The organism is Nocardioides aurantiacus, assembly GCF_003752505.1.
Classification (GTDB): Bacteria; Actinomycetota; Actinomycetes; order Propionibacteriales; family Nocardioidaceae; genus Marmoricola; species Marmoricola aurantiacus.
Genome location: NZ_RKHO01000001.1, coordinates 623,552 through 678,581 on the forward strand (window position 1 = coordinate 623,552; position 55,030 = coordinate 678,581).

General features: G+C 73.4%; 61 protein-coding genes and 1 tRNA gene (2 of these 62 cut by a window edge). 32 read left to right on the forward strand and 30 right to left on the reverse strand.

Annotated elements, in window-relative coordinates; all coding sequences use genetic code 11:
- Positions 1-308 carry the 5' portion of a hypothetical protein gene (locus tag EDD33_RS03060; RefSeq protein WP_123389057.1) on the reverse strand. Its footprint begins 109 nt before the window's first position, so 308 of the gene's 417 nt are visible here — the first part of the coding sequence; its start codon is at positions 306-308; its stop codon lies beyond the left edge, outside the window.
- Positions 305-772 (reverse strand): potassium channel family protein, encoded by a 468-nt coding sequence (locus EDD33_RS03065; protein WP_123389058.1) that lies wholly within the window; start codon positions 770-772, stop codon positions 305-307. The genes EDD33_RS03060 and EDD33_RS03065 overlap by 4 nt, the downstream gene beginning before the upstream one ends.
- A gap of 212 nt (positions 773-984) precedes the next feature.
- On the opposite strand from EDD33_RS03065, the gene EDD33_RS03070 reads away from it, so the two are divergent.
- The 4 genes from EDD33_RS03070 to EDD33_RS03085 all read left to right on the forward strand — a co-directional run bounded on the left by EDD33_RS03070 (position 985) and on the right by EDD33_RS03085 (position 4,115).
- A complete protein-coding gene (locus EDD33_RS03070) occupies positions 985-1,452 on the forward strand; it encodes a hypothetical protein (RefSeq protein WP_123389059.1) in 468 nt (155 codons plus the stop codon).
- A 334-nt stretch (positions 1,453-1,786) separates the two neighbouring features.
- A complete protein-coding gene (locus EDD33_RS03075) occupies positions 1,787-2,329 on the forward strand; it encodes an RNA polymerase sigma factor (RefSeq protein WP_170169682.1) in 543 nt (180 codons plus the stop codon).
- A complete protein-coding gene (locus EDD33_RS03080; protein WP_123389061.1) occupies positions 2,329-3,438 on the forward strand; it encodes a hypothetical protein in 1,110 nt (369 codons plus the stop codon). The genes EDD33_RS03075 and EDD33_RS03080 overlap by 1 nt, the downstream gene beginning before the upstream one ends.
- Before the next feature lie 50 nt (positions 3,439-3,488).
- Positions 3,489-4,115 (forward strand): protein-tyrosine phosphatase family protein, encoded by a 627-nt coding sequence (locus EDD33_RS03085; RefSeq protein WP_123389062.1) that lies wholly within the window; start codon positions 3,489-3,491, stop codon positions 4,113-4,115.
- Between the two features lie 41 nt (positions 4,116-4,156).
- On the opposite strand, the gene EDD33_RS03090 is transcribed toward EDD33_RS03085, so the two are convergent.
- From EDD33_RS03090 to EDD33_RS03110, 5 genes are all read right to left on the reverse strand, one after another.
- Entirely contained in the window at positions 4,157-4,534 is a 378-nt protein-coding gene (locus tag EDD33_RS03090; protein WP_056536714.1) for a PIN domain-containing protein, read from the reverse strand.
- Positions 4,534-4,962 carry an ankyrin repeat domain-containing protein gene (locus EDD33_RS03095; protein ID WP_123389063.1) on the reverse strand — a complete coding sequence of 143 codons (429 nt, stop codon included), beginning with the start codon at positions 4,960-4,962 and terminating at the stop codon, positions 4,534-4,536. Before EDD33_RS03095 ends, EDD33_RS03090 begins: the two co-directional genes overlap by 1 nt.
- Entirely contained in the window at positions 4,959-5,795 is an 837-nt protein-coding gene (locus tag EDD33_RS03100) for an adenylate/guanylate cyclase domain-containing protein (RefSeq protein WP_123389064.1), read from the reverse strand. Before EDD33_RS03100 ends, EDD33_RS03095 begins: the two co-directional genes overlap by 4 nt.
- 82 nt (positions 5,796-5,877) lie before the next feature.
- Entirely contained in the window at positions 5,878-6,399 is a 522-nt protein-coding gene (locus EDD33_RS03105; RefSeq protein ID WP_170169683.1) for a GNAT family N-acetyltransferase, read from the reverse strand.
- A complete protein-coding gene (locus EDD33_RS03110; protein WP_123389065.1) occupies positions 6,396-6,764 on the reverse strand; it encodes a YchJ family protein in 369 nt (122 codons plus the stop codon). Before EDD33_RS03110 ends, EDD33_RS03105 begins: the two co-directional genes overlap by 4 nt.
- Before the next feature lie 58 nt (positions 6,765-6,822).
- Here EDD33_RS03110 and EDD33_RS03115 point away from each other — a divergent pair, with 58 nt between their 5' ends.
- Positions 6,823-8,211 carry a magnesium chelatase ATPase subunit I gene (locus EDD33_RS03115; RefSeq protein WP_123389066.1) on the forward strand — a complete coding sequence of 463 codons (1,389 nt, stop codon included), beginning with the start codon at positions 6,823-6,825 and terminating at the stop codon, positions 8,209-8,211.
- Positions 8,204-10,336, forward strand: a complete 2,133-nt coding sequence (locus EDD33_RS03120; RefSeq protein WP_246003338.1) for a vWA domain-containing protein — start codon at positions 8,204-8,206, stop codon at positions 10,334-10,336. The genes EDD33_RS03115 and EDD33_RS03120 overlap by 8 nt, the downstream gene beginning before the upstream one ends.
- Positions 10,337-10,504: 168 nt before the next feature.
- Here EDD33_RS03120 and EDD33_RS03125 read toward each other — a convergent pair whose 3' ends face one another.
- The 3 genes from EDD33_RS03125 to EDD33_RS03135 all read right to left on the reverse strand — a co-directional run bounded on the left by EDD33_RS03125 (position 10,505) and on the right by EDD33_RS03135 (position 13,386).
- On the reverse strand, positions 10,505-11,632 hold the full coding sequence (locus tag EDD33_RS03125) for an acyl-CoA dehydrogenase family protein (RefSeq protein ID WP_123389067.1): 1,128 nt from the start codon (positions 11,630-11,632) through the stop codon (positions 10,505-10,507).
- Positions 11,633-11,657: 25 nt separating this feature from the next.
- Entirely contained in the window at positions 11,658-12,815 is a 1,158-nt protein-coding gene (locus tag EDD33_RS03130; RefSeq protein ID WP_123389068.1) for an acyl-CoA dehydrogenase family protein, read from the reverse strand.
- A gap of 88 nt (positions 12,816-12,903) precedes the next feature.
- Complete coding sequence (locus EDD33_RS03135) at positions 12,904-13,386, reverse strand: glutathione peroxidase (RefSeq protein WP_123389069.1); 483 nt, start codon at positions 13,384-13,386, stop codon at positions 12,904-12,906.
- 138 nt (positions 13,387-13,524) lie between these two features.
- Between EDD33_RS03135 and EDD33_RS03140 the strand changes: the two genes are divergently transcribed.
- Both EDD33_RS03140 and EDD33_RS03145 read left to right on the forward strand, forming a co-directional pair.
- Positions 13,525-14,841, forward strand: coding sequence for a DUF445 domain-containing protein (locus EDD33_RS03140; protein ID WP_123389070.1), 1,317 nt, complete (start codon positions 13,525-13,527; stop codon positions 14,839-14,841).
- A 74-nt stretch (positions 14,842-14,915) separates the two neighbouring features.
- Complete coding sequence (locus tag EDD33_RS03145) at positions 14,916-15,137, forward strand: RNA-binding S4 domain-containing protein (protein ID WP_211332642.1); 222 nt, start codon at positions 14,916-14,918, stop codon at positions 15,135-15,137.
- Between the two features lie 95 nt (positions 15,138-15,232).
- Here EDD33_RS03145 and EDD33_RS03150 read toward each other — a convergent pair whose 3' ends face one another.
- The 3 genes from EDD33_RS03150 to hisN form a co-directional block, all read right to left on the reverse strand.
- Positions 15,233-15,607: an FKBP-type peptidyl-prolyl cis-trans isomerase gene (locus EDD33_RS03150; RefSeq protein WP_123389071.1), complete on the reverse strand. Its 375-nt coding sequence runs from the start codon at positions 15,605-15,607 to the stop codon at positions 15,233-15,235.
- Positions 15,608-15,677: 70 nt separating this feature from the next.
- Positions 15,678-16,109, reverse strand: a complete 432-nt coding sequence (locus EDD33_RS03155) for a CBS domain-containing protein (RefSeq protein ID WP_123389072.1) — start codon at positions 16,107-16,109, stop codon at positions 15,678-15,680.
- A 96-nt stretch (positions 16,110-16,205) separates the two neighbouring features.
- Positions 16,206-17,066 carry a histidinol-phosphatase gene (gene hisN / locus EDD33_RS03160; protein WP_123389073.1) on the reverse strand — a complete coding sequence of 287 codons (861 nt, stop codon included), beginning with the start codon at positions 17,064-17,066 and terminating at the stop codon, positions 16,206-16,208.
- A gap of 97 nt (positions 17,067-17,163) precedes the next feature.
- Here hisN and EDD33_RS03165 point away from each other — a divergent pair, with 97 nt between their 5' ends.
- Complete coding sequence (locus EDD33_RS03165) at positions 17,164-17,628, forward strand: DUF2231 domain-containing protein (protein WP_123389074.1); 465 nt, start codon at positions 17,164-17,166, stop codon at positions 17,626-17,628.
- A gap of 15 nt (positions 17,629-17,643) precedes the next feature.
- On the opposite strand, the gene rsgA is transcribed toward EDD33_RS03165, so the two are convergent.
- Genes rsgA through EDD33_RS03180 form a run of 3 tightly spaced genes read right to left on the reverse strand, consistent with a single transcriptional unit; the run spans position 17,644 to position 20,482 of the window.
- Positions 17,644-18,636 (reverse strand): ribosome small subunit-dependent GTPase A, encoded by a 993-nt coding sequence (gene rsgA / locus EDD33_RS03170; protein WP_123389075.1) that lies wholly within the window; start codon positions 18,634-18,636, stop codon positions 17,644-17,646.
- A 4-nt stretch (positions 18,637-18,640) separates the two neighbouring features.
- A complete protein-coding gene (aroA, locus tag EDD33_RS03175; protein ID WP_123389076.1) occupies positions 18,641-19,939 on the reverse strand; it encodes a 3-phosphoshikimate 1-carboxyvinyltransferase in 1,299 nt (432 codons plus the stop codon).
- 9 nt (positions 19,940-19,948) lie between these two features.
- Positions 19,949-20,482: a DoxX family membrane protein gene (locus tag EDD33_RS03180; protein WP_123389077.1), complete on the reverse strand. Its 534-nt coding sequence runs from the start codon at positions 20,480-20,482 to the stop codon at positions 19,949-19,951.
- A gap of 178 nt (positions 20,483-20,660) precedes the next feature.
- Here EDD33_RS03180 and EDD33_RS03185 point away from each other — a divergent pair, with 178 nt between their 5' ends.
- A complete protein-coding gene (locus tag EDD33_RS03185; RefSeq protein WP_123389078.1) occupies positions 20,661-21,662 on the forward strand; it encodes an IS481 family transposase in 1,002 nt (333 codons plus the stop codon).
- Here EDD33_RS03185 and EDD33_RS03190 read toward each other — a convergent pair.
- The gene (locus tag EDD33_RS03190) at positions 21,659-23,254 is read right to left on the reverse strand and encodes a sigma-70 family RNA polymerase sigma factor (protein ID WP_123389079.1); all 1,596 of its coding nucleotides are present in this window, start codon (positions 23,252-23,254) and stop codon (positions 21,659-21,661) included. The two genes, EDD33_RS03185 and EDD33_RS03190, sit on opposite strands and share 4 nt — an antisense overlap.
- A gap of 266 nt (positions 23,255-23,520) precedes the next feature.
- On the opposite strand from EDD33_RS03190, the gene EDD33_RS03195 reads away from it, so the two are divergent.
- From EDD33_RS03195 to EDD33_RS03220, 7 genes are all read left to right on the forward strand, one after another.
- Positions 23,521-24,318, forward strand: a complete 798-nt coding sequence (locus EDD33_RS03195; RefSeq protein ID WP_123389080.1) for an SOS response-associated peptidase — start codon at positions 23,521-23,523, stop codon at positions 24,316-24,318.
- Positions 24,318-24,962, forward strand: a complete 645-nt coding sequence (locus EDD33_RS03200) for an alpha/beta hydrolase family protein (RefSeq protein ID WP_123389081.1) — start codon at positions 24,318-24,320, stop codon at positions 24,960-24,962. The genes EDD33_RS03195 and EDD33_RS03200 overlap by 1 nt, the downstream gene beginning before the upstream one ends.
- A 140-nt stretch (positions 24,963-25,102) precedes the next feature.
- Complete coding sequence (locus tag EDD33_RS03205) at positions 25,103-25,780, forward strand: sigma-70 family RNA polymerase sigma factor (protein WP_123392952.1); 678 nt, start codon at positions 25,103-25,105, stop codon at positions 25,778-25,780.
- On the forward strand, positions 25,777-26,094 hold the full coding sequence (gene rsrA, locus EDD33_RS03210; RefSeq protein WP_123389082.1) for a mycothiol system anti-sigma-R factor: 318 nt from the start codon (positions 25,777-25,779) through the stop codon (positions 26,092-26,094). Before EDD33_RS03205 ends, rsrA begins: the two co-directional genes overlap by 4 nt.
- Positions 26,095-26,199: 105 nt before the next feature.
- Entirely contained in the window at positions 26,200-26,274 is a 75-nt protein-coding gene (locus EDD33_RS20775) for a 50S ribosomal protein bL37 (RefSeq protein WP_369759046.1), read from the forward strand.
- 94 nt (positions 26,275-26,368) lie between these two features.
- Positions 26,369-26,893, forward strand: a complete 525-nt coding sequence (locus EDD33_RS03215; RefSeq protein ID WP_123389083.1) for a DUF6882 domain-containing protein — start codon at positions 26,369-26,371, stop codon at positions 26,891-26,893.
- Positions 26,890-27,279 (forward strand): thioesterase family protein, encoded by a 390-nt coding sequence (locus tag EDD33_RS03220; protein WP_246003339.1) that lies wholly within the window; start codon positions 26,890-26,892, stop codon positions 27,277-27,279. Before EDD33_RS03215 ends, EDD33_RS03220 begins: the two co-directional genes overlap by 4 nt.
- Here the strand turns inward: EDD33_RS03220 and EDD33_RS03225 are convergent.
- Together EDD33_RS03225 and EDD33_RS03230 are read right to left on the reverse strand one after the other, a co-directional pair.
- Positions 27,260-27,754 (reverse strand): GNAT family N-acetyltransferase, encoded by a 495-nt coding sequence (locus EDD33_RS03225; protein ID WP_123389084.1) that lies wholly within the window; start codon positions 27,752-27,754, stop codon positions 27,260-27,262. The two genes, EDD33_RS03220 and EDD33_RS03225, sit on opposite strands and share 20 nt — an antisense overlap.
- 2 nt (positions 27,755-27,756) lie before the next feature.
- Positions 27,757-29,475: an acetolactate synthase gene (locus tag EDD33_RS03230; protein ID WP_123389085.1), complete on the reverse strand. Its 1,719-nt coding sequence runs from the start codon at positions 29,473-29,475 to the stop codon at positions 27,757-27,759.
- A gap of 36 nt (positions 29,476-29,511) precedes the next feature.
- On the opposite strand from EDD33_RS03230, the gene EDD33_RS03235 reads away from it, so the two are divergent.
- The gene (locus EDD33_RS03235) at positions 29,512-31,005 is read left to right on the forward strand and encodes a sensor histidine kinase (protein WP_123392956.1); all 1,494 of its coding nucleotides are present in this window, start codon (positions 29,512-29,514) and stop codon (positions 31,003-31,005) included.
- 22 nt (positions 31,006-31,027) lie between these two features.
- On the opposite strand, the gene EDD33_RS03240 is transcribed toward EDD33_RS03235, so the two are convergent.
- Entirely contained in the window at positions 31,028-31,279 is a 252-nt protein-coding gene (locus EDD33_RS03240) for a WhiB family transcriptional regulator (protein WP_056536770.1), read from the reverse strand.
- Between the two features lie 199 nt (positions 31,280-31,478).
- Here EDD33_RS03240 and EDD33_RS03245 point away from each other — a divergent pair, with 199 nt between their 5' ends.
- On the forward strand, positions 31,479-31,913 hold the full coding sequence (locus tag EDD33_RS03245; RefSeq protein ID WP_123389086.1) for a hypothetical protein: 435 nt from the start codon (positions 31,479-31,481) through the stop codon (positions 31,911-31,913).
- Positions 31,914-31,944: 31 nt separating this feature from the next.
- Here EDD33_RS03245 and EDD33_RS03250 read toward each other — a convergent pair whose 3' ends face one another.
- The 3 genes from EDD33_RS03250 to sodN form a co-directional block, all read right to left on the reverse strand.
- A complete protein-coding gene (locus EDD33_RS03250) occupies positions 31,945-32,766 on the reverse strand; it encodes an RNA polymerase sigma factor SigF (RefSeq protein ID WP_123389087.1) in 822 nt (273 codons plus the stop codon).
- A gap of 3 nt (positions 32,767-32,769) precedes the next feature.
- Complete coding sequence (locus tag EDD33_RS03255; protein WP_246003340.1) at positions 32,770-33,150, reverse strand: ATP-binding protein; 381 nt, start codon at positions 33,148-33,150, stop codon at positions 32,770-32,772.
- A 133-nt stretch (positions 33,151-33,283) separates the two neighbouring features.
- Positions 33,284-33,685: a superoxide dismutase, Ni gene (gene sodN, locus EDD33_RS03260; RefSeq protein ID WP_056536778.1), complete on the reverse strand. Its 402-nt coding sequence runs from the start codon at positions 33,683-33,685 to the stop codon at positions 33,284-33,286.
- Positions 33,686-33,803: 118 nt separating this feature from the next.
- Here sodN and EDD33_RS03265 point away from each other — a divergent pair, with 118 nt between their 5' ends.
- The 5 genes from EDD33_RS03265 (at position 33,804) to EDD33_RS03285 (ending at position 38,773) form a co-directional block, all read left to right on the forward strand.
- Entirely contained in the window at positions 33,804-34,136 is a 333-nt protein-coding gene (locus EDD33_RS03265) for a S24 family peptidase (RefSeq protein ID WP_425463831.1), read from the forward strand.
- 179 nt (positions 34,137-34,315) lie between these two features.
- Positions 34,316-35,506, forward strand: coding sequence for an NAD(P)-dependent malic enzyme (locus EDD33_RS03270; protein ID WP_246003341.1), 1,191 nt, complete (start codon positions 34,316-34,318; stop codon positions 35,504-35,506).
- Between the two features lie 20 nt (positions 35,507-35,526).
- Positions 35,527-36,495, forward strand: a complete 969-nt coding sequence (locus EDD33_RS03275) for a zinc-binding dehydrogenase (RefSeq protein WP_123389090.1) — start codon at positions 35,527-35,529, stop codon at positions 36,493-36,495.
- On the forward strand, positions 36,492-37,196 hold the full coding sequence (locus EDD33_RS03280; RefSeq protein WP_211332393.1) for an SDR family oxidoreductase: 705 nt from the start codon (positions 36,492-36,494) through the stop codon (positions 37,194-37,196). Before EDD33_RS03275 ends, EDD33_RS03280 begins: the two co-directional genes overlap by 4 nt.
- Before the next feature lie 107 nt (positions 37,197-37,303).
- Positions 37,304-38,773 (forward strand): DHA2 family efflux MFS transporter permease subunit, encoded by a 1,470-nt coding sequence (locus EDD33_RS03285; RefSeq protein WP_123389091.1) that lies wholly within the window; start codon positions 37,304-37,306, stop codon positions 38,771-38,773.
- On the opposite strand, the gene EDD33_RS03290 is transcribed toward EDD33_RS03285, so the two are convergent.
- Entirely contained in the window at positions 38,770-39,498 is a 729-nt protein-coding gene (locus EDD33_RS03290) for a TetR family transcriptional regulator (RefSeq protein ID WP_123389092.1), read from the reverse strand. The two genes, EDD33_RS03285 and EDD33_RS03290, sit on opposite strands and share 4 nt — an antisense overlap.
- A 62-nt stretch (positions 39,499-39,560) precedes the next feature.
- Entirely contained in the window at positions 39,561-40,781 is a 1,221-nt protein-coding gene (locus EDD33_RS03295) for a metal-dependent hydrolase family protein (RefSeq protein ID WP_123389093.1), read from the reverse strand.
- 188 nt (positions 40,782-40,969) lie between these two features.
- On the opposite strand from EDD33_RS03295, the gene EDD33_RS03300 reads away from it, so the two are divergent.
- The 3 genes from EDD33_RS03300 (at position 40,970) to EDD33_RS03310 (ending at position 43,584) form a co-directional block, all read left to right on the forward strand.
- Positions 40,970-42,064: a flavin reductase family protein gene (locus EDD33_RS03300; protein WP_123389094.1), complete on the forward strand. Its 1,095-nt coding sequence runs from the start codon at positions 40,970-40,972 to the stop codon at positions 42,062-42,064.
- Positions 42,065-42,105: 41 nt separating this feature from the next.
- Positions 42,106-43,212 (forward strand): fatty acid desaturase family protein, encoded by a 1,107-nt coding sequence (locus tag EDD33_RS03305; protein WP_123389095.1) that lies wholly within the window; start codon positions 42,106-42,108, stop codon positions 43,210-43,212.
- A gap of 78 nt (positions 43,213-43,290) precedes the next feature.
- Positions 43,291-43,584, forward strand: a complete 294-nt coding sequence (locus tag EDD33_RS03310; RefSeq protein ID WP_246003342.1) for a hypothetical protein — start codon at positions 43,291-43,293, stop codon at positions 43,582-43,584.
- Here the strand turns inward: EDD33_RS03310 and EDD33_RS03315 are convergent.
- The 4 genes from EDD33_RS03315 to EDD33_RS03330 are packed head-to-tail and all read right to left on the reverse strand — an operon-like array spanning position 43,581 to position 49,280.
- On the reverse strand, positions 43,581-44,192 hold the full coding sequence (locus tag EDD33_RS03315) for an acetoacetate decarboxylase family protein (RefSeq protein ID WP_123392962.1): 612 nt from the start codon (positions 44,190-44,192) through the stop codon (positions 43,581-43,583). The two genes, EDD33_RS03310 and EDD33_RS03315, sit on opposite strands and share 4 nt — an antisense overlap.
- Positions 44,193-44,196: 4 nt before the next feature.
- Positions 44,197-45,171, reverse strand: coding sequence for a helix-turn-helix domain-containing protein (locus EDD33_RS03320; protein ID WP_246003343.1), 975 nt, complete (start codon positions 45,169-45,171; stop codon positions 44,197-44,199).
- Between the two features lie 56 nt (positions 45,172-45,227).
- On the reverse strand, positions 45,228-45,410 hold the full coding sequence (locus EDD33_RS03325) for a DUF6104 family protein (protein ID WP_123389096.1): 183 nt from the start codon (positions 45,408-45,410) through the stop codon (positions 45,228-45,230).
- A gap of 3 nt (positions 45,411-45,413) precedes the next feature.
- Positions 45,414-49,280: a multifunctional oxoglutarate decarboxylase/oxoglutarate dehydrogenase thiamine pyrophosphate-binding subunit/dihydrolipoyllysine-residue succinyltransferase subunit gene (locus EDD33_RS03330; protein ID WP_211332394.1), complete on the reverse strand. Its 3,867-nt coding sequence runs from the start codon at positions 49,278-49,280 to the stop codon at positions 45,414-45,416.
- 220 nt (positions 49,281-49,500) lie between these two features.
- Between EDD33_RS03330 and EDD33_RS03335 the strand changes: the two genes are divergently transcribed.
- Positions 49,501-50,031, forward strand: a complete 531-nt coding sequence (locus EDD33_RS03335) for a CAP domain-containing protein (protein WP_170169684.1) — start codon at positions 49,501-49,503, stop codon at positions 50,029-50,031.
- Positions 50,032-50,046: 15 nt separating this feature from the next.
- On the opposite strand, the gene EDD33_RS03340 is transcribed toward EDD33_RS03335, so the two are convergent.
- Positions 50,047-50,122, reverse strand: a tRNA-Arg gene (locus tag EDD33_RS03340).
- Positions 50,123-50,205: 83 nt separating this feature from the next.
- On the opposite strand from EDD33_RS03340, the gene argS reads away from it, so the two are divergent.
- The 4 genes from argS to thrC form a co-directional block, all read left to right on the forward strand.
- Complete coding sequence (gene argS / locus EDD33_RS03345; RefSeq protein WP_170169685.1) at positions 50,206-51,861, forward strand: arginine--tRNA ligase; 1,656 nt, start codon at positions 50,206-50,208, stop codon at positions 51,859-51,861.
- A 7-nt stretch (positions 51,862-51,868) separates the two neighbouring features.
- Positions 51,869-53,263 carry a diaminopimelate decarboxylase gene (lysA, locus tag EDD33_RS03350; protein WP_123389099.1) on the forward strand — a complete coding sequence of 465 codons (1,395 nt, stop codon included), beginning with the start codon at positions 51,869-51,871 and terminating at the stop codon, positions 53,261-53,263.
- Between the two features lie 157 nt (positions 53,264-53,420).
- On the forward strand, positions 53,421-54,755 hold the full coding sequence (locus EDD33_RS03355) for a homoserine dehydrogenase (protein ID WP_123389100.1): 1,335 nt from the start codon (positions 53,421-53,423) through the stop codon (positions 54,753-54,755).
- A gap of 53 nt (positions 54,756-54,808) precedes the next feature.
- A protein-coding gene (gene thrC, locus EDD33_RS03360; protein ID WP_123392967.1) for a threonine synthase crosses the window boundary here: on the forward strand, positions 54,809-55,030 show its 5' end (the start). It continues 864 nt past the right edge of the window; only the first 222 of its 1,086 coding nucleotides appear in the window; it begins with the start codon at positions 54,809-54,811; the stop codon falls past the right edge of the window.

Here is a 55,030-nt window from a genome sequence, read left to right on the forward strand (position 1 = left end):
GAGCTGACCAGGCCGGATCCGTTGAAGGTGCCGCCGGAGACGGGGGCGCCGACCGCCGGGATGGACCGGGCCGACTGGGTGCCGAGGTAGTACCAGAAGAAGGCGCCCCCGACCCCGGAGCCCCCGTCGTAGTCCTGCGGGTCGTCGCTGGCGTCGCACTGGCCGTCGTCGACCCGCTCCTGGGTCTGCGGGTCGACGCACACGGCCGCGACGTCGGGGTCGCCGCCGCAGCCGCTCAGGCTGGAGGCGGCGAGCACGGTGAGGCCGAGCGGGACGGCCCGGCTGGCGCGACGGAGGGTGGTGGTCATGGGTGCTCCTGCTGCCGGGGGTGGTGGACGGGGGCGTGGGCCTGCTCGGGGGCCAGCTCGAGGGCCCGCTCGAGGGCCTGGGGTCCGTGGTCGTGCTCGACCTGCAGTCGCAGCAGCGCGTTGTTCTCCCGCAGCAGCCCCAGCATCTCGCGCTGCTCGGCGTCGGTGAACGCGTCCGGGTCGTGCAGCACCGCGCGGGTGAAGTGGGCGCCGGCGCACAGCACCAGCAGCAGCATCGAGAGCATGAACAGCACGGCGACGCCGCGTCCCGCGGTGGTCACGGGGGAGTAGTCGCCGTACCCCGTGGTGGTGCCGGTGACGATCGCCCACCACATCGAGGCGACCGGACCGGTGCCCTCGATGGCCCAGTAGAGGCCCGAGGCGACCAGGAAGTCGGCCACGAGCACCGCCAGCAGCAGCCGCGGCTCGTTGACCACGCGGTGCAGCACGCGCTTGACGGCCATCCCTCACGCTCCCCCCGGCCCGCACCCGCGCCGGCCTCCGGGGGCACGTTAGGGCACGCGGCGACCGCGCACAGCACTTCCGCGCCGAGGGGTGTGACGGGTCTCCGTCAGACGGCCGCGAGGGGGCGGTCCTCTCCGGGCAGCTCGCCGGTGGCAGGACGAACCCTCCCGAACCGCCTCCGGTCGGGCCGCTCGCGTGGCAACCTGGGGTCGTGAGCCCCCCGCAGCAGCGCCGGCCGGACCACGTCTTCGTGGCGCCGAGCCCGCTGCGCGTCGTGGTGAAGCTGCTCCTCGCGCTGTCGTTCCTCGGCCTGGGGGTGGCGCTGTGGCTGCTGTGGCAGGACCAGCGGACGTGGCTGGTGGCCGTCGCCGTCGTGCTCGCCGTCGTGCTGGTGCTGTGCTGGGTGACCCTGATGGCGCGGGTGCCGCAGCGCATCACCATCACCGGGCCGATGGTGCACATCCACCGGGGCGCGGAGGTGCACCGCTTCGACCTCGAGGACCCGGGCGTCGACATGCTCGTCCGCGACGGGTCGGTCGCCTTCGGCCACTACCGCGACAACTGGGTGATCGTGCAGGCCCGCGACGTCGACTGGCGGCCGTTCATGGACGTCGTCATGAACTACCAGAACCGTGCCGACAGCAACGCCGAGGCCCGTGACGAGCGCTTCAAGCGCTGACCCGGACCGAGATCGCGGAAGAAACTTCCGGAATCGGCGGAACCTTCGCGCTCCGGCGACGATTACCGCAGGGAATGGCCCACGAGAACCCCGTGGGCAGGGGGGCACCGGGATGTTGCTCGAGGAGCACGTCGACGCCCACCTGACCTGCGAGGCACCTCGTGACCAAGCCCCACCTCCCGCTCCCGGTCACACCGGGACGGGCACCGGTGCGAGGGGACGCGCGACGTCCCTCCGGCACCCCCGATGACGTAACCTGTCGGCCACCCCTACCCCCCGTTGGTGGCCGGCAGGTTACTTCGGGGGACGACCGAGCGACGAGGAGCCCGAGCGCGTGGAGCTGTCCGACGACGTCGTCCGCGACGCCGCCGCCGGCGACCCGCTGGCCACCCGTCAGGTCTACGAGGCCCTCTCCCCGCGGGTGCTCGGCTACCTGCGCTCCCGCGGTGTCGAGGATCCCGAGGGCTGCACCTCCGAGGTCTTCCTGGCCCTCGTGCCGCGCCTGGCCGGTGTCGACGGCGGGGCGGCCGGACTCCGCACGCTGGCGTTCTCGGTCGCGCACGCCCGGGTCGTCGACGACGCCCGGCGACGCGCGCGCCGCCCGCACGTCCTGGCCTACGAGCCCGAGCACGACGACCGCACCAGCGAGTCGGCGGAGCAGCACGCCGTCACCAGCGTCGAGGCGGAGCGGGCGGTGCGACTGATGCAGCGGCTCGGTGAGGACCAGCGCGCGGTCGTCTCGCTGCGCGTGGTCGGTGACCTGACCCTCGAGGAGACCGCCCAGGTGCTGGGCAAGACGGTGCCCTCGGTCAAGCAGCTGCAGCGGCGTGGGCTCGAGCGCCTGCGCGAGCTCATGGTCGCCCCGGAGGTGCCGTGATGAGCCGGACCCAGCTCGACGCCCTGCTGGCGGAGTCCGTCGACGGTCTCGACGCCGTCGACCGCGACCACCTCCGCGAGGAGCTCGGGAGCCTGCTGTCCCTGGTCGACGACACGCCCCCGACCCCCTCGGCCGAGCTGGCCGAGCTGCTGGGCCCGCCCGCCCCCGAGGCGGCTGCCGGCCCCGACCTCGCCCGCGTGGTCCCGCTGCGGCGGCTCACGGGTCCGCGCGGTGCCGTCACCGGCGCCGTCGTCCTCGCCGTCGCCACCGTCGGGGCGACCGGGCTCTCGGCCGCGGCCAACTCGCTGCCCGCCCCGCTCCAGCGCCAGGTCTCGGAGCTGTCCCGCTCCTACCTGCCCTTCGACTTCCCGCGCCCGCGCGGCGTCCTCGACCGCACCCCCACGCTCGAGGACCTGCCGGACCCGGAGTCCCTGTCGGGCGTGCCCGCCGCGCCGCTCCCCGGGACCCCGGCCGCCGACGACGCGGACGGCGAGGCCCGCGTCCCCACCACGACGCGGGGCGGGGTCACCCGCGGCCCGCAGCAGGTGGCGGCGCGCGACGACGCCCGGCTCGGCGCCGCTCCGCGCTCGAGCACCGTGACCGTGCGGCCCACCGCCTCGCCCAGTCCTTCGGCGTCGCCGTCCGGCACCCGCGCGCGACACGACGACGCGCCGCGCCCGCGGCGCGAGCAGGCCGGCGACGGCGCCGCCGCGCCAGACGGCGCCACCGGCCCTCGGACCCGGGGCCCCGCCGTCGCGTCGGCCTCGGCGTCACCCGCCCCGTCCCCGGCCGCCGCCCCCGCACCCGCCGCCGCACCCACCGCCGCACCCGCACCCGCCGCCGCACCCACACCCGCCGCCCCCGACCAGGAGCCCGACCGGCCGCCGACCACGAGCAGCGACCGTGGCCGGGGTGCGCAGGGCACGGGCAGCAAGGGCCCGGAGAGCAGCGCCGACAAGGGGTCCGGCAAGGGAGCCCCGCGGTCCGACGAGGGCCGTGCCGACGGGCAGCCCGACCGGTCGACCGAGCCGCGCGACGCCACCGGCCCCACGTCGGTCCTCGGCCGGAGCGCGCAGCTCCTCGACCGGGTCACCGGCACCACGGGCTGACGCGGCCCGCGCCGACCCCGTCCGGCCCCGGCTGGCAGGATCGTCGGACCATGTCGGCCCCCCGTGAACCCGCCCGCCCGGCGTCCCCGTCCTCCCGTGCGCTGGAGGTGGCCGACGCCGCCTTCGTGACCGACCAGCTCCTCGTGGGTGGCGACCTCGACACCCGTGACCACCGGCTGGCCGCGACCCAGCTGCGCGAGCTGCTCGACGCGGGCCTGACCCACCTGGTGGACGCGCGTGTCGAGTGGTCCGACGAGGAGTGGGTGCGCCAGCTCGCGCCGCAGGTCGGCTACCTCCACCACGGCATGGACGACGCGGGCCAGCGGGTGCCGGGTGCGTGGTTCGACCGCGGCGTCGACTGGGCGCTGGAGGCCGTCGACCGGGGTGGCGTGGTCCTGACCCACTGCCACATGGGGATCAACCGCGGCCCGTCGCTCGGGTTCGCGGTGCTGCTCGCCCAGGGCTGGGACCCGGTGCAGGCCCTCGACCGGATCCGGTCCGTGCGCCCCATCGCCTGGGTGGCCTACGCCGAGGAGGCGCTGCGCTGGCACCACGACCGTGCCGGCTCGACCCCGGCCCAGCTGGCGGCCGACCAGCAGCGGCTCGCGGACTGGCGGGCCACCCACGAGCTCGACCTGGCGGCCGTGATCCGCCGCAAGCGCGCCCAGGGGTGGTGACGGGGGACTGGTGACGCGGGCTGGTGACGCGGGGCGGGTGGTCAGCCCTCGATCACCGCGAGCAGCCAGGTGGGGCTCATCACCCGGCAGCCGAGACCCTCGACACGCATCTGCAGGCCGCGGTCGGCGGTGATGACGACGACGTCGTGGCCGCGCTCGCGGGCGGCGGCCGCCTCCTTGGACAGCGCGCTGTCGCCGTCGCGCGGGGCGTGGACGGTGCGCAGGTGCGCGTCGCGACCGGCGGGGACGCCGCCCTTGGCCTTGCCCTCGAGCACCAGCACGATCTCGTCGTACGACGTGTCGGCGACCGCCAGGCGGCCGTGCAGCCGGGCCGCCGCGCCGGCGCGGTCGCGCCACCACCCGTCGGGGCGCGAACCCACGACGTTGGCGCCGTCGACGAGGAGCACGGTGCGGGCCATCAGGGCAGCAGGTCCGCTCGCCCGAACATCTGCGCCGTCGCCCGGCCGCTCGGCGTGCCGGCGTCGAGGTCGGCCCCGGCGGCGACCAGCAGCCGCACCACGTCGTCCTCGCCCTTGAACAGCGCGCCCGCTACCGGCGACTGGTCGCGGCCGTTGCGCCGGTCGGCGTCGGCGCCGCGGTCGAGCAGCATGGCGACCGTCTCCGCGTGGCCGTGGTAGGCCGCCAGCATGAGCAGCGTGTTGCCGTCGTGGTCGGCCACGTCGGCGGGCAGGCCGTGGTCGACGAACCCGGCCAGCTCCGAGGTCATGCCCTCACGGGCGAAGTGCTGGGACAGCTCGACGACCCGTGCGGTCTCCTCGGGCGTCAGCGGCCGGCCCGTGGGCTCCTCGGTCGGGCCGCCCGGGTCCACGCTGGAGTCCTCGCTCATGCCGACACCTGCCACAGCGTGTGCTCGCCCGGCAGCCCCTTGAGGGTGACCGGCTCGGTCTGCTGCAGGGTCCAGGCCAGGTCGTCGCCGACGTCCTCCTTCAGGCGCGCGGCCAGCTCGGTGCTGACCAGCACCTCGCCGCCCTCGGCGGTGTTGGCGACGCGGGCGGCCATCGCCACGTTGCGGCCGAACCAGTCGCCGTCGCGCTCGACGGCCCGCCCGGTGTGCAGCCCGATCCGCACCCGCACGGGGTGCTGGCGCAGCGCCCGGGGGACCCGTTCGCGCTCCAGCGCGCGCTGCACGTCGAGCGCCGCGGCGATGCCCAGCTGCGGCGTCGAGAAGACGACCATGTAGCCGTCGCCGGCGCTCTTGACGATGTGGCCGCGGTGCTGGTCGAAGCAGCGCGAGAGCAGCTTGTCGTGGGCCTGGAGCACCTTGAGCCAGACCTCGTCGCCGAGCTCGTCGTTGAGAGCGGTGGAGCCCTCGATGTCGGAGAACATGATGGTCACGTTGCCGTCCTCGTCGGCCACGCGCACGATCTCGGTGCGGTCCTCCAGGGCCCAGGCGGTGAGGTCCTCGATCGAGCTGACGAGCATGCCGCGCACCCCCTGCTCGCGGAGCCGGGTCACGGTCTCCATCGCGGTGCGCATCGCGGCGCCGGCCGCCTGCACGGCGCGGGGGCGCTCCTCCACCGCGACCGAGGTGGCCTGGTCGCGCACCCGCTCGAGCTCGTCGCGGGCCTCGCGCAGCCGTCGGGTCGCGTCGAGCAGAGCGATCGCGGTGCCGACCAGCAGCACGCCGAGGAGGACGGCGACCCAGGCACTGGCGGACACGGTGCCCAGGGTGGCACAGCACCACCGCCGACCGGGGGGAGCGTGACGTTCGCGACAGCGGGCTCCCCGGCGCTCGCCGCGGTCACGGGTCGAGCACCATCAGCAGCAGGGCGGGCCGCTCCTCGGCCAGCCACGGCGGCCGGAAGGACCCGACCTCGCGCCAGCCGCGCCCGCGGTAGAGCGAGACCGCCCCGACGTGGGTGGGGACGACGTCGAGCACCGGCAGCCACCCCGCCGCACGGGCGTGGGCCACGGCCGTGTCGAGCAGCAGGCCGCCGATCCCGAGGCCGCGCGAGGCCGGCGCGACCACGAGCACCGACACGGCCGCGAGGTCGTCGCGCCGCCGCCCCGGGAGGGCGGCGGCGAAGCGGTCGGCGAGGTCGCCCGGGTCGGTGAGGGCCACGTGCCCCAGCAGCACCCCGTCGCGCTCGGCGACCCAGGCGGCCTGCTCGCCCGGACGCACCAGGAAGTCCTCCACCGGGAACGGCAGCGGCCACCGCAGCGGGTAGTGCGAGGTCGGCTGCTGCGCGGCCAGCAGCTCCGCGAGGCGGGGCACGTCCTCGGGGCGACGGGGTCGCAGCGTGACGGCCTCGGCGGCGCTCACACCGGCCCCACGTAGAACCAACGGCCCGCCCGCTGCTCGAAGCGGCTGACCTCGTGCATCCGGCCGTCGCCGTCGGGGGAGCGGTGGGAGGCGACGAACTCCACGACGTCGTCCTCCGCGCGCAGCACCTCCAGGCCCGTCCAGGTCGTCGTCGGGTCGTGGGTGACCCGCTCGGGCCGGGTGCGGGGGTGCCAGGTGCGCCACACGTGGTCGACCTCGCCGAGGGCGTACGCCGTGTAGCGCGAGCGCATCAGCTCCTCCGGGGTCGCCGCCTGCCGCTCGGCGCGGTGCAGCGGGCCGCAGCACGCGGCGTACGACCTCGTGGAGCCGCAGGGACAGGGTGCGGGGGAGGGCGGGAACGGCACGTCCCGAGTATCGCCGCCCCCGGATGAGGCGTTGCAGCACCGCGTTAGTTTGGCGAGCGTGACGACCCCACCCACCGCCCGGACCCTCGGCCAGCTCCGCGAGAGCGGCCACGAGCACCGGCCGCTGCGCACCGAGCTGCGCGAGAACCTCCTCTCGGCCCTCCGTGACGGCCGCGACCCCTGGCCCGGCCTGCACGGCTTCGAGAGCACCGTCATCCCCCAGCTGGAGCGGGCGCTGCTCGCCGGCCACGACGTCGTCCTGCTCGGTGAGCGCGGCCAGGGCAAGACCCGACTGCTGCGCACCCTCGTGGGCCTGCTCGACGAGTGGACGCCGGTGATCGCCGGGGCCGAGCTCGGCGAGCACCCCTACGACCCGATCACCCACGCCTCGCAGCGCCGGGCCGCCGAGGAGGGCGACGACCTCGCCGTCGAGTGGCGCCACCGCGACGAGCGGTACGCCGAGAAGCTGGCCACGCCCGACACCTCGGTGGCCGACCTGATCGGCGACGTGGACCCGATGAAGGTCGCGGAGGGGCGCAGCCTCGGTGATCCCGAGACCATCCACTTCGGGCTGATCCCGCGCTCCCACCGGGGCATCGTGGCGATCAACGAGCTCCCCGACCTCGCCGAGCGGATCCAGGTCGCGATGCTCAACGTGATGGAGGAGCGCGACATCCAGATCCGCGGCTACGTGCTGCGGCTGCCGCTCGACACCCTCGTGGTGGCCAGTGCCAACCCCGAGGACTACACCAACCGCGGCCGCATCATCACGCCGCTCAAGGACCGCTTCGGCGCCGAGATCCGCACCCACTACCCGATCGCGCTCGAGGACGAGGTCGCGGTGATCCGGCAGGAGGCCGACCTCGTCGCCGACGTGCCCGACCACCTCGTGGAGATCCTCGCCCGCTTCACCCGGGCGCTGCGCGAGTCCAGCTCGGTCGACCAGCGCTCCGGCGTCTCGGCCCGGTTCTCGATCGCCGGCGCCGAGACGATCGCCGCCGCAGCGCTGCACCGCGCCACCACCCAGCGCGAGGACCGCGCCGTGGCCCGCGTCGTCGACCTCGAGACGGCCGTGGAGGTGCTCGGCGGCAAGGTCGAGTTCGAGACCGGCGAGGAGGGACGCGAGGAGCAGATCCTCGAGCACCTGCTGCGCAAGGCCACCGCCGAGACCGTCCGGGCCCACCTGGCCGGCGTCGACCTCGGCCTGCTGGTGCAGGCCATCGAGGCCGGCGCCATGGTCGTCACCGGCGCCCAGGTCAGCGCCATCGACGTGCTCTCGGGGCTGCCGCCCCTGGGCGAGTCCGACCTCTACGACCAGGTCTGCGACCGGCTCGACGCCACCGACGACGGCACCCGCGCCGGCGCGGTCGAGCTCGCGCTCGAGGGCCTGTTCCTGGCCCAGCGGATCAGCAAGGACTCGGGCGAGGGCGAGACCGTCTATGGCTGACGCCGGCGACCCCACCGGCCCCGGCTCGGGCTCCGGTCCGGACGACGGCGACGACCGGGACGCCCGGCGTCGCGCCCGGCTCGCCGGCGGACGCGCGCGTCGGCCCGCGCTGCGCTCGCGCTACGGCCGCTACGCCGGCGGCCCCGACCCGCTGGCGCCCCCGGTCGACCTCGCGGAGGCGCTCGACGCCATCGGCGAGGACGTGATGGCCGGCTACAGCCCCGAGCACGCGATGCGCGAGTTCCTGCGCCGGGGCGGCCGCGACCAGACCGGTCTCGACGACCTCGCCCGTCGGGTCGCGGAGAAGCGGCGGGAGCTGCTGGACAAGCACGGCCTCGACGGCACCATGGCCGAGGTCAAGGAGCTGCTCGACCAGGCGGTCCTGGCCGAGCGCGGCCAGCTCGCCCGCGACGTCGACCTCGACGACGGCGACCGCGCACTGCGGGAGATGCAGCTGGCGAACCTCCCGGCCAGCCCCGCGGCGGCGGTCAGCGAGCTCGGCTCCTACGACTGGAAGAGCGGGGAGGCCCGGGAGAAGTTCGACCAGATCAAGGACCTGCTCGGGCGCGAGCTGCTCGACCAGCGCTTCGCCGGGATGAAGCAGGCGCTGGAGAACGCCACCGACGAGGACCGCCAGCGCGTCGACGAGATGCTCCAGGACCTCAACGGACTGCTGGAGAAGCGCCGACTCGGCGAGGACACCCCCGAGGACTTCGCCGAGTTCATGGACCGGCACGGTGAGTTCTTCCCCGAGGACCCCCAGGACATCGACGAGCTGATGGACGCGCTCGCGCAGCGGGCGGCCGCCGCGCAGCGGATGCGCAACTCGATGACCGCCGAGCAGCGGGCCGAGCTCGACGCGCTGGCCTCGCAGGCCTTCGGCTCGCCCGAGCTGATGCAGTCGCTGTCCCAGCTCGACGACCACCTCCGCTCGCTGCGTCCCGGTGAGGACTGGGGCGGGTCGGAGGACTTCGAGGGGCAGGAGGGCCTCGGCCTCGGCGACGGCACCGGCGTGCTGCAGGACCTCGCCGACCTCGACGACCTCGCCGAGCAGCTCTCGCAGTCCTACGGCGGCGCCCGGATGGACGACGTCGACATCGAGGCGCTCGAGCGCCAGCTGGGCCAGCAGGCGGGCGTCGACGCCCGCACGTTGGCCGAGCTCGAGCGGGCGCTGGCCGACACCGGCTACCTCAAGCGGTCCTCCGACGGCCAGCTGACGCTCTCGCCCAAGGCGATGCGCCAGCTCGGCAAGTCGCTGCTCAAGGACGTCGCGCAGCGGATGTCGGGCCGCCAGGGCGCGCGCGACCTGCGGCAGGCCGGGGCGGCGGGGGAGCGCTCCGGCGCCAGCCGCGAGTGGGCCTTCGGCGACACCGAGCCGTGGGACGTCACCCGTACCGTCACCAACGCCGTGGTCCGGACCGCGGGCGAGGGCCGCGACACCTCGCGCGGCGTACGCCTGGAGATCGGGGACGTCGAGGTCCACGAGACCGAGGCGCGCACGCAGGCCGCGGTCGCGCTCCTGGTCGACACCTCGTTCTCGATGGCGATGGCCAACCGCTGGGTGCCGATGAAGCGCACCGCGCTCGCGCTGCACCAGCTGATCTCGACGCGCTTCCGCGGCGACGCGCTGCAGCTGATCGGCTTCGGCCGCGCGGCCCAGACCATGCAGATCGAGGAGCTGACCGCCCTCGACGCCCGTTGGGACAAGGGCACCAACCTGCACCACGGGCTGCTGCTGGCCAACCGCCACTTCCGCAAGCACCCCAACGCCCAGCCGGTGCTGCTGATCGTCACCGACGGCGAGCCCACCAGCCACCTCGAGCCCGACGGCGAGGTCTTCTTCTCCTACCCGCCGCACCCGCTGACGGTGGCGTGGTCGGTGCGCGAGCTCGACAACGCGATGCGCCTCGGCGCCCAGACGACGTTCTTCCGGCTCGGCGACGACCCGGGCCTGGGCCGCTTCCTCCAGCAGCTCGCCGACCGCGTCGACGGCACCGTCGTGTCCCCCGAGCTCGACGACCTCGGCGCCGCCGTCGTCGGCAGCTACCTCGGCGGGCGCGGTGGCTCCGGCCCCGCCGGCTTCTCCGACTGGTACGGCGGCCGCGGGACGTGGTTCGGCGGCTGAGCCCGTTGCTACGCCAGGGTCGCGCATCGCGCCTCGGTACGACGCTGGTGTGGCACCGGCGCGCTGATTCCCCGGACGTCCGGGGAATCAGTAGGTCGGTGGGACGTCAGGGTCGTTGAGAGGCCCCGAGCACGACCCTGACGTCACAGTGAGGGCGGGCGTGAGGCCTCAGCCGACCGGCTCGACGACCTCGTGGTCGGTGAGCGTGGTGAGCAGGTGCTTGGTCTGCTCGCGGCCGTCGCCGAGCAGGTGGTCGATGACGGTCAGGCGCGAGGTCATGTGGCCCACGGCGTACTCCGCGGTCATGCCGATGCCGCCGTGGAGCTGGATCGCCTCCTGGCCGACGTGGCGACCGGCCTTGCTGACCTGCAGCTTGGCGCGGCGGGCGGCGTCGCTGACCTGCTGCGGCGTCGAGCTGTGGTCGGCGAGGACCATGGTGGCCCAGGTGACGATGCTGCGGGACAGCTCGAGCGAGGTGTACATGTCGGCGGCGCGGAAGGTCAGCGCCTGGAACCGGTTGAGCGTCATCCCGAACTGCTTGCGGGTGGTGAGGTACTCGGTGGTCAGGCGCAGCGCCGACTCCATCAGCCCCAGCGCCTCGTGGCAGTAGGCGATCTTGGCCGCGGCCACGACGCGCTCGAGCGCGGCGAGGGTGTCCACCGAGCCGTCGCCGAGCCGGGTGGCGGGCGCCCCGTCGAGGGTGACGCGGGCGGCGCGACCCCCGTCGAAGGTGGCGTACGACGAGGTCTCGACGCCCTCGCCGGGGGTGACCAGGAACAGGGCGGGTCCACCGTCGGTCGTCGCGGAGACGACGAGCAGGTCGGCACGACCGCCGGCCACGACGGGCTCCTTGACGCCGGTCAGGCGACCGTCCTTCTCCACGACGCCCTCACCGGCCAGGTCCCAGCGGGAGCCGGGCTCGAGCAGCGCGGCGGCGACGACCTGCTCGCCCGAGGAGATCGCGCCGAGGACCTCGGCCTTCTGCGCCGGCGTGCCGAGGGCGGCGACGAGGCCGCCGGCGAGCACGACGGTCTCGACGTAGGGCTCGGGGGCGTTGACGCGGCCGAGCTCCTCGGCGACGACGGCCAGCTCGACCGGGCCGGCGCCCATGCCGCCGTCGTCCTCGCTGTAGGGCAGCCCCAGCAGGCCCATCTCGGCCAGCCTGCCCCACTGCTCCTGCGAGAACCCGGGGTCCTCGGAGGTGGCGGCGCGCCGCTGCTCGTTGTCGAAGCCCTTCAGCAGGCCGCGCACCGCGTCACGCAGGGCGGTCTGCTCGTCGTCCAGGGAGAAGTCCATGAGTGTGCGCTCCTTCGCGAGCGGGTCAGAGGCCGAGGATGGTGCCGGCGATGATCTGGCGCTGGATCTCGTTGGACCCGCCGTAGATCGACGCCTTGCGGTAGTTCAGGTAGTCGGGGGCGGTGACCCGCGCCCAGTCGGGCACGTCGGAGTCCTTGTCCGCGCCCGAGGCGAGCGCCAGTGGGCCGGCGACGTCGACGAACAGCTCGGTCACGGCCTGCTGCAGCTCGGTGCCCTTGAGCTTGAGCACCGAGGAGGCCGGGTGCGGCTTGCCGTCGGCGGAGTGGGCCACCACGCGCAGCGCCGTCAGCTCGAGCGCGAGCAGCTCGTTCTCCAGCTCCACGACCTTGGCGGCGAGCAGCACGTCGTCGAGCAGCCCGCGGTCGGCGGCGACCTGCTTGAGGGTGGCCAGGCGGCGCTTGGTCTGGGCGACCGGCGCGACGCCGACCCGCTCGTTGCCGAGCAGGAACTTGGCCATCGTCCAGCCCTGGTTCTCCTTGCCGACGAGGTTCTCGGCCGGGACGCGGACGTCCTCGAAGAACACCTCGTTGACCTCGAAGCCGCCGTCGATGAGCTCGATCGGCCGCAGCGTGACGCCCTCGGTGTCCATGGGGATCAGGATCATCGAGATGCCGGCCTGCTTCTTGACCTCGGGGTCGGTGCGGCACAGGCAGAAGATCCAGTCGGCGTGCTGGCCGAGCGTGGTCCACGTCTTCTGGCCGTTGATCACCCAGTCGTCACCGTCGCGGACGGCCTTGGTGGTGAGCGAGGCGAGGTCGGAGCCGGCGTTGGGCTCGGAGAAGCCCTGGCACCACCAGATGTCGAGGTTGGCGGTGGCGGGGAGGAACTTGGCCTTCATCTCCTCGCTGCCGAAGTGGGCGATGACCGGCCCGATCATGCTGGCGTTGAAGGCGAGCGGCGGCGGCACGCTGGCCAGCTGCATCTCCTCGTGCCAGATGTGGCGCTGCATCGGCGTCCAGTCCTGGCCGCCCCACTGGACGGGCCAGTTGGGCACGGCGTACCCGGCCTCGTTCATGATCCGCTGCGCGGTGACGATGCCCTCCTTGCCGACGTGGCGGCCCGAGGCGATCGTGTCGCGGAGCTCCTGGGGGATCTTCGTGGTGAAGAAGGTCCGCATCTCCTCGCGGAACGCGGTCTCCTCCTCGGTGAGGGCCAGCTGCATGGGAGCTCCTGTGGGGTCGGGCGGCGTACGACGGACACGTTACCGCCAGGTACGTGAGGCTGGTGGCGGACCGGGGTCCGCCGCCGGGTCAGGCGGAGAGTGCCTTCTCGATGTCGCCGGCGAGCTTCTCGGGCTTGGTCGTGGAGCCGTAGCGCTTGATGACCCGGCCGTCCTTGCCCACCAGGAACTTCGTGAAGTTCCACTTGATCTTCTCGCCGAGGATCCCGCGCTTCTCCTCGCGCAGCCACTGGTAGACCGGGTGCGCGTCGTCACCGTTGACGTCGACCTTGGAGAACATGTCGAAGCTGACGCCGTAGTTCTTCTGGCAGAAGGCGCCGATCTCCTCGTCGCTGCCCGGGTCCTGGTTGCCGAACTGGTTGCACGGGAAGCCGAGGACGGCCAGGCCGCGGTCGGCGTACTGCTGGTGGAGCTGCTCGAGGCCCTCGAGCTGCGGGGTGAAGCCGCACTGCGAGGCCGTGTTCACGACCAGGGCGACCTTGCCGTCGTAGGCGCTCAGGGGCACCTCCTCCCCGTCGATGGAGGTGGCGGTGAAGTCGCTCAGCGTGGTCACGGATGGTGTCCTCTCGTCGGGGATGGCGGTGCGCAGCGGTTCGGAGCCGCCGGGTGCGCGGATGGGTCCGGCGTACGCCGCTGCCCCGCCAGCCTGGCACGCCGCGGCTCGGCGCGGCCCGACCGGTAGTTTCCGACCATGGCCACCCCGCTCCAGGCGCCCGACGACGCCACCTCCTCCCCATCGCCGTCTGCACCCCTTCCCGGCGTCTTCGGCGGTCCCGACGGAGCGGCCGACGCCGAGCGGCTGCGCCGGCTCCGGCGGATGCAGGGCGTGGCGCTGGGCCTGCTGGTCCTGGCCGCCGTGGTGTACGTCGCGACGCTGGACCGCGACGGGTTCTGGGGCTTCGTCAACGCCGGGGCCGAGGCCAGCATGGTCGGCGCGATCGCGGACTGGTTCGCGGTGACCGCGCTGTTCCGCCACCCACTGCGGCTGCCGATCCCGCACACCGCGCTGGTGCCGACCCGCAAGGACGAGTTCGGCAGGAGCCTGGAGGAGTTCTTCGCCGAGAACTTCCTGCAGGAGCAGGTCGTGCGCGAGCGCCTGGCCGCGGCCGACATCGCCCGCCGGCTCGGCGACTGGGTGGCCGACCCCGCCCACGCCCGCCGCGTCGTGGCCGAGGGCGCCACCGTCGCGGGCCTGGGTCTGCAGCGCCTGAAGGACTCCGACGTGGAGTCCGTGGTGCGCGACGTCGTGATCCCGCGGTTCGTGGCCGAGCCGATCTCGCCGGTCGCGGGGCGGCTGCTCGAGGAGGTGGTCCGCGACGGCGCCCACCACGGCCTGGTCGACCTGGCGCTGACCGAGGCCCACGAGTGGCTGGTGCACCACCAGGAGCGGTTCACCCAGGTCGTCGGCGAGCGGGCGCCGTGGTGGGCGCCGGAGCGGGTCAACGAGGCGATCGTCAACCGGCTCCACCTCGAGGCCATCCGCTGGATCGCCGACATCCGCCGCGACCCCGACCACTCCGCCCGGCAGGCGCTCGACTCGTTCCTGGCCCAGCTGGCCGACGACCTGCTGAACGACCCCGAGACCCAGGAGCGCACCGAGAGCCTCAAGCGCCGGCTCCTCGAGACGCCGCAGATGGTCACCACGGGCATGTCGCTCTGGAGCGCGTTCCGTACGGCGCTGCTCGCGGCGCTCGCCGAGGAGGACGGTCCGCTGCGCGACCGGGCGGCCCGCGAGCTGGTGTCCTTCGGGGAGCGCATCGGCACCGACGAGGCCCTGCGCCGGCGGCTGGAGACCTGGCTGGCCGACCTGGTCGTGTTCGCGGTCGGGCGCTACGGCCAGGAGCTGACCTCGGTCATCACCGCGACGATCGCCCGCTGGGACGGCGAGGAGGCCGCGCGCAAGATCGAGCTGCACGTGGGCCGCGACCTGCAGTTCATCCGGATCAACGGCACCATCGTGGGTGGCCTGGTGGGCGTGGTGATCCACGCGGTCACACTGGTGCTGTGAACCCGTTCCGCCGCCGTCGCCAGGACCCCGCCGCCGACCGGTCGGCCGGCCCGCCACCACCGGAGGACGTGCCGATCAAGGACGACATGATCCGGCTGGGTCAGTTCCTCAAGCTCGCCAACCTCGTCGAGAACGGCGCCGACGCCAAGGTCGTCATCGCCGAGGGGCGCGTCACCGTCAACGACGAGCCGGAGCTCCGACGCGGCCGCCAGCTGGTGGTCGGCGACGTCGTCGCGCTCGGCAGCGCGCGCTCCCGCGTCGCCTCGGGTGGCGGCGAGGTGGACGTGCCCTGGTGAGGGCAGTTTCACCGGCCAGCCGGTGAAACTGCCCGCCGGACCGGGACGAACCGGTCAACGGCGGGCAGTTTCCCTACCTCGATGTGACGGGTGGGTCAGCGGACGTCGACGAGGTCCACGACGAAGATCAGCGTCTCGCCGGGCTTGATCACGCCGCCGGCGCCACGGTCTCCGTAGGCCAGGTGCGGCGGGATGGTGAGCCGACGACGGCCGCCCACCTTCATGCCCTGTACGCCGGTGTCCCAGCCGCTGATGACCTGGCCGACGCCCAGGCGGAAGTCGAGCGGGGCGCCGCGGTTGTAGGAGGCGTCGAACTCCTCGCCGGTGGAGTGGGCCACGCCGACGTAGTGCACCGACACGGTGCTGCCGGAGGTGGCCTCGGCGCCGTCGCCCTCGGTGATCTCGGTGATCTCGAGGTCGGAGGGGGCGGGGCCGTCGGGCGGGTCGATCTCGGGCTTCTGAGCAGTCATGGGTCCAGCCTGCCACGGGCCGTCGTCACCCGCGCCGGGTGCTCCCGCGGGCCCGACCGCCGGCCGAGGCTCAGGTCTGGTGGACGTAGGAGTCGAGCTGGTCGCGCTCGAAGGTGAGCTGGGTGATCCGGCTCTTGACCACGTCGCCGATGCTGACCACGCCGACCAGGCGGGCCTCGGTGACCACGGGCACGTGCCGGATGCGGCGCTCGGTCATCAGCGACATCAGCTCGTCGAGGTCGTGCTGGGGCTCGCAGGTGTGGACGCGTGCGGTCATGATCTCGCTGACCTGCGCCTCGAGCACGTCGTCGCGCTCGCGCAGGCGGCGCACGACGTCGCGCTCGCTGACGATGCCGTCCACCGAGGACCCGTCGGCGCTGACGACGACGGCGCCGATGTTGTGCTCGGCCAGCAGCGCCACCAGCTCACGCACGGCCGCGTCGGGGGCGATCGTGACCACGTCGCCGCTGCTCTTGCCCTTGATGACGTCCTGGATCTTCACGACGGCCTCCTCAGCGCTGCCTGCCCGCGGTGGGTGCGACGACCCTAGTGTCGTGGGCCGGGGAGCGACAGGGGCAAAAGTGACCGGTGGCCCGGGTCAGTCGACCGGCTCGCCGCGGCGGGCGCTGAGGTCGTGGACCGTGCCGCCCGGGTGGGGGGCCTCGTGGTCGGCGAGCGAGCCGAGGAAGGCGAGCGCCTGGTCGTGCAGCTTGCCGTTGCTGGCCATCGCCGAGCCGCCGGTGGGACCGGCCTCGCCGTCGAGGGAGGTGAACACCCCGCCCGCCTCGCGCACGATCACGTCGAGCGCGGCCATGTCGTAGACCTCGAGCTCGGGCTCGGTGGCGATGTCGACGGCCCCCTCGGCGAGCAGCATGTAGGACCAGAAGTCGCCGTACGCCCGGGTCCGCCAGACCCGCCGCGAGAGGGCCAGGAAGTCGTCCAGCCGGCCGCGCTCGTCCCAGCCCGAGAGCGAGGAGTAGGCCAGCGAGGCGTCCTCGATGCGCGAGACGTCGCTGACCTGGCAGGCGGTCGCCCGCAGCAGCGACCGGCCGGTCCACGCGCCGCCGCCCTTCATCGCCCACCAGCGCCGGTTGAGCATCGGGGCCGAGACGACGCCGACGACGACCTCGTCGTCGACCATCAGCGAGATCAGCGTCGCCCACACGGGCACGCCGCGGACGAAGTTCTTGGTGCCGTCGATCGGGTCGACGACCCAGCGGCGCTGGCTGTGACCGCTGGAGCCCTGCTCCTCGCCCAGCACGGCGTCACGGGGGCGGGCCCGCGACAGGGTGCGGCGGATGCCCTCCTCGACGGTGCGGTCGGCGTCGGTCACGGGCGTGAGGTCGGGCTTGGTCATCACGTGCAGGTCGAGCGCCTTGAACCGGCTCTCCGAGGTGGAGTCGGCGTCGTCCGCCATCACGTGGGCGAGCCGGAGGTCGTCGGTGAAGTCGGACGGCATGAGGCACAGGGTATGCGGCTGCGGCCCCTCCCCACGCCCAGGACGTCCTCCGGAGACTCACAGCCCCCTCACAGCCGCCGCCGATAGTTTCGCGTTCATGGAGATCAACGGCATTCCCGCACACCCCCTCGTGATCCACGCCGCGGTCGTCCTCGTGCCGCTGGCGGCGCTGTCCGTGATCGCCTTCGTGGTGCCGCGGTGGCGCGCGGCCACCCGCTGGCCCGCCCTCGTCCTGACCGTCGTGGCCACCGTCGCGGTCCAGCTCGCCACCCTCACCGGGGAGGACCTCGAGGAGACCCGCGGCCCCGACTCCGCGCTGATCCACGAGCACGCCGAGTGGGGGGAGCGGCTGCAGGTCCTGATGTACGTCCTCGCGGTGCTGGTGGTCGTCGCGTTCCTGGTGATGCCGGTCCTCCACCGTGCCACCGGTCGTGACCGGCCGGCCCGGGTGGCGGTGCTGGAGAAGCCGCTGATGGTGCTGCTGCCCCTGCTCGCCGTTGCCGCCCTCGTGGTCGTCGTGATCACCGGCGACCTCGGTGCGCGGTCGGTCTGGGGCGGCTAGCCCCGGACCGTCGGGTCAGTACGCCGCGCCGGACTCGCGCGAGGCGAGCAGCCGGCGGAACGACCTCACCCGGTCGACCTGTTGCCCGGTGGCCTCGTCCAGACCGCACTCGGGCTCGCCGTCGCCGTGGGTGCAGCCCCGCGGGCAGGACCGGGTCAGCTCGTGGAGGTCGTCGAAGGCCTCGATCAGCTGGTCCGGCTCGACGTGGTTGAGGCCGAAGGAGCGGATCCCCGGGGTGTCGACGATCCAGCCGTCGCCGGGCAGCGCGAGCAGCAGCGCGCTGGTGCTGGTGTGGCGGCCCCGCCCGGTCACGGCGTTGACCACGCCGACCTCGCGGAAGGCGTCGGGCACCAGCGCGTTGACGAGCGTCGACTTGCCGACGCCGCTGTGGCCCAGAAGCACGCTGGTGCGCCCGGCCAGCCGCTCGCGCAGCTCGGCGAGGTCGGCGCCGCGCTGCGTCACGACGTACGGCACCCCGAGCGGGCGGTAGGCCTCGAGCACCGGCTCGGGGTCGGCGAGGTCGGCCTTGGTGAGCACGAGCAGCGGCGCCATGCCCGCGGCGTACGCCGCCACGAGGGCCCGGTCGACCAGGCCCTGGCGCGGCTCGGGGTCGGCCAGCGCGGTCACCACGACGAGCTGGTCGGCGTTGGAGACGATGACGCGCTCGACGGGGTCGTCGTCGTCGGCCGTACGACGCAGCACGGTGGTCCGCTCGTCGACGAGCACGATCCGCGCCAGCGAGCCGTCGTCGCCGGAGGTGTCGCCGACCAGGCGGACGCGGTCGCCGACGACGACGCCCTTGCGACCGAGCGGGCGCGACTTCATGGCCATCACGACCGACTGGTCGCCCTCGACGAGCCGGCAGGTGTAGCGGCCCCGGTCGACGGTGACGACGACGGCGGGCACGGCGTCGTCGTAGGTCGGGCGGTCCTTGGTGCGCGGCCGGGTCCGGCGGCGGGGCCGCTCGTAGGACTCGGGGTCCTCCGCGCCGTAGCGTCCCGTGCTCACCGCGTCACCCGGGGAACAGCCCCGACCAGGCGTCGGCGAAGCCCGGGAAGGTCTTGGACGTGGTCTCCACGTTCTCGACCAGGACGCCCTCGACGCGCGAGCCCACGACGACGGCCGCGTGGGCCATGCGGTGGTCGGCGTAGGTCTTGAACTCCCCGCCGTGCATCGGCGCCGGCGCGATGGACAGGCCGTCGTCGTGCTCGGTGACCGAGGCGCCGAGGCCCCGCAGCTCGACGGCCAGGGCGGTGAGCCGGTCGGTCTCGTGGCCGCGGATGTGCGCCACGCCGCGCAGCCGTGAGGGGGAGTCGGCCACGGCGCAGAGCGCGGCGACCGCGGGGGTGAGCTCGCCGACGTCGTGCAGGTCGGCGTCGATGCCGTGGACCTCGCCGGTGCCGGTGACGGTCAGCCCGTCGGCGTCGAGGGAGACCTCGCCGCCCATCCGGTCCAGGAGGTCGCGCAGCGCGTCGCCTGCCTGGGTGGTCCGCGCGGGCCAGCCGGGCACGCTCACCCGGCCGCCGCTGGTCAGCGCGAGCATCACGAACGGCGCGGCGTTGGACAGGTCGGGCTCGATGGTGACGTCGGTGGCGCGCACCGGCTGCGGGGCGACCCGCCAGCGGTCGGGCACGCTGTCGTCGACCTCGACGCCGTGCTCGCGCAGGCAGGCCACCGTCATGTCGATGTGGGGGAGCGAGGGCACCGGCGGGCCGGTGTGGACGACCTCCACCCCCGCGTCGTACGCCGCCCCGGCGAGCAGCAGCGCGGAGACGAACTGGCTCGACGCCGACGCGTCGATGGTGACGCGCCCGCCGGCCACGGCGCCGCGACCACGGACCTCGAAGGGCAGCGTGCCCCGACCGTCGCCGTCGACCTCGACGCCGAGCCCACGCAGGGCGTCGAGCACCGCCGACATCGGGCGGGTCCGCGCGTGCGGGTCGCCGTCGAAGGCGACGGTGCCGTGGGCCAGGGCCGCGACGGGCGGCACGAACCGCATCACGGTGCCGGCCAGGCCACAGTCGACCGCTCCCGGGCCGAGGCGGCCGGGGGTGACGGTCCAGTCGTCGCCGGAGGTGTCGACGGCCGCCCCCAGGGTGGTGAGGGCGGCCGCCATCAGCTCGGTGTCACGCGAGCGCAGGGCCCGTCGTACGACGGACGGCCCGTCGGAGAGTGCCGCGACCACGAGCGCCCGGTTGGTCAGCGACTTCGATCCCGGCAGCGCCACGGTCGCCGCGACCGGCTGCCGGGCCGTCGGGGCGGGCCACAGCGACGCCTGGGGGGACGCGTGGGGGGACTCGTGGGCGCTCACGCGCCGAGACTACGAGGCGACGGACTTCGCAGCGAGCTTGGCCTGGAGCCGGGTCTCGCGGGCGAGGTGCTTGGCCTCGCGGCGCGCGGTCTGGCCGGCCGACTGGGCGCGGTAGACGACACCGGGCTGGCCGGCGGTGTCCACGGCCGCGAGCACGAGGCCGCCGAGGATCGAGAGGTTCTTGAAGAAGTGGAACATCTGCTCCTGCTTGGCCTCGGGGTCCGACTCCTCCCAGAAGGCGTGGCCGGCGACCGTCGTGGGCGCCAGCGAGGCGGCCAGCACGGCGGAGGACAGGCGGGGCGCACGGCCACGGGCCAGCGAGACGGCCGCGACGAGCTGGGCGGCGGCGTTGAGGCGGACCAGGGTCACCGGGTCCTTGGGCAGCGAGACCTGCGGGGCCGCCTGCTCCACGGCCGGCACGAGCTTGTCGATGACCGGCTTGGACTTCTCGGCCAGGGCGGGGGCGTTGCGCAGCCCGGCCACGGCACCGACCGCGAACGTCGAGGCGAGCATGGGACGGGCGAGCAGGCGGATGAGAGTCATGGGTAGGGGTTACCCCGTGAGCCCGTGCTCAACCCACTCCTCGCCGCGCCGCTAGATGTGATGACCAGGCACGTTGGTCAAGGACGTGTGAGGACACGGTCTGATGTCGTGGATGAGTGAAGACCTCCCGGTGTGGAGTGGAGCTACCTAGGAACCGCTCCACGACCAGGAGGTCTTCGTGTCTCACGCTACCCATGCCAATGCTGCTCTGACGCCACGTGCCCGGCTGCGATTGGCGCGTCTGATCGTCGAGCACGGTTGGCCGCCGGCGCGGGCAGCCGAGCGGTACGACGTGTCGTGGAAGACCGCGAGGAAGTGGGCTGAGCGCTATCGGGCCGAAGGGCCGGCCGGGATGAGCGATCGGTCCTCGGCCCCGCATCGTCAGCCAAACCGGACCCCGGCACCGGTGGTGCGCAAGATCGTGCACCTTCGGTGGAAGCAGCGGCTCGGGCCGGTCGAGATCGGTGACCGGCTCGCGATGCCGTCCTCGACGGTTCACGCGGTCCTGGTGCGGTGCCGGATCAACCGGCTCACCCACATCGACCGCGCCACCGGTGAGCCGATCCGACGCTACGAGCACGAGCGACCAGGCGACCTGCTGCACGTTGACGTCAAGAAGCTCGGCAAGGTCCCCGACGGCGGCGGCTGGCGCTACGTCGGACGTCAGCAGGGCGAGAAGAACCGCGCTGCGACGCCTGGGAAGCCGCGCAACAAGTACCGCGGCCCGCTGATCGGGACCTGCTACCTGCATACGGTGATCGATGACCACTCCCGCGTCGCCTACGTCGAGGCCCACGACGATGAGACCAAGGAAACGGCCACCCAAGTGCTGCGCAACGCAGTCGCCTGGTTCGCCGAACGCGGTGTCATCGTGCAACGGGTCCTCAGCGACAACGGCAGCTGCTACAAGTCCCACCTGTGGCGCGACACCTGCGCCGAGCTGGGGATCACGCCGAAGAAGACCCGGCCTTACCGGCCCCAGACCAACGGCAAGATAGAGCGCTTCCACCGCACCCTGGCCGAAGGGTGGGCGTTCAAGAAGTTCTACAACTCAGAATCCGCCAGACTCGCCGCCCTGCCAGGCTGGGTCCACGAGTACAACCACCACAGGCCCCACTCGGCCATCGGGAAACGCTCACCCATCAGCAGGTTGGACAACCTGGCTGGGCATCACAGCTAGAGGGCGAGCCGCACGGAGTTGTTCGTCGACACGGGGTCGGTCCAGCCGTCGGGCTCGGTCAGGACGAGGTCGACGACGGTGCCGACGTCGGCGGTGAGCTCGAGCGCGAAGCCGGTCCGCGCGGAGGTGGCGGTGCAGCTCACGGCGACGCCGCCGCCGGTGCAGCCCGCTCCCAGCGGGCGCAGCGTGCCGGCGCTGGTCCGGACGTCCAGTGCCGCCGACTGCCCGGCGGGCACCCCGCTGACGGTGACCTGCAGGCGGGCCCGGCCGGCGGTGGTCGCGGCCAGCGTCGCGGTGACGGCGAGGTCGGCCCGGCGTACGCCGCCCGCGGCCACGCCCGTGCCGCGCGGGCGGTCGCGGTCGCCACCGGTCGCGGGGGAGGGGGCGGGGTCGGTGCTGGGCTCGGCACCCGGGTCGGTGTCCGGCTCGGGGTCGCCGCCCGTCGCCGCCGGGGTGGTGGCGCCCGCGCCCGGGCTGCTGGGAGCAGGGGTGGGGTCGGGCGTCGCGGGACCGGTCCGGCCGGTCGAGGGCCCGGGCGTCCCGCCGCCGGCCGGCGAGGGGCTCTCGGAGACCAGCTGCCGGGCGAAGGGCGCCTCGAGCGTGGACGTGCGGTCCTGCACCACGAGCGCGGCGCCGGTGACGACGGCGAGCACGGCCGCCCCGGCCACGACGGTGGTGCCCACGGTGCCGACGTGGCCCACGACGGCGTCTCGCACCCGGCCGCCGAGGGTGGCGCCCGCGGACGCCGCGACCCCGCCGACGGCACCGGTGCCCACCCCCAGCCCCGAGAGGTACGCCGCGGCGGCACTGCCGAGCACGACCGGACCCAGCAGGCCGGAGAGCGAGGAGTTGACCTCGCGCAGCTCGAGGTAGACGCCGGTGCACGCCAGGCAGCGGTCGAGGTGGTCCTCCACCTTGCGGGCGTCGCGACGCGTCAGCGCGCCGCGGACGAAGCCGCCGAGGCGCCCCCGCGTCGTGGTGCACGCCGCGGGCAGCTGCTCGGGGTCGCCGGTGTGGTGCATCGTCAGGAACGCCTGCCGCAGGCCCTCGCGGGCGCGGTAGGCCAGCGCGGAGACCGAGTTGGGGCTCAGGTCGAGCAGCGGCGCGATGTCGGCGGGCTTGTCGTTCTCGACCTCGAGGTGCCACAGCACCAGCTGCCAGCGCTCCGGCAGCGAGGCGAAGGCCCGGGCCGCGGCCCCGCCCTCGAACTCCGCCACGGCCGGGTCGACGAAGGGGACCCCGTCGTCGAGCTCGTCGAGGTCGTCGGTGGTGGTCACGCGGCGGGTGCGCCGGATGCGGTCGACGTGCAGCCGGCGCACGGCGGTGAGCAGGTAGGCCCGGAACGCCTCGTCGGGCCCGCCGCCGCCCTGGAGCACGACGAGGGTCTTGGTGAACGCCTCCGAGACCAGGTCGTCGGCGTCCGGCCCCCGCACCAGGGCCCGGGCCAGCCGCTCCGCCGCCCCCACGTGACGGGCGAACAGGGTGCCGAAGGCGTCGGTGTCACCGTCGCGCACGCGGGCGATCAGGTCGGCGTCCGAGGACCCGTCTGCGGGGTCGGGGGACGCCTCGGTGGTGAGCTCGCCCGCGGCCATGGGGCCATTGTGCCCCCGGATCTCCTCCCCGAACCCCGCGTCATGGTCGGTCGTCCGCCCCGTCACACCTCCGGACCGGCCAGAGCGCCGGGGTGGCGCCGGCCTGGGTTCGGCGTCGCGTCGGCCGCGGCGTACGTGCGGACAAGGGTCCTGGGAGGGATGCCCGCGCGGACGTCGCCAGGCCGGTGGGAGGAAGGCCGGCGACCACCGGTGCCCGGGTGGTCGCCGGTCCCCGCCGGGGCCGGGCGGGGACTAGGTTGGCGCGCATGTGCGGTCGCTATGCCTCGAGCCGTCAGCCCGAGGACCTCGTCGAGGAGTTCGAGGTCCGGCAGCCCGACCTGCCGCGCCTGGAGCCCGACTGGAACGTCGCCCCCACCAAGGAGGTGTACGCCGTGGTCGAGCGGCCGCCCTCCGGCGAGGGCCGCTCCGACGGCGCCGACGACGCCCCCGAGCGCCAGCTGCGCGCGATGACGTGGGGGCTGGTGCCGTTCTGGGCCAAGGACCCCGCGATCGGCAGCCGGATGATCAACGCCCGGATGGAGACCGTCGCGGAGAAGCCGGCCTACCGCCGGGCCTTCGAGCGCCGCCGGGCGCTGCTGCCCGCCGACGGCTACTACGAGTGGTACCCCACCTCGGCGCTGACCAGGGCCGGCAAGCCCCGCAAGCAGCCCTACTTCATCCGGCCCGCCGACGGCGGCGTGCTCGCGATGGCCGGGCTCTACGAGATCTGGCGCGACCCCGAGAGGGCCGAGGACGACCCCGACCGCTTCCGGTGGACCTGCACGGTCATCACCACCGCGGCCGAGGACTCCCTCGGCCGCATCCACGACCGGATGCCGCTGATGCTCACCCCCGACCGCTACGACGCCTGGCTCGACCCGACGACCCACGACCGCGACGTCCTGCTCGACCTGCTGACCCCGGCGGCCCCCGGCCGGCTCGAGGCGTTCCCGGTCCCCACGCTGGTCTCGAACGTGCGCAACAACGGCCCCGAGCTGGTCGAGCCGCTGCCGCTGTCCGACCTCCCCGAGGACGCTCCCGCCCCGACCGAGGGCCGGCCCTGATGCCGGTCGAGCGACTGGTGGCCACCCCGCGCGGCGACGCCCGTCTGGTCGTGCGCCGCGCCAAGCGGCCGGTCGCGGGCCTCGTGCTCACCCACGGCGCCGGCGGCGGGATCGACGCGCCCGACCTGCTGCGCCTGGCCAGGACGCTCCCGCAGCGCGACGTCTCGGTGACGCTCGTGGAGATGCCGTGGCGGGTGGCCGGCAAGAAGCTCGCCCCGCCGCCCCCGGTCATCGACGAGTGCTACACCGCCGTCCTGGACAACCTGCGCGCCCGCGTGCCGCTGGTGCTGGGTGGTCGGAGCGCGGGCGCCCGGTCGGCGTGCCGGCTCGCCCGGGGCGTCGGGGCCAGCGCCGTGCTGGCGCTCAGCTTCCCGCTGCACCCGCCCGGGAAGCCGGAGAGGTCGCGGCTGCCCGAGCTCCTCGGCGCCCGGGTGCGCTCGCTGGTGGTCCAGGGCGAGCGCGACCCGTTCGGGACGCCCGCGGAGTTCCCCGACGACGTCGACCTCGTGGTCGTCCCGGACGGCGACCACGGCCTGAAGGTGCGCAGGTCCGCCCCGGTCACCCAGGCCGAGGCGCTCGACCTGGTGCTCGAGCGGACCTTCGAGTGGATCGTGCGCGACGTGGTGGGGAATCGTTCGCGCTGACCCGCCGTTGTACCCCTCGACCGTCGTCCCACACCCGTCCGAGAGGGGAGTCCCGCGTGCTGTGCACCCTGGAGAGGCCCGACCTGGAGCGTTCCGTCGAGCCGACCGTGTTCCGCGCCGCCCCGGTAGGCTGGAACGCGATGAGCACCCCCGAGATCGACACCCCTGAGACCGACGCTGCGGCCGAGGTCGACGTCGCGACGGAGACCGAGGCCGCGCGCCAGCTCCGTTTCGAGCGCGACGCCCTGCCCTTCCTCGACCAGCTCTACTCCGCGGCGATGCGCATGACGCGCAACCCCGCCGACGCCGAGGACCTGGTCCAGGAGACCTTCGCCAAGGCCTACGGCAACTTCCACCAGTTCCGTCCCGGCACCAACCTCAAGGCCTGGCTCTACCGGATCCTGACCAACACCTTCATCAACACCTACCGCAAGAAGCAGCGTCAGCCGCAGCAGTCGATGGCCGAGGACGTCGAGGACTGGCAGCTCGCGCGCGCCGAGTCGCACTCCTCCTCGGGCCTGAAGTCCGCGGAGATGGAGGCCCTCGAGCACCTCCCCGACTCCGACGTGAAGACGGCGCTGCAGAACCTCCCCGAGGACTTCCGGCTCGCGGTCTACCTCGCCGACGTCGAGGGATTCCCCTACAAGGAGATCGCCGAGATCATGGAGACGCCGATCGGCACCGTGATGTCGCGCCTGCACCGTGGCCGTCGCCAGCTGCGCCAGATGCTCACCGAGTACGTCCGCGAGAACGACCTGCTCCGGGCCGAGACGGTGGACGCCAAGGTCGGCGCCGGCACCAAGGGGGACCTCCGATGAGCGCCGACGACCGCCGTCCCGCGGCCGCGACCACCTCCTCCCTGGAGGGCGTCGACGCCGCCGACTGCTCCGAGGTCCTGGGCCGCGTCTTCTTCTTCCTCGACAACGAGCTCGAGCAGGCCGACTGTGCCCAGATCGAGCACCACCTCGAGGAGTGCGGGCCGTGCCTGGCGCGCTACGACCTCGAGCGCACCGTCAAGACGCTGGTTGCCCGGTCGTGCAGCGAGCGCGCTCCCGACACCCTGCGCCAGCGCGTGATGGTCTCCATCCGCGAGGTGCAGGTCGAGATCGTCCGGCGCGACCCGTCCGCCTGACCGGACGCTGGCCGGACGCTGATTCGCCTCGGACGGCCCCGCCTGCGAGGATGTACGCCGCTCCCGCTCCGCACCGCGGGGGCCGACCCACCACAGGAGGACCTCATGGGCAAGACCGGCCGCAAGCGCCGCGCTCGCAAGAAGAAGGGCGCCAACCACGGCAAGCGTCCCAACGCCTGAGCGATCCGCTCTCGCGATGACGTCGTCGTCGTACGCAACGAGCCCCGGACCCGTCGGTCCGGGGCTCTTGTGCGTCCTCTGGGAGGATGGGGGCATGACCGGCCTGGACCCTGCACTCGACCTCGGGACCGTCCTCCTCCAGGGCCACGACATGATCGGCGAGAGCATCGCGGTCCACGACCGCCGGTGGGGCATGAGCCAGGCCACCGCCTGGCGGCTGGACCAGCAGGCCGCCCGGGTCGAGTGGGACCTCCCCGACGGCCGCACCGCCTGGGCCCCCGCCCAGGTGCTCGGCTCCTTCAACGCCGACGCCGGCACCTTCGTGTGGGCCTGGGACAACCCGACCCTGCTCGAGGAGGTCAGCGAGACCGCCTGGCGGATCCGCGACTACGGCGTGGCCCACGAGGTGTTCGCCCTCACCACCTCGCCGCTGCGGCTCGACCTCGACCAGCTGCGCGACCTCGTCGCCCTGGCCTTCCGGGTCGGTGGCTGCACCGGGCTGTTCCATCCCACCCGCGAGCGGCTCACGACCTACGTCGTCTTCGGTCGCGTCACGATCGAGCCGGCCGACGGTGCGGACGGCGCCGAGGCCGAGCAGTTCGAGGTGCAGCTCCCGTGAGGCTCGACCCCGCCGCCGCCCGCGAGCTGACCGCGACCCTCGAGCGCACCGTGGCCGTCTCCGACACGGCCGAGGCGGTCGGCTCCGGCAGCCTGCCCGTGCTCGGCACGCCCGTGCTGCTGGCGTGGTCCGAGGCGGCCACCTGCGCCGCCCTGGAGCCCGCGCTGGACCCCGGGGAGACCAGCGTCGGCACCCGGGTCGCCCTGGAGCACCAGGCCCCGTCGGTGGTGGGGGCGGTGGTGGAGGTGACCGCCACGGTGGTGCACGTCGACGGCCGGCTGGTGCGGTTCTCGGTCGCCGCCCGTCAGCAGGGTCGGCTGGTCGGCTCGGGCGAGGTCACCCGGGTCGTCGTGGGCGCGGAGAAGTTCATGGCGCGGCTCGGCTGAGGTCGAGCGCGTAGACCAGCAGCTCCACCCCGGGCACCGGCGACCAGTCCCGCGCGGGCGCCCGCACGAAGCCGAACCGCTCGTAGAGGCGGTGCGCCACCGCCATCTCCGGGAGCGTCGAGAGCGCCACCCCGCGGGCGCCCCGGTGGCGCCAGCCGTCCAGCACGTGCTCCACCAGTGCGCGCCCCACGCCCTGCCCGGCGGCGGCGGGGTCGACGGCCAGCATCCGGAACTCACCCTCGTCCTCGGCGGCGACCTCGCGCCACGGCGACCCGGGCGGGCAGTCGGTGACCGAGCCGAGCACGCGCTCGCCCTCCACCGCCACCCACAGGGCGGCCTCCCGGGCCCGGGCGGCGGCGTCGCGGAGCCGGTCGAGGTAGGGGTCGTCCGGCCCGAGCACGTGGTCGGCGTACGCCGCGGCCGTGGCCTCGGCCACCGCCGGCAGGTCGCGCGCGACGGCGAGCCGGACCTGCACGGCTAGATGCCGAAGGTGGCGCGCGGGTAGGCCGCCTCCACGTCGGTGATGACGTTGACCAGGTAGGGCACGTCGGCGGCGAACGCGCGGTCCAGCGCCGGGCCGATCTGGCGGGGATCGGTCACGGTCTCGCCGGCACCGCCCAGGGCCTTCACGACGTCGTCGTAGCGCGTCTGCGGGTTGAGGTCGGCCGCCACGTCGTAGCCGTAGAGCATCTGCATCGGGCCCTTCTCCAGGCCCCAGGCGGAGTTGTTGCCGCAGACCATCACCACCGGCAGGTCGTGGCGGACCAGGGTGTCGACGTCCATCAGCGACATGCCCGCCGCGCCGTCGCCGTAGAGCAGCACGACCTGGGCCGAGGGCCGCACCAGGCGGGCGGCCATCGCCGAGCCGAGGCCCGCGCCGAGGCAGCCGTAGGGGCCGGGGTCCAGCCAGCCGCCGGGACGCTGCGGCTCGACGTACTTGCCGGCGAAGGAGACGAAGTCGCCGCCGTCGCCGACCACGACCGCGTCGTCGGCGAGGCGGGGCACCAGCTCGCCGTAGATGCGGGCCGGGTGGATCGGGTCGGCCTCGGCCGAGAGCAGGGCCGCGTCGCGCTCGGCGGCCGCCTTGACGGTGTCCTGGAGCTCGGTGACCCAGCCCGACCAGTCGGGCCTGCGCGAGAGCGCCGCGATGCCGTCGCGGACGCCGTCGAGCACGAGCGTGAGGTCGCCCGCGGCGGAGGCCGCGAGGTCGGCGTGGGCGCTGAGCTGGCCGGGGGAGTCGGCGAGGTGGACGACGCGGGCGGGGGTGGCGCCCTCCTTCCCGCCGAAGACGCCGTAGCCGAGCCGGAAGTCGAGGGGGGTGCCGACGACCACGACGAGGTCGGCGCCGTTGAACGCGGCGCCACGGGCCTTGGTGACCAGCAGCGGGTGACCGCCGGGCACGAGCCCGCGGCCCATGCCGTTGGTGATCGTGGGCAGCCCGGCCTCGGTGACCAGCCGCAGCGCGGCCTCCTCGGCGCCGTCGGCCCAGACGTCGGTGCCGAGCACCAGCACCGGCCGACGGGCCTCGCCCAGCAGCGTCGCCACCCGCCGCACCGCGTCGCCGTCGGGCTCCTGGCGGTGCCGCAGGCCGACGGTCGGTCGCTGCGTGGAAGTGGTCTCGAAGAAGGCGTCCATCGGCACGTCGACGAAGACCGGGCCGCGGTGGGAGGAACCGGCGACGGTGAACGCCTCGTCGATCCCGGCGGCGACCTCGCCGGCCTCGTGGATCGTGCGGGCCAGCTTGGAGACGGGCGCCAGGATCGGCGGCTGGTCGAGCTCCTGCAGCGAGCCGCTGCCCCAGCGGTTGGCGGGCGCCCGCCCGCCGACGACGACCAGCGGCGAGCCGCTGAACTGCGCCTGGGCGATCGCGCTGACCCCGTTGGTCACGCCCGGTCCGGCGGTCAGCACGGCCAGGCCGGGGGTGCGGGTGAGCTTGCCGGTCGCCTCCGCGGCGAACGCGGCCGTCTGCTCGTGGCGCACGTCGACGATGCGCATCGGGGGGTCGGCGGTCACCGCGCCGTCGTACATCGGGAAGACGTGGGCGCCGGAGAGGGTGAACATGGTCTGCACGCCGTGGGCGCGGGCCACCGCGACGGCGTGCTGCCCGGAGTGGGCCTCGACCGGTCCCGACCCGGCGCTGCCGCCGGCGGTGTCGGTGTCGCTGGCGGCGGGGGTCTGGTCCGGGGCCTGGGTCATGCGGGCGACAGTAGCGGCTGTCCCTACCCTGGTCAGGTGCCCTCGCTCCAGGCCCTCGCGCGTGACCGGACCGCCCTCGGCGCCGACGACGTCGCATGGCTCTCGCTGCTGGTCGCGGACTGGCAGATCATCGCCGACCTCTCCTTCGCCGACCTCGTGCTCTGGCTCCCGGCGACCGACGGCACCGGCTACTGGGCGGGAGCCCAGATGCGGCCCACGACCGGCCCCACGGCGTACGTCGACGACCTGGTGGGCAGCTTCCTGCCCGTCGGCCGCCGTCCCCTGGTCGACGAGGCGCTGCGCGACGGTCGGATCGCCCGGGAGGGCGACCCCGAGTGGCGCGACGACGTGCCGGTGCGGGTCGAGGCCATCCCGGTGCGCCGCGACGGCCGGCTGATCGCCGTGGTCGGGCGCCACACCAACCTCCAGGGCGTGCGTACGCCGAGCCGGCTGGAGCTGTCCTACCTGCAGACCGCCACCGAGCTGTCGCAGATGATCGCGCAGGGCAGCTTCCCCTTCCCCGGCGACCGCTCCGACCACGCCGACACCCCTCGCGTGGGCGACGGCTTCATCCGGGTGGACGCCGAGGGGGCCGTCACCTACGCCAGCCCCAACGCGCTCTCGGTCTACCGCCGGCTCGGGCTGACCGGCGACCTGGCCGGGCAGCCGCTGGCCGGCCTCACCCGCGAGCTGGTCCCGCCGGCGATGCGGCCCGACGAGGAGACGATCAGCGCGGTCCTCGGCGGGCTGAGCCCCCGTGACACCGAGATCGGCAACGGTCAGGCGACCGTCATCGTGCGGGCGCTGCCGCTGCTGCCGGGCGGGGAGCGGACGGGCGCGCTGGTGCTGCTGCGCGACGTCACCGAGCTGCGCCGGCGCGACCGCGAGCTGGTCACCAAGGACGCGACCATCCGCGAGATCCACCACCGGGTGAAGAACAACCTGCAGACCGTCGCCGCGCTGCTGCGGCTGCAGGCGCGCCGGATCCGGGTCCCGGAGGGCCGGGTGGCCCTGGAGGAGGCCGTACGCCGCGTCGGCGCCATCGCCGTCGTCCACGAGACGCTGAGCCAGGCGTTCGACGAGTCCGTCGACTTCGACGACGTCACCGACCGGCTCACCCGGCTGGTCACCGACGTCGGCACCTCGGGCGGGGCGGTGACGGCCCGGCGGGTCGGGTCGTTCGGCTCCATCGGCTCCGACGCCGCGACCCCGCTGGCGATGGTGTTCACCGAGCTGCTGCAGAACGCCGTGGAGCACGCCTTCGCCTCGCGCGACGGCAGTGGTCAGCGCGGCACCGTCGAGGTGCGCTGTGCGAGGGACGTCGACGCGCTGGAGATGGTCGTCGAGGACGACGGGATCGGGCTGCCCGACGGGTTCGCGCTCGAGTCCTCGGCCAGCCTGGGGCTCTCGATCGTCAGCACGCTGGTCGCGGAGGTCGGCGGCACCATCGCGCTGGGACGCCGCGACGACGGACCGGGCACGCGGGTCGTCGTGCGCGTGCCGTCCGTGGTGCCGCCCGCGGGGCGGTGAGCCCAGGGAGAGGGGGGTCTGCTCAGGCGGTGCGGACCCGGCTGCGGGCGTTGCGGCGCTTCAGCGCGCGACGCTCGTCCTCGCTGAGACCACCCCACACGCCGTGGTCCTGCCCCGCCTCGAGTGCCCACGCGAGGCACTGCTCGCGCACGTCGCAGCGTCGACACACCTGCTTGGCCTCCTCGATCTGCATGATCGCGGGACCCGTGTTGCCGATGGGGAAGAACAGTTCCGGGTCCTCGTCGAGGCATGCGGAACGGTGACGCCAATCCATGGGTGAGGAAGTCCTCCGGGTACGTGTGGAACGAAGTCCACGCTTGTGTCCCGGCCAACAGTAGATGGGGAGGTCGGGGGAGCGCGCCGATCAGGTCGTGAAAAAACGCACGAGCTCGATCGTTGCAACTTCGTTGCCCGAGCACAACCCCGCCCGACGGTCAGGTGGGTCACAGGCAGTGACGGAATAGGCTCGCCGGGTGAGCCCAGCACCCGGTCGCGACGCCGACGAGCCCGACCCGACCACCCGGTCGCCGTACTCCGTCCACGGCACGCCGGCCCCCCTCGCCGCCGCCGCGGGCCTCACCTTCGTGCAGGCGCTGCTGGTCATCCTGTTCGGCGTCGCCGAGCTGGTCAGCGTCGACCGGGAGCGCCTGGTCCTCGGGATCACCACGACCCTGTTCTTCATCCTCTTCGGCGGCACGCTGGCGCTGTGCGCCTGGGGCCTGAACGCCATCCGCCCCTGGGCCCGCGGCCCGGTGCTGCTCGCCCAGCTCGTCTGGATCGGTCTGGCCTGGAGCTTCCGCGGCTTCTGGCCGGTCGCCCTGCTCCTGGTGGTCTCCGCCGCGGTCGTCCTCGCCGGCCTGCTGCACCCCCGCTCCATCGACGCCCTCGAGTCCGCCCGGGGCGATTGACCACCTCTGGCCGAGTGACCGTCGCGCAGGGTCAGCCGACCTCGCGCATCTCGGTGCGCAGGTGGTCCAGGGTGCGGGAGAGCAACCGGGAGACGTGCATCTGCGAGACGCCGATCTCCGCGGCGATCTGCGACTGGGTCATGCCGCGGAAGAAGCGCAGCAGCAGGATCCGGCGCTCCCGGGCGGGCAGGGTCTCGATCAACGGCTTGATGGACTCGCGGATCTCGACGTGGGCGAGGCCCTCGTCGTCCTCGCCCAGGGTGTCGAGCATCGAGCCGGGGGAGTCCTCGGCGTCGTCGCCGGCGTCGAGGGAGAGGGTGGCGTAGGCGTTCGCCGACTCCAGGCCCTCGAGCACCTCCTCGACCTCCACGCCCAGGCGCGCCGCGAGCTCGGCGGCGGTGGGGGAGCGGCCCAGCTCCTGCGACAGGTCGGCCGAGGCCTTGCCGATCGACATCCGCAGCTCCTGCAGCCGCCGCGGGACCCGGATGGCCCAGCCCTTGTCGCGGAAGTGGCGCTTGATCTCGCCCAGGATCGTCGGGGTGGCGTACGTCGAGAACTCGACCCCACGCTCGTCGTCGAAACGGTCGACGGCCTTGATCAGCCCGATCGTGCCGACCTGCATCAGGTCGTCGAAGGGCTCGCCCCGGTTGAGGAAGCGGCGGGCGCAGTGCTCGACGAGCGGGAGGTGCAGCCGCACCAGGTCGTCACGGTGCGTACGCCGCTCCGGGCTGCCCTCGGCCAGCGTGTGCAGCTCGGCGAAGAGCGCGTGGCTGCGGGACTTGGTCTCGGCGGGGGTCAGCTGCGGACCGTGGACACGCCAGGGCGTGCTGGGCGTGCCCGTCACGCCGCCCACGGATCAGGCCGCGATGCTGGAGCGGACGGTGAAGGTGAGCCAGAGCCGGTCGCCGTCGCGGCGGGTGCGCACGTCGCTGGTCAGCGCGGTCAGCACCTGCCAGCCGAAGCTGTCGGAGTCGGGCTCGGCGCGACGGCGCGCGTCGGCGCTGATGGAGACCTCGATCGACCCGTCGCTGAGGTCGTACGACGCGTGCAGGTCACCGCCGGGGTCGGCGTCCTCCAGGACCAGCCCGCAGGCCTCGCCGACGGCCATCCGCAGGTCCTCGATGTCGTCGAGGGTGAAGTCGAGGCGGGCCGCCAGGCCGGCCGTGGTCATGCGCAGCACGGCGACGAAGGCGCTCTCCGCCGGCAGGCGCAGCTCGACGTCGGGTCTGGTGCTCACAGGAATCCTCCGAGGGGTGTGGGCTCACAGTAGACGCAGGCGCTCGTCTGCGCGGGAACAGGGGAAGACTCGACCCCCGAGTCGTCGGACTCGGGGGTCGAGGTGGGAGCAGGCGAAGCAGCCTGGGCTGCGTTCAGGCCTTCTTGGTCTCCCAGAAGATCTCGGCGATCTCGTCGATCTTGGCGAGCAGCTGGTCGGCCACGCCCTCGTCGAGCTCGCCCTTGGTGCCGCTGGCGCCGGCGAGCTTGGTGGCCTCGTTCACCAGCTGGTGCAGCTGGGGGTACTTCTCGAAGTGCGGGGGCTTGAAGTAGTCGGTCCACAGCACCCACAGGTGGTGCTTGACCAGCTCCGAGCGCTGCTCCTTGATCAGGATGGCGCGGGTGCGGAAGTCGGGGTCGTCGTTGTCGGCGACCTTGGCGATGACCGCCTTGATCGACTCGGCCTCGATGCGGGCCTGCGCGGGGTCGTAGACGCCGCACGGGAGGTCGCAGTGTGCGGAGACCTCGACGGTGGGGGCGAAGAGCTTGGTGAACATGCAGTGTTCCTCTCACGTGGGACCTGTGGGCCGGTCGCGTGACGCCTCGCCGGCCGTGGCTTGCGACACTACTCCGGGCGGCGTACGTCGGCCCTGGAGGTACCCGAGGGGGTCGGAGTTGAATCACCGCACGCCCCGACCGTGGGGCATGGCCCTGGTGCGCGGCCGCTCGATGGAGCCGACGCTGCGCGACGGCGACCGCCTCCTGGTGCGGTACGCCGGGCCGGCGCGGGCCGGCGACGTGGCGGTGGTGCGCTTCGCCGACGGCGTGGTCGCGGTGAAGCGGCTCGACCACCACGGCGCCGACGGCTGGTGGGTGGCCCGCGACAACCCGGTGGAGGGGCGCGACTCCTGGTCGGCCGGCGCGGTGGCCGACGTCGACGTGCTCGCCCGCGTGGTGGGGCGGCTGTGGCCCCGGCCGGGCCGGCTCGGGGGACCGCCCGAGCGGTGAGGCCCGGGTCACACGGCGTTGGGTGGCCGAGCGGGCTGTGTGAGACTGAGGGCGGGTCACCCCCCACCGTGCGCGGATCCGCGGGCCTACACCGGCCGGCGTCGAACCGCCCCCGTCCCGCCACTTCGTCTCCTCGACCTGCCCAAGGACGGCCCCAACTCATGGTTGCACCGGAGCTCATGCCAGACCTCGCCCCCCAGACCCAGAACCCCCACGCGGGCGATCCCGTCTTCGACCTCCACGTCGGCGGCAAGATGGAGATCTCCTCGCGCGTCGCCCTCTCCGGCCCCGAGGAGCTCTCGATGGCCTACACCCCGGGCGTGGCCCGGGTGTGCCAGGCGATCGCCGAGGACGCCTCGCTCGCCGACGACTACACCTGGGTCCCGAACACCGTGGCCGTGGTGACCGACGGCACCGCCGTGCTCGGTCTCGGCGACATCGGCCCCCGCGCCGCGATGCCGGTGATGGAGGGCAAGGCGGTGCTCTTCAAGCAGTTCGGCGGCGTCGACGCCGTCCCGATCTGCCTCGACACCGTCGACGTCGACGAGATCGTCGAGACCGTGGTGCGGCTCGCCCCCAGCTTCGGGGGCATCAACCTCGAGGACATCTCGGCACCGCGGTGCTTCGAGATCGAGGAGCGGCTCAAGCAGCGCCTCGACATCCCCGTCTTCCACGACGACCAGCACGGCACCGCGGTCGTGGTGCTGGCGGCGCTGGAGAACGCGCTGCGCCTGACCGGCCGGCTCATGGAGACCACGCGCGTCGTGGTCTCGGGCGCGGGGGCGGCCGGGGTGGCGGTCACCAAGATCCTGCTCGCCGCGGGCATCACCGACGTGGTGGTCACCGACCGCACCGGCGTGCTGCACAGCGGCCGGGAGGGCCTCAACGACTCCAAGGCCGCCCTGGCGCAGCTCACCGCGGACCGCACCGGTCGCACGGGCAGCTTCGCCGAGGCGCTCGACGGGGCCGACGTGTTCATCGGGCTGTCCGGCGGCACCGTCGCCGAGGAGCTGGTGGCGACCATGGCCGACGACGCGATCGTCTTCGGCCTGGCCAACCCGACCCCCGAGGTCCACCCCGACGTCGCCCACCGCCACGCCCGCATCGTGGCGACGGGGCGCTCGGACTTCCCCAACCAGATCAACAACGTGCTGGCGTTCCCCGGCATCTTCCGGGGCGCCTTCGACGCCCGGGCGACGGCCATCACCGAGGGCATGAAGCTCGCGGCGGCCGACGCGCTGGCGGCACTGGTGGCCGACGAGGCGCGGGAGGACCTGATCATTCCCTCGCCCTTCGACCCGCGCGTCGGACCGGCCGTGGCGGCCGCCGTGGCCGCCGCCGCACGCAACGACGGCGTGGCCCGCCGGTAGGCGTCGGTAGGGTCGGGCGCATGTTCGCCGTCTACGCCGAGTCCTTCTCCTCCGACGACCCGCTGTCCGGCCTCGTGGTCGGTGAGCGGCCCGACCCCGAGGTCCCCGACGGGTGGACCACGGTCACCGTCAGGGCCGCGTCGCTCAACCACCACGACCTCTGGTCGCTGCGGGGCGTGGGGCTGCGCGAGGAGGCGCTGCCGATGATCCTCGGCTGCGACGCCGCCGGCATCGACGAGGACGGCAACGAGGTCGTCGTCCACGCGGTGATCAGCGCCCCGTCGTGGCAGGGCGACGAGACGCTCGACCCGAAGCGGTCGCTGCTGAGCGAGAAGCACCAGGGCACGCTGGCCGACCGGGTCGCCGTGCCCCGTCGCAACGTGGTGCCCAAGCCCGCCTCGCTCTCCTTCGAGGAGGCGGCGTGCCTGCCGACCGCGTGGCTCACGGCCTACCGGATGCTCTTCACCCAGGGCGGGCTCACGGCGGGCGACACCGTGCTCGTGCAGGGCGCCGGCGGGGGCGTGGCCACCGCGGCCATCACGCTCGCCCGCGCCGCGGGCCTGAAGGTGCTGGCCACCAGCCGTGACGAGGGCAAGCGCGCGCGGGCGCTGGAGATCGGCGCCCACGAGGTCTTCGAGTCCGGCGCCCGCCTGCCCGTCAAGGTCGACGGCGTCATCGAGACCGTCGGTCGCGCCACCTGGTCGCACTCGATCCGGTCGCTGCGCCCCGGCGGCGTGCTGGTCGTCTCCGGCACCACCTCGGGCCCGAAGCTCGACGACGCCGAGCTGACCCGCATCTTCTTCCTCCAGCTGCGCGTCGTCGGCTCGACGATGGGCACCCGCACCGAGCTGGCCAGCCTGGTCAACCTGCTGGACGCGAGCGGTGCCCGGCCGCTGGTCGACCGCGCCCTGCCGATGGAGCAGGCCCGCGACGGCTTCGCCGCCATGGCGCAGGGCGACCTGTTCGGCAAGATCGTCTTCACCCGGTGAAGGCGGCCGAGGACCGGCGTACCCACCTGGTGACGGGCGCCGGCTCCGGCATCGGCGCCTGCGTCGCCCGCGCGCTGCTCGACCGCGGCGACGACCTGCTGCTGGTGGCGCGCGACGAGGCGCGGGCGCGCGAGCTCGAGCAGGAGCACCCCGGGGCGCGCACCCTGGTCGCCGACCTCGCCGACGTCGCCTCGATCGCGCCGCTCGACCTCACCGGGCCGCTCGACTCGGTGGTGCACGCCGCCGGGGTGGTGGCCCTGGGCACGGTCGGCGAGCTGTCGGCCGGCGACTGGCGCTCCCAGCTCGACGTCAACCTGCTGGCCCCGGCCGAGCTCACCCGGGTCGCGCTGCCGGCGCTGCGGGCCGCCCGCGGCACGGTGGTGATGGTCAACTCCGGGGCCGGGCTGCGCGCCAACCCCGGCTGGTCGGCGTACGCCGCGTCGAAGTTCGGGCTCCGCGCCCTCGCCGACGCGCTGCGGCAGGAGGAGGCCGAGCACGGCGTGCGTGTCACCACCGTCCACCCCGGCCGCACCGCGACGCCGATGCAGGAGCAGGTCCACGCCCACGAGGGCAAGGACTACGACCCCGACGCCTGGATCGACCCCGCCACCGTGGCGGCGGCGGTCCTGCACGTCCTCGACCTGCCGCGCGACGCCACGATCCCCGACCTGACCATCAGCCCCGGCCCACGCCCCGCCTGAGCCGTCGCCGCACCGATGAGTCCGGGGCCCCGACCCGGTCACCTCCCTCGCATGCTCCCGACGACGGGAGAGGCGACGACGTCCCCGACCCCGCAGTGAGGCACCCGATGCGCGCCGACGACCACCCCACGCCCGGACCGACCGGACCGACCGGACCCGCCGAGACCGACGCGGGGGTGCTGCGCTGGCTCGTGGCGGCGACCTTCGTCGTGATCCTCAACGAGACCGTGATGATCAACGCGATCCCGCGGCTGATGACCGACCTCGACGTCGACGCCGTGGCCGCGCAGTGGCTCTCGACGGCCTTCATGCTGACCATGGCCGTCGTCATCCCCGCGACCGGCTGGTTCCTGCAGCGGGTGACCACGCGTCGGGCCTTCGGGCTGGCCATGGGCACGTTCTGCGCCGGCACGCTGCTGGCCGCGCTCGCGCCCGGCTTCGCGGTGCTGCTGGTGGCCCGCGTCGTGCAGGCGACCGGCACCGCGGTGATGCTGCCGCTGCTGATGACCACGCTGATGGCGGTCGTCGCCGAGCACGACCGCGGCCGCGTCATGGGCAACGTGACGCTGGCGATGTCGGTCGCCCCGGCGATGGGCCCGGCGGTGTCGGGCGTGGTCCTCCAGCAGCTGTCGTGGCGCTGGATCTTCCTGCTCGTGCTCCCCGTCGCCGCGACCATCGGCGTCCTGGGCCTGCGGCGGCTCGTCGACGTCGGCGAGCAGGTGGCCGGGCGCCTCGACGTGCCCAGCGTGGTGGTCGCGGCCCTCGGCTTCGGCGGCCTGGTCTACGGGTTGAGCGAGGTCGGCACCACGGGCGACCGCACCCCGGCGTACGTCGCCCTGGTGGTCGGCGTCGTCGGCGTGACGGGCTTCGTGGCCCGGCAGTGGCGGCTGCAGCGCGAGGAGCGGCCGCTGCTCGACCTGCGGACCCTCGGCGTGCGGACCTACCGGCTCGCGCTGGTCGCGATGTCGCTGGGCTTCATGGCCATGCTCGGCGCCATGATCCTGCTGCCGCTCCACCTGCAGGAGCAGCGCGGGCTCTCACCGCTGGCCACCGGGCTGCTGGTGATGCCCGGGGGCGTGCTGATGGGCCTGCTGGGCCCGACGGTGGGGCGCGTCCACGACCGGCTGGGCGCCCGCGTGCTGGTCGTCCCGGGCGCGGTCGCGCTGACCGGGGCGATGGCGGCGATGGCGGTGCTCGTCGAGGTCGGGCCCACCTGGAGCCTCCTGGTTGCCCACGTGGTGCTCATGGTCGGGCTGGCGGCGATGTTCACCCCGCTGTTCACCGTCGGCCTGGGTGCGCTGCCGATGCGGCTGCACTCCCACGGCAGCTCGCTGCTCGGCACGCTGCAGCAGGTCGCCGGGGCGATGGGCACCGCGCTCGCCGTGATGGTGATGACCAGCCGTGCGGCCCAGCTCGTGGCCGACGGTGCGGCTCCCGAGGTGGCGGCGGTGGCGGGTCTGCGCTGGGCCTTCGCGGCCTCGGCCGTGGTCTGCCTGGTCGTGGTGGCGGTCGTCGCGATGCTGCCCGCCCGCGCCGAGGCGCCCGAGCCGCACGTGGCCCGGCCGGTGGCGGCCTAGGGGGTGGGGGCCTGGTGGGTGGGGGTCCGGCCCCGCTCGACCTGGTCGGCGGCGGCGAGCTCCCCGGAGCGCCAGCGCAGCGCGCCCACGAGCACCATCCGCAGCTGGGTGCGGGCCTGGTCGCCGATCGCCTCCTCGGCCTCGGGGCGGGCCGAGAGGATGGCCTCGGTGGTGCCGACGGCCAGGGTGACGATCATGTTGGACAGCACGCCGAGGTCCTCGGTCGACCAGTACTCCGAGTCGGTCAGCCGGGCCAGGTCGGTGGCCAGCTCGCGCTCGACCAGCTCGATCTGGTGGCGGATCGCGGCGCGGACGGCGGGCGGCCCGGCGCTGCGCTCCCGGGCGATGAACGCGAAGTGGGAGTGGCGCGAGCGGACGTGCTCCTCCAGCACCGAGATGGAGGAGTCGACGATCTCGCCGTAGCCGGGGTCGGTCCGGCGTACGTCGCGCAGCATCGCCCGCAGCGACACGAAGGAGTCCTCGACCAGCGCCAGCCCGAGGTCCTCGATCGAGGCGAAGTGGCGGTAGAACGCGGTCGGCACGATGCCGACCTCCTTGGCCACCTGGCGCAGCGAGAGCGCGACGAGGCTGCTGTCCTCGCACAGCGCCAGCGTGGCGTCCATGATCGCCTGGCGGGTCCGCTCCTTGCGCTCGCCGCGGGTCTCGGCCCGGGCGGGAGCGCGTGCGCCACCGCGGGCGACGGCGGCGACGGCGGATCGGTCCATGGGCGCAGAGCCTACTCGCGGGCGTCCCGCCGGACGTGTCCCCGGCTGGCGGGCTGCCGCCGTCACGGCATGGCCGGGCGGCGGTGGACCTCGCGCCCGTCGAGGTGCACCGACCGCACCCGCTCCCGGAGGCCGGTGAGGTCGTCGGGGTCACCGTCGACCACCACGAGGTCGGCGCGCAGGCCCGGGGCGAGGGTGCCGCGGTCGCCCTCGACGCCCAGCAGCCGGGCCGCCGAGCCGGTGGTGGCGTGCAGGACGTCGACGGGGCCGAGGCCCGCGTCGGCCATCAGTGCGAGCTCCTCCAGGTTGGTGCCGTGCGGTCCCACGCCGCAGTCGGTGCCCATCGCGATGCGCACCCCGGCCTCGTGGGCCCGGCGGACGCTGTCGACGTGGGAGGCGGCGACGTCGTGCGCCTTGGCCACCACCGAGGCGGGCAGCGGCAGCCCCGCCTCCGCCGCCCGGATCACCGCGCGGGGGGCGTGCAGGGTCGGCACCAGCCAGGCGCCGTGGGCGAGCATGAGCTCGATCGCCTCCTCGTCGAGGAAGATCCCGTGCTCGATCGACCGGACGCCGTTGCGCACCGCGGCCTTGATGCCCTCCGCGCCCTGGGCGTGGGCCATCACCGAGAGCCCGGCGGCCGCGGCCTCGGCCACCATGACGGCGATCTCGTCGTCGCGGAAGTGCGGGTGGCGGGGGTCGTCGTGCGGCGAGAGCACCCCGCCGGTCGTGGCCACCTTGATGACGTCGGCGCCGGCGCGGATGATCTCGCGGACCCGCTTGCGGACCTCCTCGGGGCCGTCGACCACGCCGCTGGGGCGGCCGGGGTGGGGCACGAAGAACGGCACGTCCGCACCGCACACGCCCCAGTCGTCGCCGTGGCCGCCGGTCTGGCTCAGCATGATGATCGACAGCTGCATCCGCGGGCCGGGGACCATCCCGCGCTCGACCGCGGTCCGGATGCCGAGGTCGGCTCCGCCGGCGTCGCGCACCGTGGTGACGCCGGTCTCCAGCGTGGCGCGGAGGTTGGCCGCCGCGGCGAAGAACTGCAGGCTGAACGGCGTCTCGACGATCTGCAGGACGCTGGGGGAGTCGAGGGTCACGTGCACGTGGCAGTCGAAGAAGCCGGGGGAGACGTAGCCACCCGTGCAGTCGACGACCTCGTCGCCGTCCAGGTCGGTGCCGACCTCGACGATCCGGCCGTCCTCGACCACCACGTCGCCCGGGGAGGCCCGGTGGGTGGTCCCGTCGTAGACCTGTCCGCCCGAGAACAGAGTGCGTGTCATGTGGCCCGACCCTAGCCCTGCGGGCCTGTGACCCTGGTCGCGCTCCCCGCCTGGGAGCGGGCAGGGAGAGGGCTGCGTGGTCGGCGTCACCCGCGATCTGCTTGACCTCGGCGGCGACTCCCGGGAACGTTGAGTGCACAGACGTTCACTCGATCCGGACGTCTCCCACGACCGAGGGAGAACAGACCATGACGCCGCTCGCCCAGCGTGTCCTGAGCTCCAAGCTGCTCGGCGCGCTCACCGCGCCCCACGGGGTCGACCGCTACCTCGAGCAGATCAACCCGATGTGGGCCGCCACCGAGGTGCGCGCCCGGGTCGTCGAGGTGGTGCGCGAGACCTCCGGGGAGCACCCCGTCGCGACGGTCCGCCTGCAGCCCACCACCACGTGGCGCGGCCACCGCGCCGGCCAGTACGTCCAGGTCGGGGTCGAGGTGCCGGGCGCCCGGCGCACGACGCGGTGCTTCTCCATCTCCTCGGCCGAGTCCGGCCCGGGTGAGGAGTTCACGATCACCGTCCGCGCCCACGCCGAGGGCCTGGTCAGCAAGTTCCTCGTCCACGACGCCGAGCCCGGCCTGACCGTGCACCTCAGCCAGGCCGAGGGTGCCTTCACCCTCAGCGAGAGCCCGGCCACGCCGACCAACAACCGGTTGCTCTACGTCACCGGCGGCTCGGGCATCACGCCCGCGATGTCCCATCTGCGGACCCTGCTGCGCGACGGGTACGACGGCCGCGCCAACCGCAAGGTGACCTTCGTGCACTACGCCCGCAGCCCGGAGGACCAGATCTTCGCCGAGGAGCTGCAGCGGATCGCCTGGGCCGACAACGACGTCTCGGTGCACCTGCGCTACGGCGACGACGTCTTCACCGAGGCGGCGCTGCGCCGGCTGGTCCCGGACTTCCGGCAGACCGACACCTGGGCCTGCGGTCCGGCGCCGATGATGGACCTGGTCCGCGAGGCCTACGGCGACTCGCCCCGGCTCCGCACCGAGTTCTTCAAGCTCTCCACCCGGCCGGCCGGCACGGAGACCGCCGAGGGCGAGGTCACCTTCGCCCGCGAGGGCTCGACCGCCGCCAACACCGGCGAGTCGCTGCTCGAGCAGGCCGAGGCCCGCGGGCTGACGCCGGAGTTCGGCTGCCGGATGGGCATCTGCTTCTCCTGCGTCTCGCGCAAGACCGAGGGCACCGTCCGCAACGTCCTGACCGGCGAGGAGTCCTCGCTGCCCGACGAGGAGGTCCGCATCTGCGTCTCCGCCCCCGTCGGCGACTGCGTCGTCGACCTCTAGACCTCACCGACCCCGTTCCGACCACCACGAGAGGGACCACCATGACCACCGACACCCACACCCGCATGAGCGACGAGCAGCTCGAGAAGTTCGGCGAGGAGATGGACGCGATCCGCCAGCGCGTCATCGCCGACCTGGGCGAGGCCGACGCGACCTACATCCGCGGCATCGTCAAGAAGCAGCGTCAGCTCGAGGTCGCCGGTCGCGCGCTGATGTACCTCCCGCCGGCGTGGCCGCTCGCCGTGGCCTCGCTCAGCGTCTCCAAGATCCTGGACAACATGGAGATCGGCCACAACGTCATGCACGGCCAGTACGACTGGATGGGCGACCCGGGCCTGAACTCCCGGATGTACGAGTGGGACAACGTCTGCCCCAGCTCGCAGTGGAAGTACTCCCACAACTACATCCACCACACCTTCACCAACGTGCTGGGCAAGGACCGTGACATCGGCTACGGGATCCTGCGCATGGACGAGGACCAGAAGTGGCACCCCTACTACCTGGGCAACCCGGTCTACGCGTTCCTGCTGATGGTCTTCTTCGAGTGGGGCGTGGCGATGCACGACCTCGAGGTCGAGAACCTCGTCGCCGGCAAGCGCTCGATCTCCGAGAACAAGGCGCTGCACGCCGGGATCATGAAGAAGGTCAAGACGCAGGCCCTCAAGGACTACCTGCTCTTCCCCGCCCTGACCGGGCCGCTGTTCCCGCTGACCCTGGCCGGCAACGCCACCGCCAACCTGGTGCGCAACGTCTGGGCCTTCAACATCATCTTCTGCGGCCACTTCCCGGCCGGCGTGGCGACCTTCTCCGAGGAGGAGTGCGAGGACGAGAGCCGCGGCCACTGGTACTACCGCCAGCTGCTCGGCTCCGCGAACATCTCCGGCAGCAAGCTGCTGCACCTGATGAGCGGCAACCTCTCGCACCAGATCGAGCACCACCTCTTCCCGGACATCCCGGCGCGGCGCTACCCCGAGATCGCCGAGGAGGTCCGTGAGATCTGCGAGCGCTACGGCATCGCCTACAACACCGGGCCGCTGCACCGCCAGCTCGGCAGCGTGGCGAAGAAGATCTGCAAGATGGCCCTGCCGACCCGTCGCAGCAAGGCCACCGACCCCGGCACGGTCGTCGACCACAAGCTGGCGGCCTGAGGACTCCCGTACGCCATGATGGGGGGCCCGGGGGACACCCGGACCCGCGAGGGGACCGACGCCGACGGAGGTGCGCAGGTGAGCGACGAGCTGAGCAAGGGCGAGATCCGCAAGGACGCCATCCAGGACGGCGTGACGGCTGCGGCCGCGACCGTCGGTGCGGTCACCACGATCCTCACCAACGCCGTGGGTGACGTCGCCCGGACCCTGGGCGGGTTCGCCACGGAGGTCTTCGAGATCCGCGACTCGACCCGGCGGGCGCTCGAGGACCAGGAGCTCGCCCGGGGCGGCTCCGCGGAGGCCGAGGCACTGCCCGACGGTCAGCGTCCGGCCATCCGCGCGGTCCAGACCCCACCGGACCGGCCCGCCTAGCCTCCGGCGCGGCCGAACTCCATCGCGAAGTCGGTCGCCCGCAGCGTCACGAGGGGCCGCTCGCCTGCCAGCCAGGCGAGCGGCCCCTCGTCGTACGCCGTCCAGCGGGCCGTGCTGCGTCCCAGCCGGGCCGTGCCACGCACCGGGGTCACCACGACGCTGCCGTCGTCGCGCACCTGGCGGGTGCGGAAGGCGAAGGGCACCCGCGGCGTGCGGGGGCCGGCGTCGGTGACCTCGATGCTCGCCCAGGTGGCCGCCTCGTCGCCGATCTCCCAGGTGGCGTGGCGCTCGGCCCGGCCGCGCGTCGTACGACGGAACGAGGCCAGCTCCTTGGGGATCGCCCACAGGTCGCGCCCGCCCGCGCGCGAGGCGGGGGAGTCGACCCAGATGTCGGTGATGCCGACGTCGGCGCCCAGCGGCCGCGCGCACAGCAGCTCGCGGTAGACCAGCGGGCTGGGGTCCTCGTAGGAGACCAGCGCGACGCCGTACAGCCCCGCGGGGCGGTCCGGGTGCTGCGGGTCCGCGCCGCGTCGTACGCGGAACAGCGAGAGCCACAGCTGGCCGTGCAGGGTCCAGGGGGAGGGCGGGTACGTCGCGGGGCCGGTCATCGGGTCAGCCTGCCGCACGCACCGGCGCGGGGGCCGAGAAGGTGCGGCGGTACTCCGCCGGCGAGACGCCGACCCGGGTGCCGAAGTGGTGGCGCAGCAGCGCGGCCGAGCCGAACCCGGCCCGCGAGGCCACCGCCTCGACGGGGAGGTCGGTGGCCTCGAGCAGCGAGCGGGCGTGGTGCAGCCGCTGGCCGAGCAACCACCTCGCCGGGGTGGTGCCGGTCTCGGCGACGAAGCGGCGGGCGAAGGTGCGCTCGGACATCGCCGCACGCCGGGCGAGGGTGCGGACCGGCAGGTCCTCGGCGAGGTGCTCGCGCATCCAGGTCAGCAGCGGCGAGAGGCTCTCGGCCCGGCAGTCCGGCACCGGCAGGTCGATGAACTGCCGCTGACCGCCGTCGCGCTGGGGCGGCACCACCATCCGGCGGGCGATCCGGTTGGCCACGCCGGCGCCGAGCTCGCAGCGCACGTGGTGCAGGCACGCGTCGATGCCGGCGGCCGTCCCCGCGCTGGTGATGACACGGTCGTCCTCGACGAAGAGCACGTCGGGGTCGACGACGGTGGCGGGGAAGCGCTCGGCGAGCTCGGCCGCGTGCCGCCAGTGCGTGGTGGACCTGCGGCCGTCGAGCAGGCCGGCGTGCCCGAGCAGGAACGCGCCGGAGCAGACCGAGAGCACCCAGGCGCCGCGGGCGTGCGCGGCGCGGAACACCTCCAGCACTGCCTTGCTCGGCGGCTCGTGGGTGTCGTACGCCGGCGCCACCACCAGGTCGGCGTCCGCCGCCGCCTCCAGGCCGTGCGCGAAGGTCATGGTGATGCCGTGGCTGGTCGGCAGCGGCACCCCGGGCACCTCGGTGCAGGCCACGAGGTCGATCGCCGGCACCCCGTCGTCGGTCCGGTCGACCCCGAACACCTCGTGCACCACCCCCAGCTCGAACAGGGCGGGACGGGGCGGGACGACGACGGCGACGCGGGACAGGGTCACCGGGTCAGTGTGGCAGGAAGTGGACCGTGCGGACCCTCACTGCCAGGCCGGGCGGCTCAGAGGTCGTCGTCGGGGTCGTCGAGACGGGCCAGCCAGGTGGCCAGGCGCTCGACGGGCGTCTCGAACTCGGGGTTGAGGTCGACGAACTCCTGGAGCCGCTCGCCGAGCCACTCCAAGGTGACCTCGTCGTCACCCCGTCGTCGCTGCAGCTCCTCGATCCCGCGGTCGGTGAAGTACACGGGTCAGTACTTCTCCTCGGCGATCCCCTCGGGCTCGGCGAACGCGTCGCTGAGCAGGCCCTTGAGCTCCTCCGCGTGGCGCTTGGCCTGGCCCACGGCCGGCGAGCTGGAGGCGTCGCGCGAGATCACCTGGACCGGCAGGTCGAGCTCGGGGAACAGGTTGAGCCGCATGTGGGGCGCCGGGCCCATGTTGGCGGGCTCGTCCTGCACCCAGCGCACGTCGCGGAGGTGGGGGAAGCGGGACAGCTCGGCCTTCACCTCGTCGGTGGGGCGGGGGTAGAGCTGCTCGAGCCGCGCGATCGCCGTGGTCTTGGCGTCGCCCTGCGTCTTCTCGCGGTGCACCATCAGGTCCCACGTGATGCGGCCGCTGCACAGCAGCAGCGTCTGCACCTTGGCCGGGTCCGCCTGGGAGTCGGGGATCAGCGGCTGGAAGGTGCCGCTGGTGAACTCCTCGGGCCGCGACGCGGCCTCCTTGCGGCGCAGCATCGACTTGGGCGTGAACACGATCATCGGCCGGTGCCGGTCGCCGAGCGCGTGGCGGCGCAGCAGGTGGAAGTAGCTCGCGGGCGAGGACGGCTGGGCGACCACGAAGGCCTCGTCGGCGCCCATGGTGAGGAAGCGCTCGATGCGGGCCGAGGAGTGGTCGGGACCCTGGCCCTCGTAGCCGTGGGGCAGCAGCAGCACGACGCCGGACTGCTGGCCCCACTTGGTCTCGCCGGAGGTGATGAACTCGTCGATCACCGTCTGGGCGCCGTTGACGAAGTCGCCGAACTGCGCCTCCCAGGCCACGAGCGCGTCGGGCCGGGCCACGGAGTAGCCGTACTCGAACCCGAGGGCGGCGTACTCCGAGAGCAGCGAGTCGTAGACGAAGAAGCTGGCCTGGTCCTCGGTGAGGTTGGACAGCGGCGTCCACTCGTGGGCGTTCTTGCGGTCGATGATGGTCGCGAACCGGCTGGCGAAGGTGCCGCGCCGCGAGTCCTGGCCCGAGAGCCGCACCGGCCGGCCGTCCATGAGCAGCGAGCCGAAGGCGAGGATCTCGCCGGCGCCCCAGTCGATCGGGCCGTCGGTCATCGCCGCGGCACGCTTCTGCAGCTGGGGGAGCACCTTGGGGTGCACCGTGAAGCCGTCGGGCGCGCTGACGTAGGAGTCGGAGATGCGCTTGAGGGCCTCCCGCGAGATCGCGGTGGTGTACTCCTCGTGGCTCTTCTCCGGGTAGTCCGGGACGGTGGTCCAGCTGTCGGGCGTCGAGGTGGCCTCGCGGACCTCGGTGAAGACCCGCTCGAGCTGCTGCTGGTAGTCCTTGAGGACCTGCTCGGCCTCCTCCAGCGTGATGTCGCCGCGACCGATGAGCGACTCGGTGTAGAGCTTGCGTACGGAGCGCTTCTGCTCGATCAGGTCGTACATCAGCGGCTGGGTGTACGACGGGTCGTCGCCCTCGTTGTGGCCGCGACGGCGGTAGCAGACGAGGTCGATGACGACGTCCTTGTTGAACGCCTGGCGGTACTCGAAGGCGAGCCGTGCGACGCGGATGCAGGCCTCGGGGTCGTCGCCGTTGACGTGGAAGATCGGCGCCTGCACCATCCGGGCGACGTCGGTGCAGTAGAGCGAGGAGCGCGACGCGGCGGGCGAGGTGGTGAACCCGACCTGGTTGTTGACCACGACGTGCACCGTGCCGCCGGTGCGGTAGCCGCGCAGCTGCGAGAGGTTGAGGGTCTCGGCCACCACGCCCTGGCCGGCGAACGCGGCGTCGCCGTGCACCAGCAGCGGCAGCACCGGGAAGGCCTCGCCCTGGTTGAGCACGTCCTGCTTGGCGCGCGCGATGCCCTCGAGCACCGGGTCGACCGCCTCGAGGTGGGAGGGGTTCGCGGCCACGGAGACCTTGACCCGGTCACCGCCGTCGCTGAGGAACTCGCCCTCGGCGCCGAGGTGGTACTTCACGTCGCCGGAGCCCTGCACCGTGCGCGGGTCGATGTTGCCCTCGAACTCGCGGAAGATCTGGCTGTAGGACTTGCCCACGATGTTGGCCAGCACGTTGAGGCGGCCGCGGTGGGCCATGCCGATGGTGACCTCGTCGAGGCCGGCCTCGGCGGCGGCCTCGCAGATCTCGTCGATCAGCGGGACGGTGGTCTCGCCGCCCTCGAGGCTGAACCGCTTCTGCCCGACGAACTTGGTCTGCAGGAAGGTCTCGAACGCCTCGGCCTGGTTGAGCTTGAGCAGGATCCGCAGCTGCTCCTCGCGCGGGGGCTTGCGGTGCGGCTGCTCGACGCGCTCCTGGATCCAGCGGCGCTGCTCGGGGTCCTGGATGTGCATGTACTCGATGCCGACGGTGCGGCAGTAGGAGTCGCGCAGGATGCCGAGGATCGAGCGCATCTTCATGAAGCGGCGCTCGCCGCCGAAGGAGCCGGTCGCGAACTCGCGGTCGAGGTCCCACAGCGTCAGGCCGTGGCTCTCGACCTCGAGGTCGGGGTGGCTGCGCTGCTTGTACTCCAGCGGGTCGGTGTCGGCCATCATGTGGCCGCGCACGCGGTAGGCGTGGATCAGCTCCAGGATGCGGGCCTGCTTGCTGATCTCGTCGTCGTGGTTGGCCGAGATGTCGTTGGACCAGCGGATCGGCTCGTAGGGGATCCGCAGCGACCGGAAGATCTCGTCGTAGAAGCCGTCCTCGCCCAGCAGCAGCTGGTGCATCCGGCGCAGGAACTCGCCGCTCTGCGCCCCCTGGATGACCCGGTGGTCGTAGGTCGAGGTCAGCGTCATGATCTTGCTGATCGCGTTGCGGGTGAGCGTCTCCTCCGAGGCCCCCTGGAAGGCCGGGGGGTACTCCATCGAGCCGACGCCGACGATCGCGCCCTGGCCCTTCATCAGGCGCGGCACGGAGTGGTTGGTGCCGATCGTGCCCGGGTTGGTGAGGCTGATCGAGGTGCCCTGGAAGTCGGTGACGGCGAGCTTGCCGTTGCGGGCCTTGCGCACCAGCTCCTCGTACGCCGTCCAGAACTGCGCGAAGTCCATGTCCTCGGCGGCCTTGATGCTGGGGACCAGCAGCTGGCGGGTGCCGTCGGGCTTGGGCAGGTCGATGGCGAGCCCGAGGTTGACGTGTGCGGGCGTGACCAGGTTGGGCTTGCCGTCGACGACGTCGAAGCCGACGTTCATCTCCGGCATCGAGCGCACCGCCTTCACCAGCGCGTAGCCGATCAGGTGGGTGAAGGAGACCTTGCCGCCCCGGGCGCGGGCGAGGTGGTTGTTGATGACGATCCGGTTGTCCCAGAGCAGCTTGACCGGGACCGAGCGCACGCTGGTGGCGGTCGGGACGGTCAGGCTCGCGTCCATGTTGGCCACGGTGCGGGCGGGGGCGCCCTTGAGCACGGTGTGGCGGGGGCCCTCGTCGACGGCGCTCTCGGCGGACTGGTCGGCCTCGGCCTTCGCGGTGCCCTTGGAGCCCGAGGAGGTGGACGCTGCCGCGGACTTCGTGCCCTGCGAGGAGCTGCGGGTGGACGAGGACGACTTCTGCTCGGACAAGGGCTGGGCCTGTTCCTTCTCGGGGGACTGCTGCGTGCTGCCGGACTGTGCGGGCTGCTCCGGGGCCTCCGGCGCGGGAGCGGGGCGGCGCTTGGGCGCGCCCGTGGACTCCACGATGCGCTGGGCGCCGGCGGATGCGCCGTGGTGGCCGTTGCCGGAGGCGGTGCTCGCGGCGGGGGCGTCGGACTCGTGGGAGTCGGGCTCGTCGGGGGCGCCGGACCCGGACTTGTCGAAGAAGTCCCACCAGACCCGGTCGACGCTCTCGGGGTCCTCCTCGAAGCGCTCACGCATCTCGTCGACGAGCCACTGATTGGCTCCGAACCCGGTGGGGGAGCTCTCTTCGGTCGACTCCGGCACGGCCAGTTCCGCCTCTTCCAACGCGCGTGGGTGTGAGTACCCCGACAAGGCTAGACCCCCGGCCGCGGAGCGTGGGAGGCGGATGCCCCGTGCGAGCCCGGTGAATGACTGTCCGTTTCGCACACTTTCGGGGCAATTGCGAGAATCGTGATGCGCATATTGTCCGGATATGCAACTCTTGGCCCGTCCGAGACGGGGGCCGACCGGAGAAGAGACCGCGATGCACACCTCAGCACACCTGCCGCACACCACGACCGCCACGGGGTCCGTACGCCGCCTGCGCACCCTGCTCGTCGGCCTGCTGGCCGCCGCCGCCGGCCTCGTCGGCGTCGTCCTGGTGCCGAGCACCGCCCACGCCGCCGCCGACACCGCGCCGGTGGCCTCCAGCTTCGACACCCAGGTGCTGGCCGCGACCAACGCGCAGCGCAAGCGCCACGGGCTGCGGCCGCTGCGGATGACGAGCTGCCCCGACCGCTACGCGAACAGCTGGACCCGTCACCTCGCCAGCCGCGACACGATGTACCACCAGGCGCTGCGCCCGATCATGCGCAACTGCGGCCTCCGCGCCGCCGGCGAGAACCTCGCCTGGCGCGGCGGCTCCATGACCGCCACGCAGGTCGTGCGGATGTGGATGAACTCGCCCGGCCACCGCCGCAACATCCTCACCGCGCGCTACAAGTACATCGGCATCGACGCCTGGCGCTCCACCGACACCGGGCGGGTCTACGCCGGTCAGGTCTTCGGCGGCTGAGCCGCCGGGTCGTGCTGGTGCCTCCGGCAGGATTCGAACCTGCGACACCTGGTACCGGAAACCAGTGCTCTATCCCCTGAGCTACGGAGGCGGGAGTGCCTCGCGGCACGAGCCCGAACAGTACCGGCCGATGCTCCCGGGCCGCCAACCGGTGCCCGCCGATACGCTGGGTCGGTGACCCCCGCTCAGCTGTCCGCGACCGTCGTCGCCGCCCTCGCCTCCCTGGTGGAGGGGGGCTCGCTCACCCTCCCCGACGGGGTGCCGACCGAGGTCACCGTCGAGCGTCCGCGTCAGCGCAGCCACGGCGACTACGCCACCAACGTCGCGCTGCAGCTGGCCAAGAAGGCGGGCACCAACCCCCGGGCGCTGGCCGAGCAGCTCGCCGAGCGGCTCCGGGCCGCCGACGGCATCGGCGCGGTGGACGTCGCCGGGCCGGGCTTCCTCAACATCACCGTCGAGGCCGGCGCCCAGGGCCAGGTCGCGGCCGACGTCGTGGCCGCCGGGACGGCGTACGGCAGCACCGAGGCGTTCGCGGGCGAGCAGATCAACCTCGAGTTCGTCTCGGCCAACCCCACGGGCCCGATCCACATCGGCGGGGTCCGCTGGGCCGCCGTCGGCGACGCCCTCGGCCGGATCTTCACGATGACCGGTGCGCGGGTCAGCCGGGAGTACTACTTCAACGACCACGGCGGCCAGATCGACCGCTTCAGCGGCTCGCTGCTCGCCGCGGCGCACGGCCGTCCGACGCCCGAGGACGGCTACGGCGGGGCCTACGTCGACGACATCGCCCGCGCCGTCGTGGCACAGCGTCCCGACGTGCTCTCGCTGCCCGACGACGAGGCCCAGGAGGTCTTCCGGGCCGTCGGGGTGGACCTGATGTTCACCGAGATCAAGCAGAGCCTGCACGACTTCGGGGTCGACTTCGACGTCTACTTCCACGAGGACGACCTGCACCGCTCGGGCGCCGTGGACAAGGCGGTCACGCGGCTGACCGAGCTCGGCAACACCTACGAGCAGGACGGCGCGACCTGGCTGCGCACCGAGCAGTTCGGCGACGACAAGGACCGCGTGGTCATCAAGTCCGACGGCCAGGGCTCCTACCTGTCCGGCGACCTCGCCTACTACCTCGACAAGCGCAGCCGCGGCTTCGACCGCTGCTTCATCATGCTCGGCGCCGACCACCACGGCTACGTCGGCCGGATGATGGCGATGTGCGCCGCGTTCGGCGACACCCCCGGCGTCAACCTGGAGATCCTGATCGGCCAGATGGTCAACCTGGTACGCGACGGCCAGCCGCTCCGGATGTCCAAGCGCGCCGGGACCGTGGTGACCATCGACGACCTCGTCGAGGCCATCGGCGTGGACGCGGCCCGCTACGCGCTGGCCCGCTACTCCACCGACTCCAACATCGACCTCGACCTCGACCTGTGGGCCAGCCGGTCCAACGACAACCCGGTCTTCACGGTGCAGTACGCCCACGCCCGGGTCTCCAGCCTGCTGCGCAACGCCGCCGACCTCGGGGTCGTCGCCGCCTCCCACCCCGACCTGCTGGTCCACGAGAAGGAGGGCGAGCTGCTGCGGGCGCTCGCCGAGTTCCCGCGCGTGGTCACCAGCGCGGCCGAGCTGCGGCACCCGCACCGGGTGGCGCGCTACCTCGAGCAGCTCGCCGGCACCTACCACCGGTTCTACGACAACTGCCGGGTGCTCCCGATGGGGGACGAGCCGGCGGGCGAGCTGCACGCGGCCCGCCTGCTGCTGGTCGACGCGACCCGTGTGGTGCTCGCCAACGGCCTCGGCCTGCTCGGCGTCTCCGCGCCCGAGCGGATGTGAGCGGGTCGTGAGGGCGCACGAGGCCGGCTGGGCCCACGCGGCGGTGTCGGTCCGGGGACCCGCGTGGCTGCGCGACCCCGCGGACGTCAACGCGCTGGTGCCGCGGCTGTGGTCGCGCACCGCGCGCAAGGTCGACGGCGTGCTCGAGGTGGGCGGCGTACGGCTGCCCGACCTCGTCGCCCAGCACGGCTCGGCAGCGTACGTCCTGGACGAGGAGGACTTCCGCAGCCGTGCCCGCGACTTCCGCGACGGCTTCTCCGGCTTCGACGTCTACTACGCCGGCAAGGCGTTCCTGTGCACCGAGGTGGCCCGCTGGGTCGACCAGGAGGGGCTGCACCTCGACGTGTGCACCGCCGGCGAGCTCGCGGTGGCCGAGCGCGCCGGGTTCCCGATGGACCGGGTCGAGCTGCACGGCAACAACAAGTCGCCCCACGAGCTGCGGCGGGCCCTGGAGCTGCAGGTGGGGCGCATCGTCGTGGACTCCTTCCACGAGATCACCCGGCTGGCCGACCTGGCCGCCGAGACCGGGATGACCGCCCGCGTCATGGTGCGGGTCACCCCCGGCGTGGAGGCCCACACCCACGAGTACATCGCCACCGCCCACGAGGACCAGAAGTTCGGGTTCTCCATCAGCAGCGGCGACGCGATGGCCGCCGTGCGGGCGATCCGGGAGACCCCGGGCCTGGAGCTGCGCGGGCTGCACTCCCACATCGGCTCGCAGATCTTCGACACCTCCGGCTTCGAGGTCGCGGCCCGGCGGGTGCTCGCCCTGCACCGCCAGGTCGCCGAGGAGACCGGGGTGCAGCTGCCCGAGCTCGACCTCGGCGGCGGCTTCGGCATCGCCTACACCACCCAGGACGACCCGGCCGACGCGGCGTCGCTGGCCGCCGAGATCCGCACGATCGTCACCGAGGAGTGCGCGGCGCGGGGGCTGGAGGTGCCGCGGCTCTCCGTCGAGCCCGGTCGCGCGATCGTCGGGCCCTCGATGTGCACCGTCTACGAGGTCGGCACCGTCAAGGCCGTCGAGCTCGACGGGGGAGCGGTCCGCACCTACGTGTCCGTCGACGGCGGGATGAGCGACAACATCCGCACCGCGCTCTACGACGCGGACTACTCCTGCACCCTGGCCAGCCGACGCTCCGACGCCCCGGTGCTGCTCAGCCGGCTGGTCGGCAAGCACTGCGAGGCCGGCGACATCGTGGTCAAGGACGAGTTCCTCCCGGGCGACCTCGCCCCGGGCGACCTGGTCGCGGTGCCCGGCACGGGCGCCTACTGCCGGTCGATGGCCAGCAACTACAACCACGTGCCGCGCCCGGCCGTGGTCGCGGTGCGGGACGGCGTCGCGCGGGTCGTCGTACGCCGGGAGACGCTGGAGGACCTCCTCCTCACCGACGTCGGCTGAGGTCCGGCTTCCCTCGGGCTCCCCGGCGTTCTCCGCCGGGGAAGCGCCCTGGCGCAGCAGCACGACCTCCGGTGCAGCGGGCCGGCGTCGGCGTGGCCCGGACCAGCAGGCGGATGGATTGGGGTCCACGGGTCGGACGGTGGGAGGATGTGCGGCGATGAACGAGCACCCAGCACCTCACCCGCGTCCCGACGCGCCCGCCGTCAAGGTGGCGCTGCTCGGCTGCGGCGTCGTCGGCTCCCAGGTCGCCCGGCTGCTGCACGAGCAGGCCGACGACCTGACCGCCCGCGTCGGCGCCCGCGTGGAGCTCGTCGGGGTGGCCGTGCGCCGTCTCGGCCTGACCCGTGACGTCGAGCTCCCCGAGGACCTGTTCACCACCGACGCCCACGCCCTGGTCACCCGCGAGGACGTCGACGTCGTGGTCGAGCTGATCGGCGGCATCGAGCCCGCCCGCAGCCTGATCCTGGCCGCGCTCGAGCACGGTGCCAGCGTGGTCTCGGCCAACAAGGCGCTGCTCGCCGAGGACGGCAGCACGCTGTTCGAGGCCGCCGAGCGCGCTCACCGCGACCTCTACTACGAGGCCGCCGTCGCCGGGGCGATCCCGATCCTGCGGCCGCTGCGCGAGTCGCTGGCCGGTGACCAGGTCACCCGGGTCCTCGGCATCGTCAACGGCACCACCAACTTCGTGCTCGACCGCATGGACAGCTCCGGCGCCGGCTTCGACGAGGCGCTCCAGGAGGCGCAGGACCTGGGGTACGCCGAGGCCGACCCGACCGCCGACGTCGAGGGCTTCGACGCCGCCGCCAAGGCCGCCATCCTGGCCAGCCTGGCCTTCCACACCCGCGTGACCGCCGCCGACGTCCACCGCGAGGGCATCGCCGAGGTGACCGCCTCCGACGTGGCCTCGGCCGCCGAGATGGGCTGCGTGGTCAAGCTGCTCGCGATCTGCGCCGTCCAGGACGGCCCCGACGGCCCGTCGGTCTCGGCCCGCGTGCACCCCGCGATGATCCCGCGCAGCCACCCGCTGGCCAGCGTCCGCGAGGCCTACAACGCGGTCTTCGTCGAGAGCGAGGCCGCCGGCCAGCTGATGTTCTACGGCCCCGGGGCGGGCGGCTCGCCGACGGCCAGTGCCGTCATGGGCGACCTCGTCACGGTCGCGCGCAACCGGCTCTCCGACGTGCGCGGCGCCGGCGAGTCGTCGTACGCCGACCTGCCGGTGCTCCCGATGGGCAGCACCGAGACCCGCTACCACGTGCAGATCGACGTCGACGACAAGGCGGGCGTGCTCGCGGCGGTGGCCCAGGCCTTCGCCGAGCACGGCGTCTCGATCCAGACCGTCCGCCAGGAGGGCCGCGGCGACGACGCCCAGCTCGTCGTCGTCTCCCACCGGGCCAGCGACGCCGACCTGGCGGCGACCGTGGAGACGTTGCGCGGGATGGCCAACGTCCGCGACGTCTCCTCGGTGATGCGCGTGGAGGGGGAGGCGGAGTGAGCGCCACGACGACCGGCACGCCCGCCGCGACCGGCCCCGGCGGCGAGACCCGCGTGGGCGCGGCGACCCCCGGCGTCTCGCGGCAGTGGCGCGGCGTCATCGAGGAGTACCGCCACCGCCTCGACATCCCCGCGAACACCCCCACCATCACGCTCCGCGAGGGCGGCACCCCGATGGTGGAGTCCGCGTGGCTCTCGGAGGTCACCGGCGCCGAGGTGTGGCTCAAGGTCGAGGGCGACAACCCGACCGGCTCCTTCAAGGACCGCGGGATGACC

Bases quoted from the DNA above. Each gene is read 5' to 3' on its own strand.
- EDD33_RS03065 (WP_123389058.1), bottom strand. From the start codon at position 772: ATGGCCGTCAAGCGCGTGCTGCACCGCGTGGTCAACGAGCCGCGGCTG.
- EDD33_RS03080 (WP_123389061.1), top strand. From the start codon at position 2,329: ATGAGCCGGACCCAGCTCGACGCCCTGCTGGCGGAGTCCGTCGACGGT.
- EDD33_RS03085 (WP_123389062.1), top strand. From the start codon at position 3,489: ATGTCGGCCCCCCGTGAACCCGCCCGCCCGGCGTCCCCGTCCTCCCGT.
- EDD33_RS03090 (WP_056536714.1), bottom strand. From the start codon at position 4,534: ATGGCCCGCACCGTGCTCCTCGTCGACGGCGCCAACGTCGTGGGTTCG.
- EDD33_RS03095 (WP_123389063.1), bottom strand. From the start codon at position 4,962: ATGAGCGAGGACTCCAGCGTGGACCCGGGCGGCCCGACCGAGGAGCCC.
- EDD33_RS03120 (WP_246003338.1), top strand. From the start codon at position 8,204: ATGGCTGACGCCGGCGACCCCACCGGCCCCGGCTCGGGCTCCGGTCCG.
- EDD33_RS03125 (WP_123389067.1), bottom strand. From the start codon at position 11,632: ATGGACTTCTCCCTGGACGACGAGCAGACCGCCCTGCGTGACGCGGTG.
- EDD33_RS03130 (WP_123389068.1), bottom strand. From the start codon at position 12,815: ATGCAGCTGGCCCTCACCGAGGAGGAGACCGCGTTCCGCGAGGAGATG.
- EDD33_RS03140 (WP_123389070.1), top strand. From the start codon at position 13,525: ATGGCCACCCCGCTCCAGGCGCCCGACGACGCCACCTCCTCCCCATCG.
- EDD33_RS03150 (WP_123389071.1), bottom strand. From the start codon at position 15,607: ATGACTGCTCAGAAGCCCGAGATCGACCCGCCCGACGGCCCCGCCCCC.
- hisN (WP_123389073.1), bottom strand. From the start codon at position 17,066: ATGCCGTCCGACTTCACCGACGACCTCCGGCTCGCCCACGTGATGGCG.
- EDD33_RS03165 (WP_123389074.1), top strand. From the start codon at position 17,164: ATGGAGATCAACGGCATTCCCGCACACCCCCTCGTGATCCACGCCGCG.
- EDD33_RS03180 (WP_123389077.1), bottom strand. From the start codon at position 20,482: ATGACTCTCATCCGCCTGCTCGCCCGTCCCATGCTCGCCTCGACGTTC.
- EDD33_RS03190 (WP_123389079.1), bottom strand. From the start codon at position 23,254: ATGGCCGCGGGCGAGCTCACCACCGAGGCGTCCCCCGACCCCGCAGAC.
- EDD33_RS03195 (WP_123389080.1), top strand. From the start codon at position 23,521: ATGTGCGGTCGCTATGCCTCGAGCCGTCAGCCCGAGGACCTCGTCGAG.
- EDD33_RS03200 (WP_123389081.1), top strand. From the start codon at position 24,318: ATGCCGGTCGAGCGACTGGTGGCCACCCCGCGCGGCGACGCCCGTCTG.
- EDD33_RS03205 (WP_123392952.1), top strand. From the start codon at position 25,103: ATGAGCACCCCCGAGATCGACACCCCTGAGACCGACGCTGCGGCCGAG.
- rsrA (WP_123389082.1), top strand. From the start codon at position 25,777: ATGAGCGCCGACGACCGCCGTCCCGCGGCCGCGACCACCTCCTCCCTG.
- EDD33_RS03215 (WP_123389083.1), top strand. From the start codon at position 26,369: ATGACCGGCCTGGACCCTGCACTCGACCTCGGGACCGTCCTCCTCCAG.
- EDD33_RS03230 (WP_123389085.1), bottom strand. From the start codon at position 29,475: ATGACCCAGGCCCCGGACCAGACCCCCGCCGCCAGCGACACCGACACC.
- EDD33_RS03240 (WP_056536770.1), bottom strand. From the start codon at position 31,279: ATGGATTGGCGTCACCGTTCCGCATGCCTCGACGAGGACCCGGAACTG.
- sodN (WP_056536778.1), bottom strand. From the start codon at position 33,685: ATGTTCACCAAGCTCTTCGCCCCCACCGTCGAGGTCTCCGCACACTGC.
- EDD33_RS03270 (WP_246003341.1), top strand. From the start codon at position 34,316: ATGCCAGACCTCGCCCCCCAGACCCAGAACCCCCACGCGGGCGATCCC.
- EDD33_RS03275 (WP_123389090.1), top strand. From the start codon at position 35,527: ATGTTCGCCGTCTACGCCGAGTCCTTCTCCTCCGACGACCCGCTGTCC.
- EDD33_RS03285 (WP_123389091.1), top strand. From the start codon at position 37,304: ATGCGCGCCGACGACCACCCCACGCCCGGACCGACCGGACCGACCGGA.
- EDD33_RS03290 (WP_123389092.1), bottom strand. From the start codon at position 39,498: ATGGACCGATCCGCCGTCGCCGCCGTCGCCCGCGGTGGCGCACGCGCT.
- EDD33_RS03295 (WP_123389093.1), bottom strand. From the start codon at position 40,781: ATGACACGCACTCTGTTCTCGGGCGGACAGGTCTACGACGGGACCACC.
- EDD33_RS03300 (WP_123389094.1), top strand. From the start codon at position 40,970: ATGACGCCGCTCGCCCAGCGTGTCCTGAGCTCCAAGCTGCTCGGCGCG.
- EDD33_RS03305 (WP_123389095.1), top strand. From the start codon at position 42,106: ATGACCACCGACACCCACACCCGCATGAGCGACGAGCAGCTCGAGAAG.
- EDD33_RS03315 (WP_123392962.1), bottom strand. From the start codon at position 44,192: ATGACCGGCCCCGCGACGTACCCGCCCTCCCCCTGGACCCTGCACGGC.
- EDD33_RS03335 (WP_170169684.1), top strand. From the start codon at position 49,501: ATGCACACCTCAGCACACCTGCCGCACACCACGACCGCCACGGGGTCC.
- EDD33_RS03355 (WP_123389100.1), top strand. From the start codon at position 53,421: ATGAACGAGCACCCAGCACCTCACCCGCGTCCCGACGCGCCCGCCGTC.